Genomic DNA, 57,671 nt, shown 5'->3' on the forward strand with positions numbered 1-57,671 from the left:
ATCGAGTAGGCTGACTCCTACTCGATTTCGCACACGAACATTCCGCACTTCGTGCTCCATGTTCTTACAACCGGCAAATGAATTTGTATGCAAGCATCCATTCGCTTGCCGGTCTTGTGCAACAAAAACGCTTTCCCCTTATCTACAAAGAGGAAAGCGTTATTTTTTATTCTTCAGGTCTTCCTATACCGTGTTTTTTCATAATCTGCCTAAGGAACAATGGCTGGAAAATAAATATCAGGAAAAATCCAACCACAAAGCATATAATTAAGCTCTTCAGGAACATCGGCAAAAACGGAATCGGCGCTACGCCACCATTCTGTATGGTAACCATTCTATATGCAAGACCAACCATAACCAGCGTCATTATGGGAGTGTAGATCAGATCGGAAAGAAAACTCTCAAAGGTCCTTGCTCCGATGGTTCCCTGCCTGAGTCGGAGTCTCGCACACAAACCACCCGTGACTTTTCCAATAGGAATCACCAGGCCAATTATCAGGCTTATTATAGTGCTGATAGCAAAGCTGATAATGAACCCGGGAATTGTGAAATGTCCCGATGAAAGGATCCCAACCAGTGAGAGGCAAAAGCTCATCATTATGCCCATTCTGATCGCCATCTGTCGTCCGATTATCCTCATCTGTTCTTCCATAATCATTTACCCCCTGTAGGTTTGCACGTGGATAGACATTGTTCCAAATCCATTATTTAGTTTCAAAATACTCCGGGTGCTCCTTAAAATGCATCATCATGGTTGCAGTGAGGCTTAAATCCTTTGCTTCCTCACCTATATCAGCTCGCTCAACCCATTCTGCTCTGGCGAGCTCATTTTCATCCATATTGATATTCGGATCTCCATCAAGCTCACAAAAATAACCAAGCAGCAGGTTCGAATCGAATCCCCAGGGCTGGCTTGCAAAGTATCTGATATTCTTTACCTTTATGCCAACCTCCTCTAAGACTTCACGTCTTACAGTATCCTCTGCAGTTTCTCCTATCTCACAAAAACCGGCAACAAGGGCGTTACCCTTATATGGTCTTCCTGCGTACCTTGTCATCATGATTTTGCTTCCATTTGTAACTCCGACTATAACCGCAGGGCATATCTTGGGATATATTATATTTCCGCACCTTGGACACTTTAGAGCCCTCTCAGCATCATGAATTATCGTTTCCCTGCCGCATCTTCCGCAGAATTTATTATCGCGGTACCAGACATAGAGATGATAGGCCGTCATTCCCGCAAAACACAGGTAACCGGGATTTGCACCGCGCAAAACACGGATGCTCTCATAGTTGTAATTACAATCTGAGCCCTTTCCCTGAACTTCGTTTATATAGCAGCCATACTCTTTTTTTGGAAGATAAAACCTGTCCCCGTCGATTTCAAAAAGGTAGATCAGCTCATTTTTATCAATTCCAAGCTCCTCTACCCTGGGACACCTGAATGCTCCATCATCCTCTAAAACGCACAAAACCTCCCTGCCCCGAAACGAAAACACATAATCGCGGGGATCCGGAAGGTCTCTCTTATAAATATTGTTAAACACTTTTGGTGAAATATCCTGTATCATATTATTGATTATACATTATCTCTTTTCAGAGATGATAGGTTGTTTTTCCATTTTAATAGAATTATAATATATTTTATACAATTTATTTTAAGGAGGCAAGTATGCAGGAAGTATATGAATTTTTGAAAAAATGTGGAACTTACTATCTGGCTACTGTTGATGGGGATCAGCCCAGAGTTCGCCCCTTCGGAACAGTAGATATTTTCGAGGACAAGCTTTATATCCAGACCGGAAAAGTAAAAGATGTCTCCAAGCAGATTCAGAAGAATCCCAAGGTTGAGATCTGCGGTTTTGCTGAAGGCAAATGGGTTCGCGTAGCAGGTGAGCTTGTACGCGATGACAGAATAGAAGCTAAGAAGCACATGCTCGATGCTTATCCGTCACTTCAGGGTATGTACTCTGCTGAGGATGACAACACAGAAGTGCTTTATTTCAAGAATGCAACAGCTACCTTCTCTTCCTTCACAGAAGAGCCCAAGGTTGTTAAGTTCTGATAATTACCGGCTTTTGCTATTTAAAAAGAAGGACTCGATCGAGAAAGAAGGACTCAATCGAGTCCTTCTTTTGTATTTCTATCAAAGTTCTTCAGTAACCTGGAACACATAGAATTTCAAATAATAAGAAGCGTCGTTAGACCACAAAATAGGATGGTCTGCAGCCTGCTGCCTGAACTCAACCTGCCTAAGCTGTTTATGGGCACTTCTGGCTGCTTCTCTTATTGTCTTTGCAAAAAGCTCCTCATCCATGAAATGTGAACATGAGCAGGTCGCAAGAAATCCGCCATTTTTCACAAGCTTAAGTCCGCGGATGTTGATCTCACGATATCCTGTAACAGCCTTCTTGATAGAAGCTCTGGATTTGGTAAATGCAGGCGGATCAAGAATAACCACGTCATACTGCTCTCCCTGCTTCTCAAGATCCGGCAAAAGATCAAACACGTCAGCACACTTAAATTTGATAATATCCTCAAGCCCGTTAAGTCTTGCGTTTTCCTCTGCCTGAGCACATCCCACATCGGAAGCATCAACCGCAAGAACTGAATCAGCTCCAGCTTTGGCACAGTTAAGTCCAAAGGAACCTGTATGTGTAAAGCAGTCCAGGACCTTCTTACCCTTGCAAAGAGATGCTATCGCTCTCCTATTGTTCTTCTGATCAAGGAAGAATCCGGTCTTCTGACCATTCTCAACATCAACGTAGTATTTAACACCATTCTCCTCTATCAGAACCTTGGTATCGAAGGGCTCACCGATGAATCCCTTTATTCTCTCAAGGCCTTCCTGCTCTCTTACCTTCGCATCACTTCTCTCATATATTCCACGAATCTGTACCCCATCCTCAGCAAGAACCTTCTTACAGATATCAAGAATCTTGTCCTTCATGCGGTCAGTACCAAGAGCCAGAGACTCAATTACAAGCACATCTGAAAACTTATCAATTGTAATTCCGGGAAGGAAATCAGCCTCACCAAAAACCAGTCTGCAGGAGAGCTCCTTAAGTCTTTTGGTTTTAAGCTCGTCCTCTGATACAGCCTTTTTCTCGCCCAAAATACTCTCATAGCCGTACAACTCCGGGCACATAACAGCCTTCCTGTAATCCCAGGCATTTTTCACTCTTGTCTCTAAAAGGGCATCATTCACAGGATGTTCCTTCCTTCTGGACATCATCCTTACACGGATCTTAGAGTTCGTATTTATAAATCCATATCCCATGAAATAATCATCATGGTCATGAACCTCTACGATATCTCCATTTTCAAAGCTGCCCTCAACTCTGTTTATCTCATTATCAAAAACCCAGGCTCCACCCGCCTTAATTGTACGTCCCTCGCCCTTTTTAAGAATTATTTTTGCATATTCACTCATTAATATTTCCTCTCAAACAGTCCTTATTACTTGGACTTCTCAGCTTATTCTTTCCATATCATAATATCATATTCCATTTATTATTGAATTCCAATATGTAAAGCTATTGACAAAAGCCTCCTCTTTATTGTATTATCATGTGTGCTGCGAAAGTCTTCTCACGACTTCCGCTTTACATATAACGAAGTGTGGCTCAGTTTGGTAGAGCGCTGCGTTCGGGACGCAGAGGTCGCAGGTTCAAATCCTGTCACTTCGACTCAGTATTTACAAGGGTTTGCAGATTTGCAAGTCCTTATTTTTTTGTCCGAATTCTACTATTTTTCTACCAAATCCCTTTTATTCTTAGATTTATTATTTCATCGCAGAATAAGCTCTCTATAAACCTTATTAAGTTGTCATGTTACTGGTTGGAATAATCCTTAAGGGGAATAATTCCAGTCATAGCCTGCGAGATCTCTCGCTTAGCTTCTTTATCTTTAACCTTTGCGTAAATCCTTAATGTTGTATCAATGTCTTTATGGCCAACCCATTTCTGAATACTCTTAACATCCATACCCTGGTGAACAAGAATGGAAACACAGGAACTCCTGAGACCATGAAAGGTAATATTCTGTGGTAGCTCCGGCATCTTCTTAATAAGTTTGCCAAACAGTTTTGTAGGATAATCCGGATAAAAAAGCGACCCATCAACATGTTTGAAGATGTAGTCGCTTTCGTGGTATCCGTTACCGCATAGTATTCTGTTTTTCTTTTCCTTCTCCCTAAGCCTTTTGAACATTTCCACCTGCTCATCTGTCAGAGGATATTCTCTGGCACTTGAAGCTGTCTTGGTAGCATTAACACGATTCACTTTCGTTCCTCGGGTTACTGTGTGGTTAATGTTCATGGTTTTAGCCTTGAAGTCTATAGCAGACCACCTTAGCCCAAGCATTTCTTCTCTTCTCATTCCAAAGAATAACGCCACATAGAATAGTTCATATAATTCATGATCCTTTATGTTGTTCAGAAAGAGCTGCGCTTCCTCGTAAGAAAAGAATTTGTCGTCTGTACTTTGTTCCTTGGTGTATTTGACCGCGAGATTCTTGTTGATTTCTACCTCTTTGACTGGATTGCAAGGGATAATTCCATCCTTTACAGCCTGATCCATAATACTCCCAAATAACACTTTTGTATCCTTAACTGTTCGTGGTTGTGCATGATCTGTTTCAAACATATTGTCCAGGAAGTTCTCGACCATAAGCACAGTTACATCTTTGACTTTAGTATCACCAAAATACTTCGTTATCCTGTTAACTCTATAAAAATAAGAAGAAAGGGTTGTATCTGAAACCTCTCTCTTCTTTTTCTCTAGAAAACAATCTGAATATTCTTTTAGCGATACATTTCTGTCAACAGCAATCGTGGCCCTTTTACTAAGAAGATTTTGTCTCATTTCCGTGGCCTTCTTAATGTTATCCGGCGTATCCTTCAAACCTGTAGAAATCCACTTTTTCTCACTTTTCTTGACTCCATCCTTCACAAAATACTGATGAGTAATTATATAAAGATAACCATTTTTCCCCTGAATGCCGGTTGCTCTTTTTCCGTTTTTCTTCGGTCTTGCCATACTTTTTAACTTGCCTCCTTAACAAATTTCCTATCGGGGTACATAAATTCCAAGAGGTAAAGCTTTGGAATTCTGTATTTTCCCGCTATCATCATGGATTTAATAGTTCCGTCCCTCAGATAGTCGTACACCTTGTTACGGCCTATCTTAAGAATGTTTTTGACATCATTGATGCTTAATACATCGTCATACTCTGCTAACAAATTCGTGTATTCCATGTCTGCTCCTTTCTTTGTTTTTCTTCATCTCGTTTACTATTTTCTTTACTGCTTCGTAAGGTGTTGGATCCTTAACTCCGCATACATCTCTTAAATCTAAAAGTTCTTCTTTTAATTTTCGATTTGCTCGTTGTCTGGCTCTGTTTCTCATTTTCCTCCTTTCTCAGAGCATAATTCCTCTGTTTTTTATTTTGTATCGGCAACATCTGAATCAGGAAATGCCGGGGATTTCGGCGACATCCGGGTTTTCCGGGAAACGCTTGGTTCTTTTTAACCACCCTTTGTTATTCTTTTATAGCTTATTATGATTTATATTATCTTAAGCTATTTTTATATTATCAATATTATTTTTATATGTCAATATTAGTATATGCTATATTTATTACAGATAATACATTTCTTTCACTGAATGTGATAGAATATAGTACATACAAGAAAGGAGCATGACCATGGGTGATAAAGAAAACTTATTTGGCGAACGTCTTAAGATGTTACGATCTATGCAGGGGAATAAATCTCAGAAGGATTTTGCTGCGGAACTAGGTATTCCCCAGCCCACATTGTCATCCTACGAAAGTGGCAAAATAAAACCGACTGTAGACGCTATCATCAATATTGCTGATAAGTGTGGAGTATCAATAGACTGGTTATGCGGTCGAGACGAAACATTCCACCTTGGAAGTCTAGGCGATGTTCTATCATGCTTCCTGGAGTTATATGAAACCAATGAGTTTTCCATAAAGACTTCTATACATGACCGTGTAGACCTGGAATCAAAAGATGCTACTGAGGATGAAGATCGCAACTGGATAGAATTGAAGATTTATCACAACGAAGTTTTCCATAATCCAGAGGCTACACTTAATCAGGATTTATGCTCAGCTATTGAAAAAGCATATAAGCTTACAAATGAGCTGCGTCACTTTGAACGTTCACAAGAAAGCTATGAGCGTGAGAAGCTATATTTTATTGATAATATGAGAAGTGTTCCTATTACCAAAATTGATCATTCTGATATACCGGAAGAAGAGCAGAGAAAGCGCATGCTGGAGCTTATGAAGGCAGAATGGGAAGCGATGGAGAATGGTGATAAATAACTTTTCTTGATTAGACATCAGTTTGTGCTTTTTTTGCACATACTGAAATTACATACCAATGGAGGTAATAGATTTGGCTTTACCTGTAAGTATACATAGCCTTCTCTCAGGTCGAGAGGTTGAATGGGCTCGAATAGAATTTAAAACAACATGGGATCCTGCCGCTTCCCTTAAGACAATCTGCGCTTTTGCCAACGATTTGGACAATTGGGGAGGCGGATATATTGTTTTAGGAGTCGCTGAAGAGAATGGTATTCCTGTAAGACCATTAGTTGGAGTTCCTTTGGATAAAGTTGATGAGTGGCAGAAGAGTATATTCAAAAAATGTAAGCTTATTAGCCCTGACTATATGCCAATAATCGCAAAAGAAGAATATGAAGATAAAACATTCATCATTATCTGGTGTCCGGGAGGATATGGCAGACCATATTCTTCCCCGAAGACTATGGACAAAAACAACCACGAAAAAATAAGCTATATACGAAAAGGTTCAATTACAGCGGAACCTTCACCCGACGAGCAGAAAGAATTATATACCTTATCTAACAGAACCCCTTACGATGATCAGGTTAATCATAGAGCAGAGTTGTCAGATCTTAATTTCACACTGATTAAATCCTATCTTCGTGAGATAGACAGTGATCTATATAGTCTGGCAGACAGCATGGATTTTACCGAATTATGCAAAAATATGCATCTCATCAGCGAATTACCGGAATATGTAAAGCCCAGAAATGTTGCTTTGATGTTTTTCAATTCTGAGCCTGACAAGTTCTTTCCATATGCTCAGATCGATGTTGTGCAGTTTCCTGAAGGCGAAGGCGGAGACAAAATCATTGAGCAGACCTTTAAAGGGCCATTGCATGAGCAATTACGTGCAGCTCTTCGATATATTCAAAATATGATAATTACAGAAAAAGTTATTAAATATCCAGATCGTGCAGAAGCTGATCGTTTCTTCAATTATCCGTATGCAGCCATCGAAGAGGCTCTCGCCAATGCAGTGTATCATAAAGCTTATGATGAACGTGAACCAATCGAAGTTCGTGTTACCCATGATATGATCGAAATCATTTCCCATCCAGGACCGGATAGATCGGTAACACTTCAAGGTTTAAAGGAATACAAAGTATATAGTAGAAGATATCGTAACCGTCGTATCGGTGAATTCCTTAAGGACCTTCATCTTACTGAGGGTAGAAATACCGGCTTCAAGAAGATATTAAAAGCACTTAGCGCAAATGGATCTCCATTACCTGAGTTCGAGACTGATGAAGCCCATGATTACTTTGTAACAAGACTCTTTATTCATGAGAAGTTTTATGATGAGGTTGAAGATGGGGGTAGTACTACCCCCAAACTACCCCCAAATAATATTCATGATTCAATACTCAATATGATGCGTATGAATCCTCAAATTACCAAGAAGGAAATAGCAGCAAATCTTGGATTAACAGTTGATGGAACAAGATATCACATAAAGAAAATGACGGATTCTGGTATGGTTAAATATATTGGAACTAGCAGAAATGGATATTGGAATATTCCACCTAAATAACATATTGTAAATACAAAAACCGGCAAGCCTCATACACATGAGATGCCGGTCTTTCCTTATTTACTATTCAATCTTTTCCCTTTTTTCTATTTAGAAAAAATCGAATTGCCATCACTATCAGAAGCACACAATATATTGTCGCTGTATATCTGAGAAAAAACCCCATGAATGCTTCTACTACGCCCATTATCGGTTCGTGAAGCAGCGCTTCATAGATCATCTCCAGGTTAAGTACTACGAGCGAAACATATGCAGTGACTGAAAAACTCACTCTATCCTTTATGCTCCTAAAAATCTCAACTGCAAAAATCAGAAGATTCAATAAAAAAATTACAAGAAGTTGCTTTTCTATAAATGGTCCAACCTGCACAGGCTCCATACCAAAAGGCATCACACCATGCATGATCTTTAAGATGCACCAGCCAAGCATGAAGGAGCTATATACTCCGCTTATTAGGGAAGCAACAAATCTTGCAAGGTCTGACTTCGATAAAATCTTCGTAAAGGGCTTCCCTCTCGAAGAAAACATCATGAATATGACCATAACAGCCATGATAGCAAGGATTAATGGATAAAAATCTGCATAAAGTGGGAAAATCGACGGTCCATGGAATATACCATATCCTGCCACGATGATAAAAATTCCATAAATGATACAAACAAACGCCCTAAGAAGCATCCTCGCTTTCTGTCTGCGCTGCATTTTTAATGTTTTAAGCAGTTCATTAAGAGCAGCTTCGGTGGTCATCTGATTTTTGCTGCCTACGATAATTTCTTCTATACTGATATCAAGAGCATTTGCAAGATTTTCAATTACACCAACATCAGGAAAACTGTCTCCTTTTTCCCACCTCGAAACAGCCTTATTGGTTACTCCAAGGATATCCCCTAATTCAGCCTGGGTGCATCCTTTCTTTGTCCTTGCCTCTTTGATTACCTGACCTGTTTTTTGCTTGTCCATGGTTGTCCCTCCAATATCATTCTCATACGAGCAAGCAAAAACTTCAATCTACTGTAGCGAGAACAGGCTTAAATACTGTGATTTTCTCCATTCGCATCTCACAAGTACTTTATTCAGCCTGATATGTATTCTCGATATCAAGCAGCCACGGAAGTATGAAAACCATTCCTATCTGCACTATTGGCTTCGGAAATCCATCTTCAACAAGATGGACTTCCTCCCATTTATCCCCTTCAACATATACCTTAAAATCCGTTGCTAGCTCAATACCTTCCTTTTCGTCGCACCTTTTAATTATTCTTCCACACACGTGAAAAAACCACCACCAAAAACAGCCTTGCCTTCATTCTTTTGGCAGAACCAATATGTCTCACATACTTTCTTAGAAGCTACCCCTATCTTTTCGAAAAACGACGATACTTCAAGTGGCATCACATCACAATATTTAATATAGTTTCGGCATCCACCACATGTGCAATCTATTTCCACAGAGTCATCCGAATAGTAAAACTCCCGTGTTTTGTTTACATCAACATCTACAACTGTCCCATTGAAATCAATGATCATCTTACTATTTCTTCCCTATGACCCCCATATTGAAAAATGTTAATTAGTAACTCCTCTGTTTTGATGTCTTTTAGAAAACCTTTTAAGAATCAGCCTTACAGCCAAACAGGCAATAACAAGCAATATGTATTCTACTACCGATGGCAGTATCCCGTATGTATACCAAGGGGCAGATAAGACTTCATAATACTCAGGATGCCTATTATACATAAGGATGTTCATGTATATATTCTCAACAAGCATCCCCAACCCAAATACCAATATCACAGTCAAAGCGTAATTAATCTTCTTCATTTCATCTCGCCCTTTCGATGACAAAAGGTGCCGGATTATCTATACTGAGTTTATCTGTAATATCTATCATTTTTCCATCAGCAAACTTATAAACAAGATAAAAACCAGCTTCAGGAATCTCATATCCATCTGAATCTTCTGGCAAAGAGACATACTCCTGATGATGAGTGTCCACGTTATAAATTACTATGGATTGTGCATAAGGTTCTCCACAACATATGTAGCAGCCAGATTCTAAATAGATTGATCCTATAACATATGAATTATCAGAACTTGGAGTTTCATTAACATTAACAGGTTCTGCCTCCTGTGAAAGCTCTATTGTATTCTGTTTTAGAATAACATCATCCTTCCTTGCACATGCACCACATAAAAGCACCAGCCCCAGCAAAAATAATGAAATATTTACTGTTCCAAATACTCTTTTCACCTTCAAATGACCTCCATAAGTTAAGGCTTAATACATGTTACATATTAATAACGCTGACCCCGCCCTTTTCGTGACCTATTTTTCTATTTTTTTACAACATTCTCAGCAATTTTTATAAAATCCTCCCTGCTGGCTTTTCCGGTCACATAAAGTGCATAACCATCTATGCTGGTGGCAAGGCTTCCATGTACTCCGTCATGATATAAAAATGCCTGCTCTCCATTTATTGTAATGACTTCTTTCTCCATTCCTTCAGTATTCAGGTATGCATTAGCTTCTGGCATGCAGATGCTAATATCCAGCAAATCTCCATTCTCATCCTCATAGGTATATGTGGCAAACCCTGTCAAAACATCTTTGTTATACAAATGATATCCCTGAGGAATATAGGTTGGTTCATAAGCTCCAAGTTTGTTTTCCTGCTCAGTCTCGTTATTTTCAATGTGGAAAAGGGTATATGTATTTGTGCTTTCCATAAACCATCTGATAACACTATCCCTAAACTCAGCATTTACAGCCAAAGCAGTCCCAAAAGATATAATTCCCACAATAAGAATTGCAGCAACCGCTTTTCCAAAAGAACGCGCAACTCGCTCAGGAAAAGGAATCATTTCCGGCGCATCTGCAATTCTGCTAAGTGCTCTTCTGCAGGCCTTTTCCATTGAAATGTCACTTATTCTCTCACCTTCTTGAATCCCCATGATCTCAGAAAGAAGATGCTCAAAAAAGACCAGGTGAATATCCGGATTATTGATTTCATATAAAATCTCCATGCTTTCAGAATTAAGATCAAAAGCATACTTTCCAAAAAGAAGTGATTGCCCCGCTATAGGAAGCGCCTCTATTTTTTTTGACAAAAGCTCCACTTTTGTGAATGGCAGTTTCTTTTCTTTAGCGTCTTCGCGCCATTGCATAAGCTTCGGTGCCATCAGATTCAGAATTTCGATACCTGCCTCTTTTTCCAACATCTCATCAAATACCATATCCATCCTCTTTCTCAGAATAACTGGTTCTAAGTCTCTCAATGACGCGCTGTCCCCGTTTACGTGCAGCATCTTCGGAAATATCCATCACCCTCGCAATCTCCCCATAACTCATTTCATAGGTATAACGCATAGCAACCAGCTCTTTATCATCATCAGAAAGAGTTTCCAAAAGTGCCCGGATATAATCATTCCGCTCATTTTTAAGCACAGTCCTCTCAGGATCATCCGTATCTGCCACTTGATCTCTGGACATTTCTTCAGTTCCATACACATATCTTTTGTTTTTTCTCAGAATACTGATTGAACAGTTCTTCACTATAACAACGCAGAACCCCCTCATTTCGTGACAAGATAATTCAGAAATTTTTTTGATATTCAGGGAAATCTTTAAGAATGCATCACTGACGGCCTCCTCAGCAAGAGATTCTGAACCGGTTATCCCTGCTGCAAGCCTCAGAAAAAAAGATTTATTTTCATTATATATTCTCTGTACCAGGTCCCTTTGCTCATCCTCAAGTACAGACAATAAAATCATTAACATTTTGATGCCCCCAATGCTTTTCTCAATACATATATGGTAACACAGGATTCATGGCAGTAATGATTTTATCTTTATGCTAATCAAAAAAAGAGCTGATGGATTCAAACAGAAGATTTCTGCCACCCTTCTCAGCTCTTATATGACTTATTTAATTATCACATCACTCAGCGCATTGTTTTCATCGTTCTTTTCAGTGTTGACCACATTTTCAGCGAGTTTCTGAAGATACTCCACAATGGCTTCCTTTATCTTGTCAAACATCGATTTCTCTGCCAATTCAGAATCAGAAAACTTTGCCTTCATTGCCTCTTGTATCCAGTCCTTTTTTACATCCATGACTTCCTCAATGTTGTCGACAAAATATGGAAAAATCCCTGCTTCCATTCCGTCATAAAATGCCTGAGAATCCCAATGGCTTCCATATTCCTGATTATTATTTTTACATGCCTGATATTCCTTATGAGACAAAAGGATATGCATTTCTAACAGAGTGGCATTTCTTGGGTTAATTTTGTTTACTTCTATTTCTCTATAATAATTATGGACATCTTTAAGCTCAGCATCTTCATCCGGATGAAACGCACTTTGTATTGCAACGGCAACAATAGGATTATCAGCTGTTGAATCCTTGGAATAATATGTGTCAAATACATATAGATAAAATCCCCCTGATTCAGGATTATCCGACTTTTTTCTGCAAAGTAGGCAACCTAGATTATCGGCATTTAATTCTTTATAATACTCTGACTCATTCACCTTATTATCTGTGGATACTTGCAGAGAATATGACACATCATTTTCTTTGATGACTCCTTCCTCTGCGCCATTCAATTCAGTGATAGAAGTAGCCTTCATGGATTTATATATATCCATAACATCGCTATTGATGTGACTTGGTTTTCTTTCATCAGTTGCTACACAGACATTAGCGTCAGTAGTAGTCGCATCACTCATCCTATTTCCATCTATAACTCTGCGGTTGTAAAAATCAGATCCAGTTAATGGTGATACAGCACTTATCATTAGTAATACCCCCTCTCCATTTATACTTGTTCTATACAGTTGATGCGGTTTACATCTGACCTTTCCAGCATAAACTCATACATAGCTTTGTATTTCAAGTGAACAATCATATATGCCGGGTTATTTGTTATATCCACGCAATCTTTCATCCGCTCGGTAAAGTTATGTTTTTCTAGTGCTTCATCCAATGAATAAAACTTTGGTTCTTCATCTACCCCAACCATCGCCATCATTACATTAGATACAGCATCCTCTGGATATCCCCTGTCAGTGCAATATGAGCCAAACGCAAGCAACTCTAATACAGAAGCATTACTTGGATCTACTTTTGAACCATCGATTTCTTCTTCCGTATAGTTGCCATTACCATCCCAGTATTTAACTGTATAGACCGGATTATCCTGCGAATAGGAATCTGCGCGGAAAGTAGACATCCTGCTTCCATCTTTATATGCTATCGGAATCACAGCTTCCTTATTTGTTACAGGATCTGTGGATACCAGCGCAGGCATGTTGGCTCTTGTAGTCAGATTCTGTGGGATAGAAGTATTCTTGCCGCAATAACTCATTGCAGGAATTGTATGATAGTTGTTCGAAATGCGCATTAAATCTCCTTTCATTGCCCTTTGTATTAATAACGCGCGACATTGTTCATTTGGGACACCTTTTATCCGAGTTTATTTTCTTTTTATAAATAAAGTTGCCAAATCAACAAAAAGCCAAACACCAATGAACAGAATCCATTCATTGATATCTGGCAATCCTTGCTGTTTTGTATATCGGCTACAAATTCTTCATTGTTTACATAATAACAATGAAAAACCTCCGCAAAGCTTACTTTTTTGCGGAGGTTTAGTCTTACAAATATTATCTATATCACTTTTTCTGCATTTTATCCCAATACCTGGATTTCCCTTGGTTTTCAAAGTATATATCCAAATAAATTATGACTCCAAGATAAATTCCCTGCAGAAGTATTAACAACACAACAAGATTGATGTTCATGATCTTATGGATGCTTTCTCCGAATAGTATTACCGTTCCAATCGATACCAGTAATACTCTCAAGGATAAACTGCACCAGCGATCCCTGTAATATCTGACAGTGATCCATATACCATAGCATATCCCGGCAATGAGTGCAGCTGTAAAAATAGTACTTGCGATCCTGAGAAACCATGCCATCCCAAAGGAATAAGCATACAGCTTTTCGACTCCATTTATATATTTGGAATAGCAAGGTCTTTCAAGCCACTTCACAAATTCAATTAAGCTATTCCATGCCCACACAAAGGGAACCGTCAATGCATCTCCTATATCTTTCAAAAATGCCGGATATGCCATCAGACAGCAGAAGAGGGTCGCGGCAAGAGATTCCCAAGCTATTCGCTCCCTCTTCCTCAAAATATCTACTCTGTATTTGGCATTTTTATTTGCCTCTATCTTGGCCTGGATGGCTTCTGTAATCTTCCCATCTGCAAGCTTCTTATAGTCAGATATATCCTTTTGAGCCTTGAGCTCGGCAGCCTCCTGGGCTGCCAAAGCTTCTTCAACGGCACTTACATTGGACATATCTACTTTCTTTTGCGTATCAGAGAGAAGGGCCTGTGTATCCGCGAGATCTTTTTCTAGTTTCTCTTGCTCTTTCCTGCTCTTTAGCCCTGCGTTGTTCCTCAAGTCTTCGTTCTCTTTCACGAGCTCTTGACTCTGTTTCTGCCATTCCGATATCTCCCCTGTTGCTTCGGCTAGTGCTGATATCAGATCTGACTTCTCTGATGAGAGCGTCAGTATCGTCCGTTCGTTCTCCTTCAGCTTCTCGTCCTGCCTGGATATCACTTCTGCCTGAGTCTTCACCAGAGATTCTAGCGATTGCTGATTCGACCTCTGCATAATATCGCTCGAAGTATTCTGATTCACATTCTTCTGTTCCTGCTCCGTATTCATCAGCTCTTGGGTGACTGAGTCTGTTTTCATTCTGTCTTTCAAATTCATTGATTAAATCCTCCTTGTTAACCTTTAGACCTGCAAAGGTCTTTTCTATTTTGCTGTCACGGACTTTGTCTCCGTTTTCATTTTCAAATACTATATGCTTGCGCTTATCCTCCCACTTCACAGACCAGCCTTTTTCTGCCATTCCGGAAATAAATTCCTCTTTACTGGCTGACCTTGGTATTACTTCCATAAGAGCAATTCCACAATCTGCCAAAAAGCTCTTTTTTGAATAATTGGTAAGAAGCTTGTAAGTATTCTTGTTCCATGAAATAAACTCACCCGCCTCTATTGGCGAGCCATCAAAGTGGCGTCCCTTTTCAGCAACATGAAGACCTCTTTCACGGCATAAATTATTAGTAAACACTTTCTGCTTCTCTAAGTCTTTACTTGACTGATGAAGCTTTCTGCCATCCATATAGGAAACAGTGTTGGTTACAATATGGCAGTGAAGATGCTTCCTATCCTGATGGACAGCGATAAGGCTCTGATAATCAGGAAAAAACCTGTCTACAAATATTCTTCCTATCTCAAGAACTTCAGCAGGCGTCACAGGTTCATCTTTATGAAAACTGATCACATTATGGGCACACATCCTACCAGAGTCCTTATCCCATATCTTCTTTTCTTCAAGCCATGTCCTGTATACTGAATCATAGGTTATATCCTGTTCGGAAAATGGTCCCGTAATTTCCAGATAACCCTCCTTCACTTTCTCATCCTTGAGGACATACTCTATGGTATTCCTCAAGCCCCCGTGACTTTTAGGTGGCTTACTGACTGCCTTATTAATCGCCATCTGTTATCATCCTCCTTTCGAACATCAATAATCTTATCCGAGAGTTCTTCCAGTTTTTCTGCTGTTGCTAAAAGTCCTTTCCCATTGGCAACATGAGCCATCTGATTTACATTAGTAGCCATTCCTCGAAGCAGCCTGTCATGTTCAGCAAATTCTTTGTTGATTTCCTTTATTTCTGCAAGCTCCTCAGCAGAGGTAATGCTTGATCCACGGATTGCACTTATAATATATGACTGCTGTGTCAATCCGGATTCTTTTACTTTATCCTGCAATGCATCATATTCTGCATCATTCATGCGTATGGTGACTGCTTTATTTCTTTTGCGTTTAGCCATGCTTTTACGCTCCTTTCATGATTTTTTCGCTGGTTTCCAAAGGGAGCGGATCCCTTTGGCGGATGCAGAGTTGCTGCGTGCCAGTGGCACGCGTTTAGCAACGACCGAGCCGGAAGGCGAGACCTGCGCCTCTAGACTATTGGACGTAGGGAAAAGAAATTATCCGGGGGATGATTTCTTTTTCTGAAGTCCGGTAGTCGGCTCCGGTGTGCAGAGGTTGGATAAACCTTTGCTGGGGGTTCCAAGGGGGCGAAGCCCATCTGGCAAGTTTAGGAAGAGCCGAAAGGCCTCTTCCGGTGCAAATGTGGCTTGCCACTTTGCGAAACTTGCCATATTTTTCCATCGCCGATATGGCATTCAGTGTAGGGTCGGCTCGGCGGGCGATGGGGAAATATGTGGTCTTGCGATTTGCCCGGGCGAGAGATACCGATGCAGGGATGGAGAATGCTGCTATAGCTTCCGGCAGGAAGTGATAGTAGTATTCTTCATCTCTGTAAACAAAGAAGGAGCAAACAGTCCAGTGGACTATTTGCCCCTTCGAAGTGATCAGGTATCGAACGAACCGGGAAGAAATGAAATCGGTGCGAACTGCGCCGATTTCATTTCTGGTAAATCGCCTTGCTCCCATGAGCAAGAAATGTTTGGCATCAATCTGATGCCATATGAATTTTATGGGTGGCACCAAAGTGATGCCATCTTAAAATTCATCAAGAAAGCTAAGAGCATCTTCACTGACAGCCCTATATTCATCTGTGAGTGATGAATCCTTGGAGATTGCTGTTGTAATGTCTCTGGTTTCACAGGCAGGTATTTCTTTGATTTGCCTTATACCTGCTTCCAGTTTATTGGTGACCAGATCAGCAATTCTTTCCGCAATCATATTCCATGAACTGGTTTCAATGCTCTCGGCACTTACTGCCCCCTTACATATGAGCCTGAGTGCAACTGCATTCTTGGAAATATTTTCCTCCTCAGAAATCCTTTGGAGTAATTCCCAGGCTTCTTTATCCTGAGGATTATCCATTCTGAATCTGATGCTTAATCTCTTTTCTGACATACAATACCTCCGGGAGGAGAGCTTACGCGCCCTTCCTCAGTATGTGCTGTGCATTGTAGAGTTCCTCGTAGCCCTTGGCTGTAGCACAGATGTCTTCAATGATCTCTACACTTGAGGTATCATATTTTCCAAAATTTCTGATAAGGCATCCTCCGCCTCCAATGATGTGTAGCTTTACAAGCTCCGGATCATATTCGTATTCACTGAGCTTATCGAAGATCATTTCAGTATATTTGACCGCCTCCCTGTGCATGACAACCTGAATCCTTTCTGACACTTCAGACGTTCCACTTATTAGAAAGTCTTCAATAACGCTCTCATCAGGAATCTTTCCACATTCAGCCTGTACTTCATTCATGATTTTTTTTACACACTCATGAACACCAATCTTATCGGTATATTTTTTGTCAGAGACTGGTCGGCCATTAGTGATGACCAGTGTGTTCATTGTTCCATTTCCGATATCTGCCAGCATGTGGACTCCTTTATAATCCTGGAGCGAAGCTGCTATAGCCGCATAGCCCTGAGGATAGATCGCCACATCGCAGATTCTGATGTGATAATACTGCCCGCAGTATCTGTAACTAACTTCCCTGCTTCTCATCAGGTAATCCCTGAAGGAATCTTTCTGTTTTGACATCCAGTGAAGCGGAAGCCCAACTGCAAGTATCACATCTGCCGATCTTAAGCCTCTGAGTTCCAGTTCTTTTGCCACAGCAGCCAGAGTAAGGATATAGTAGTCATCGTCTGCATTCTTATTGGCTATGAATACCTTGTGACTTTCACCGATAGCGTAATACATACCGTCAAGCTGCAACACATTTGTTGCTATAGCCGGATCCTCACTGTACTTCTTAACTCCACTCTTAAATACCATATTTCTCGTCTTCATGTTTCCATATCCGTGATCAACTCCGATCACTAACTTTCCATCAATATATAAATCTTTCATACCTTTCAATCCTCCATTTTTTCTGAAATTTGTTTTTAGTTACATAAGAGCAGTCTTTCCAACTCTTCATAGTCATACTCATTCTGCTGAAAATTGCAGAAGGCATTCTTTTTGGGCTGGGCTCCCGGCATTGTCACGGGACGGTTCAGCCTTTCCCTGCACCAGGCCCTGATGGTATCGTGGTTAAGGCATCCCTTATAACCATGATCCCTGATACGCTGTATCTGATAGTCAACACTTGCTTTGCCAAACTCCTTTATCAGATCTTCATATTCATCATCTGTGAGTGTGTCCTCCTTACTACACACTTCTTTAGTATTAGATTTATAGTTATTAGATATATTATTAATATATTGTGGCGGATTCTCCGGCTGCGGTTTTTCCGCATACGGGTTTACCGCATCCGGATTTTCAGGACACGGTGAAGTCTCTGGTTTTCTCGGGAATTCTTTGATCACTTTCCTTGACCGATCAACTAGATCAGTGGAATCGGTGGGCTGTGTTGGCTCAGTAGGCTTTACCGGTGTCTCATGGACCTCAAGAATAGTAGAGTCAAACTTGCCTCCACCATCCCTGCTCTGTTCTCTTGTGATATACCCTTTATCAATAAGACTGTTCAGGGTCTTGGATACCTTGTCTTTTCCATCCGGAAGTATCTGGCATAACCCTTTAATTGTGAGCTGCCAACTGTCCGGTAAGGATAAAAGAGTCAGAAGCATACCACGTTCCGCAAGTGATAAATGTCTGTCTCTCATAATATTTTGGGATACCATTGTGTAGTTTCCCTGAGTTTTGTTTTTTAATACTGCCATTAAAAATGCTCCTTTACTTGCATTAAAAAAGAGCTCAAAAAAGCTCTCCATAAACCTTGTCTGAAAGTTTATAGAGAGCTAAAAATCTACCATTTGTTCTACCAAAAATGTCTTATTCTACATTTTATTCTGTGTTATCTTGTATTATTCTATAATCTTCGTATCGAAAAAGTCCTTTTAATAACAGTGTTTGGAACAAAATGGTACAAAACGGGAAATTCATATCCATATTCGGGACGCAGAGGTCGCAGGTTCAAATCCTGTCACTTCGACTAACCTATTAACTCAGAAGCCCTTTATTTAAGCGGTTTCTGGGTTTTTTTATTTTAGAACAATCTATTTATTACTCTTTAACCTCTTTGTTCCCAAAAATGTTCCCCAAAAGACTATCAGCATTGCTAAGTCCTCAAAAAAAATGGTACAGGCATATACACACCTGTACCACTTATATTATTATGACAAAAAACTATTAGTCCATAAGGGCCATACGATCAGGATCGTTTGCGAAAACTTCCTTAGCGTTGTCCTTTGTAACAACTGTAGGATCAAGCTCGTAGATCGGAACTTCCTTCTTGCCGTTGTCTGTTGTTACATCTGTAGCGGGCATTCCCTTACCGTCTCTAAGGTCGTTGATGATCTCGATTGACTTAGCAACAAGATCCTGTGTAGGCTTAGCAACTGTGCAGTACTGCTTGCCCTGCCATACCCATTCAACTGACTCGTTCTCTGCATCAAGACCTGTAACTACAGGATTAGGCTGACCTGCATCCTCACATGCTGTTACGATTGCTCTTGCGATACCATCGTTAGGAGAAAGAACACCGTCGATCTCTTTATCAGAGTAGTTACCTGCAAGAAGTGAATCCATACGCTTCTGAGCTTTAGCATTGTCCCAGTCCTCTGTAGCACACTGTGTGAACTCTGTCTGACCGGATACTACAACGATGTTACCTGCATCAATTTCAGGCTGAAGAACTGACATAGCACCTTTGAAGAAGTTAGGAGCATTAGGATCAGCAGGGCCGCCACCGAAAAGCTCGATGTTGTAAGGGCCTTCGCCTTTTTCTTTCTTAAGACCGTCAAGGAGTGCCTGTCCCTGTAATTCACCGGTACGAACACTACCGAACTGAACTACGCCGTCAACTGCTTCTGTGTTCTCGATGAGGCGGTCATAACCGATTACATAAACACCGGCATCCTTAGCCTGCTCAAGTACGCTACCAAGCTGTGTTCCATCGATAGGACCTACAACGATAACCTTAGCACCGTTCTCGATCATTGACTCGATCTGCTGTTGCTGCTGAGGAACCTTCTGGTCAGCTGCCTGAACTAAAGGCTTATATCCTGCTTTTTCAAGCTCTTCTTTGAACATTGTCTCAGCTTCTTTCCAGTTCTGAGTTCCAAGCCAGGGAAGTGAAACGCCGATGGTAGCACCTTCCTCAAAGCCCTCTGTAGCTGCAGGAGTTGCCTCTGCCTCTGAATCTGAAGCAGTCTCTTCTGAAGATTCTGTAGCTTCTGTTGTATCAGCTGCTTCCTCAGTTGACTCAGCTTCAGTAGCTGTTTCTGTTGTAGCTTCTGATTTCTTTTCATCAGATGAACTTGATGAACCCTCGCGAGCTGAACTACATGCTGTAAGTGTAGTTGCTGTAAGAGCTACAGACAGCATCATTGCCATAATCTTTTTCTTTTGCATAACTTTCCTCCTTGGTAAATATAACCTTTTTTCTATTTAAGGCCGGCAGGCAGCGCTACCTGCCGGATATGCCTTACAAATTTACAGATTCCTGTTTATCCTCAAAAAAGGAAATCTATCAGTTCTTTGCTGCTTCCTTTGAAGGGAATAGTCTTCCTATAATAGAAGCTTTTCCTACCTTCTTGTTGTAAACATCAAATGCTACGGCAATAAGAAGAACGAGACCTTTGATAACCTGTGTCTTATCAGCACCTACACCCATGAGCATAAGTCCGTTGTTAAGAACTGCCATAACCATACCACCGACCATGGTTGCAATGATGGTTCCAACACCACCTGAAACAGCTGCACCGCCGATGAATACTGATGCAATAGCGTCCATCTCCCACTGGTTACCATCAGCAGGCCCTGCTGCTGTAGATCTTCCTACGAAAAGAATTCCGGCAACTGCCGCAAGCATGGACATATTCATCATTGTAAGGAAATATGTGCGGCTTACATTTACACCTGAAAGAGCTGCTGCACTCTTATTTCCACCTACTGCATAGATGTGGCGACCAAATCTGGTTTTCTGTGTAATAATGTGATAAACGATAACAAGAATAAGGAGAATCAGTCCCGGTATCGGGAAGGAAGTTCCCTCTCTTCCTGTTCCATAGAGCCAGGTAAAGTAAGCTATTATCAGAGAAATCAGAACTGTTCTTGCTACTACAACCCATAAAGGCTGCTTTGCACCGGCGATCTGTCCGGAATTTTTGTACTTTCTGACTTCAATGATTATAAGAGCGATAATACCGATTATTCCCAAAACAAGCGTTGAATTATTCATTCCCGTAGATTTGGGTCCCCACTCAGGCATGTAGCCTGCTCCGAAAAATCTGAGTTCTTCAGGTGCAGGAACTGAGATGGACTGAGATATCCAGATAACTGCACCTCTGAACATCATCATACTTCCAAGTGTTGTGATGAATCCCGGAATACCGAGCTTTGCAAGGAAAAATCCGTTCCAGGCACCAACAAGTGCTCCGATTGCAAGTGCAATGAGCACTGCCAGATACCAAGGAAGATTTAATTCGCTTGCTGCCTTAGCCATTACCATTCCTGAGAAACCGGCAACACTACCAACTGACAGATCAATCTGACCTATTACGATAACCATCAGCATGCCAAGCGCCAGAATAAGGACGTAAGCATTACCTGATAAAAGATTCTGGAAATTGGAAGAAGTGAGCATTCTTCCATCAGATATAACATTGAATACAACAATCAGCACGGCCAGTGCCAGAACCATGGTGTACTGACGAAGGTCTTCCCCTAAAACCTGCTTAATATATTTCATGACTTTAAACCTCTTCCCTATTTGTTGTTAAGCGGATGTAACTGTCATTCGCTTCATTAGTGCTTCCTGATCAGCTTCCTCAGCTCTCAGTTCCCCTGTGATGGCTCCTTCAAAAATTGTATATATCCTGTCGGCTACCCCTAATAGCTCAGGAAGCTCTGAAGAAACCATTATGACTGCCTTCCCCTGATCGGCAAGTTCATGTATCAGCTTGTAAATCTCATATTTTGCACCTACGTCAATACCTCTTGTAGGCTCATCAAGTATCAGCACATCCGGCTCTGTAAACATCCATTTTGATAGAACTACCTTCTGCTGATTACCACCTGATAAAGTGCTTACTCCAACTCCGACGTCCTTGCATTTGATTCGAAGCGCCTTTCTGTACTCCTCAGATGCCTTAAGCTCTTTTGTCGAATCCAGAAGTCCGTTTGTCAGAATCTTGTCCATGTTGGCTGAAACTATGGTTTTTCTGATGCTGTCCAAAAGGTTAAGTCCCAGATTCTTACGATCCTCAGGCACATAAGCTATTCCATGCTTTATGGCCGCCTGAACAGTTTTCAGCTTTACCTTCTTTCCCTTTATTTTGATTGTTCCTGATTTATAGATTCCGTAGTTTTGCCCGAAAATTGAACGCATGAGCTCTGTTCTTCCTGCTCCCATGAGTCCCGCAAATCCTACGACTTCACCTGCGCGTACATAAAATGAAGAGTTTTTGCAGGCCATCCTGCCCTTGACTGCAGGATCCTCAATATTCCAGTTTGATACTTCGAAAATGACCTCTCCCGGATTGGACTTATGCTCCGGATATCTGTTTTCAATCGAACGACCTACCATCGACCTGATGATCTTGTTCTCATCCACCTGTCCGGCTACTACTTCATAGCTTTCAACAGTCTGTCCGTCACGGATAACCGTAACCGCATCAGATATTGCCGCAATCTCATTAAGTTTGTGAGATATCATGATACAGGTGATGCCCTTCTCCTTAAGACCTCTCATGAGTTCAAGAAGATTGGCCGAATCATCCTCATTAAGAGCTGATGTAGGCTCATCAAGTATGAGAAGCTTAACATTTTTGGAAAGTGCCTTCGCTATCTCAACAAGCTGCTGCTGTCCTACACCCAGGTTCTTAATAAGCGTATCAGGACTGATATTCAGCCCTACCTTGTCAAGAAGCTCCACTGTCCTTCTTCGCTGCTCTGTCCAGTCGATAAGTCCGCCATTTGTCAGCTCATTTCCCATGAAAATATTCTCTGTGATTGACAATTCCGGAATCATCGTAAGTTCCTGATGAATAATTGCAATTCCTGTCTGCTCGGATTCCTTGATATTACGGAATTTCATCTCCCGCCCGTCAAAGATTATCTGACCACTATACGTCCCATAAGGATATACACCGGACAATACCTTCATCAGCGTGGATTTACCGGCACCATTTTCACCACATATCGAGTGAATCGAGTCTCTTTTGACTTCGAGTGTTACATCTGAAAGTGCCTTAACCCCGGGAAACACCTTTGTAATTCCTCGCATTTCAAGAATTAAAGGATTTTCTTTCATTGCCGCCTTTAACCTCCCCTTATATCGCTAAAATATCAGAAATACATATCCTGAATTATTTTGCCGTAAGATATTCACTGGGTTTTCCCAGTACTCTGTCAGTAGCTATCGCTGCTGCTCCATAAAGTGTAGGGTCAACACTTAATTCGGACATCATAATGTCGACCTGTGAAAACAGCTCAGGAATGGTTCTCTCCTCAACTATTCTTTTTATCTGCGGTAATAAAATATCACCCGCTTTCGAAATGACATCGCCTATTACTATGATGTCGGGATTATATGCATTTATTAAGGTAACGCAGCCATAGGCTATGTACTGCGCCATTTCCTTCATGATATCGAGTATGGCACCATCGCCTTTTCTTGCAGCCTCGAATATCACATCGTAATCATCAATTCTCTTGTGCTTTTTATCAGTAAAAATTGATGGCAAAGCTTCCTTTGCTCTTGCAAGCATTACCCGTGTAGAGCAGTAAAGCTCAAGGCATCCGTAATTGCCACATTCACATCTGGGTCCGCGATAGTCTATACTAATATGTCCAACCTCACTTGCTGCACCCTGTTTTCCAAATAAAAGCTTCTCATTCTCAACTATTCCGGAACCTACACCCTCTCCCATTAGGAAGTATGCAAGTGTATTCATGGGCTTTTTATGATTACCAAACCACCACTCTGCCATGGCTCCGGCGTTTGCATCCTGTTCTATGAAAAATGGCTTATCGAATTCATTCTCAAATTCCTTAAGGAAATTTACATCGTGCCACGACATCATTTGTGACACAACAGCTATGTGCCCTTCATTTTTAAGATAAGGCCCCGGAACCGCCATTCCTATTGCCACAACGTTCTCGTTTTTATCAAGATACTCACGGATCAGTTTCTTTATATCCTTAAGGACTATTTTCGGATCATCCGTAATATCGAACTCGACTTCGGTCTGTTCGTAGAACTTACCTGATATATCAAACATACCAACTGTGTACATATATCTTGAAAACTTGACCCCAATCACACAGTTCTTCTCAGAATTAAGCTTAAGTCCGATCGCACGCCTGTTTCCGCTCCCCTTGATAATACCTGTCTCTAGCACAATTCCACTCTCAATAAGAGATGCAACTATCTTGGTTATGGATGCCTGGGTGAGCCCCGTCATCTTCGCAAGCTCTGCCCTGGAACATATTTCATTTTGTAATTCCTTTTGATGAATAATCTTCAATAACTGCGCTCTGTGTGCTTCATTCATATCGCTGTTATTGACTATCGGATTGTTATCCAATTAACTAACGCCCCCATTAATTTATTTCCGTTGTTAATATATTAACTTTGTTAATATATTATGCACATTTATTGCTTAGGTCAACCAAAAATTGCCATTTATTGTATGTTTTGTATACTTGCACTAATTGAATATTAAAATTTTGTGAACTTATTACACAAAGAATTTTGGTTTTCATTCGTTATGTTAACTAAATTACCGTGCGGATATTAATTCCAGACAGAACAGATATTAAGAATTTAAACTAAAAAAAGGAGCTGGAAAAAATGATTTCTCATTTTTTCACAGCCCCTTTTCGCATATTCTTTGTTCTTATCATTACTTGTTTGTTAGAAAAGCTGTTATTTCTTCTTGGGTTGGCATTACAGAAAGTGCACCTTTTCTGGTGGTTATAATAGATGCCGCAGCGTTTGCAAACGACAGGCATTCAAATAATCCGTCTTTTGTCAGATTATCAAGTCCGTTTCTGTGGATGTAATCTATGGCACAGGCACAGAAGGTATCGCCTGCTCCTGTAGTCTCTATAGTAACAGGATTTCTGTACCCGTCTTTTTTGATCACCATATCTTTGTAAAGAGCTATACTTCCTTCAGGTCCAAGTGTGGCAAACACGATTGGAATACCAAAGTCTCTCTTCATTTTCCTTGCTCCTGCCTCTATATCCTTAAGGCCTGTAAAAAGCTCAATCTCATTATCTGAAATTTTCAGGATATCACAGTTTTCAAAGCCATATTTCATAGCATCTATTGCATCGTCTACGTTCTTCCATAAAGGTTCTCTGTAATTTGGATCAAAAGATATGACTGCTCCGCTCTCTTTAGCTATTGTAACAGCTCTGACAGTTGCCTCTTTTGCAGGTTCGTCTGTCATTGACAGTGTTCCAAGATGAAATACATCTGCATTCCTGATAAGATCAGCATTCTTCTCAACATCCTCTGCTGTCAGCATCATGTCTGCTCCGGGCTTTCTGTAAAAAGAAAAATCTCTGTCTCCATTTGGAAGCTTGTTTACAAATGCAAGGGTAGTATTTACCTCCTCGTCAAAGACAAGTCCGGTAGAGTCTATACCCTGCTTTTCAATTCTCTCTTTTAACATTCTCCCAAAAAAGTCGTTTCCAACCTTGCCGATAAAAGCTGTGCTGTTGCCTAAATTCTGAAGCATTGACAGCACATTACAGGGTGCTCCGCCTGGATTAGCCTCAAATAAAGGATTTCCCTGGTTGCTGTCTCCGCTTCCTGTAAAATCAATAAGCAACTCCCCCAGCGCAACTACATCTTTTTTCATAAGTTATTTCCTCTCAAGCTCATACATAGTAACATCCATAAGAAGTTCTCCAACTGCCTTAAAACTGATACCTTCAGCTCTGACATCTGTAAGGATCACCATGGACATAACCTGCTCTCCATCATTTATGAAAAGCTCCATGCTGTATCTGTCAAGAACGAGCCTTAAAGTGATCTCGCCTTTATTGTTGGCTACTCTGCAACGTCTCTGATGAACGATGGCTCTGCGGCTTCCTGAGTGCTTTCTGTCTATCTTGACAATATTGTCAACAGGATCATATTCGATAGTAGAATATGCCTTACCATTATCAGCAAAACGAATTTCAAATCTCTTATAGGAGAGGTCATCGCTTGTAGATCTGACTCTTACTGTCATATCTATGCATCTGCCCTCTATACTTGACAGAGATGCACTATCTGATATAAGCACATTCTGTCTGCTTATTCTCTTTCCGTAGTAGTTCTCTATCTCTCTTATAGGCTTCTGAACAAGCTTGTTGTTATGAAGGCTTATCTCTCTGGGGAAGCTCATCTGGCCAAACCATGGGAAGTCATCGCGCCTGATTCCGCATGTATCCCAGTTCTGCATCCAGCCTATCATCACTCTTCTGCCGTCTGCTGTAAGAACTGTCTGAGGAGCATAAAAATCGATACCGTAATCTATGGCCTGGCAGTTTTCCTCATTGAAGTTACCTTCAGAATCAAGGCTTCCGATTACACAAAGTGTACCATTTCCGTTGTGGAACTCAAGCTCCTCCGGAAGCATATCCTGAGGACTTGTGAGAAGAAGCTGCTTACCATCAAGAGGGAAATAGTCAGGACACTCCCACATTACGCCGAATCTGTGGTTATTTTTAATAACCAGCTTATCATAGGTCCAGTGGATGCCGTCTTCACTTACATATTGAAGGATCTGGCCGTCCTTATCCACAGTTTTATTACCTACAACCATGTAATACTTGCCGTTTTCCTTCCAGACCTTGGGATCTCTGAAATCATATTTGCCTGCGCCTTCAGGAAGTGTATCCGCGTCAATTACAGGATTACCTGCATATTTTTCATAGTCAACACCATCACCTATAGCAACGCACTGTGTCTGATACTCGTGGGTTTCTCCGTTTTCATCCTCTTCTTTTCTTACGCCGGTATAGACAAGGAGCTGCTTGCCGTCTTCCATCTCAATGGCACTTCCTGAAAAGCATCCAAACCCATCATATTTTCCATCGGGCGCCATTGCACAGGGAAGGTATTTCCAGCTGATAAGATCAGTACTTTCTGCATGTCCCCAGTGCATAGGTCCCCATACTGTCTCATAGGGATAATACTGGTAAAACATATGATATTTTCCCTTATAGATGCTAAAGCCGTTAGGGTCATTCATCCAACCGCATCTGGGCGTTAAATGAAAGAGAGGACGCTGCTCCTCAGGTATCTTGGCTTCCTTTTTTACTTCATATTCTCTTGCTTTATTTAACTTATCACTCATAATATTCCTCATTTACCATAAATCTTTATATCACTTGCGTCTGCATTTTCCATATTCAGCTTCCAGGTAGCTCCAACTGCTGAATAAATGCGGTTTGACAGTGCCTTTTGCCCGTCTACATAGATAACCACTATGTCTTTTTCAACTACAACATCAACCTGATATTGTCTGCCTTCCTCCAGCTTCATAGTCTGATAGTTGGGAAAAGCATTGTATGAAATGTTGTCCTCTTTATTATTTACAGAGATCTTGTACTCTTCTCCCTTTTCAGTATTGGAAAATACGAGATCGCATATTCCATCTGCCTGCATCGTAAGCTTATAGCTTAAATGACAGGTATCGGGTACATCTCCCAAATCAAGTGAACTATCTGCAGCTGCCTCAGATAGTATCTCCTTATTAAAATACTCATTATATTTCTCAGGCATGCACACCCCCAGTGTGCCATCCTGCAATTGTCTAAGCTCATATACCAGTACGCTTCCTGCCCATGTGTACATGAGGCCATCGCTTTCCCTCTTTTTGCGATCAAGAAAGCCGATCAAATATCTTTTGCCTTCGTACTCACATGTTTTTGCAGCATAGAAGCCATTGCCGTCAAATGTGTCAATCTCCGGTTTCTCCCAGGGTCCGAAAAAATCAGACGCTGTTCTGTAGTAAACTACATTGTTCCAGCTAAAGACGAGATAGTACTTATCTCCAAGCTTGAACACATCCGGACATTCCATAAAATAAAGTTCTTTGCTTGTATAAAAATCACCCTTAAAAGTCCAATTCTCTAAATCCTGCGATTCATAATATATGATCGCACTTTCATCTTCTGCTTCTTTTCTGGCGCCAACCAGCATGATATAGCCGTCATCCATCTTAATAACCTGAGGATCACGGAAATCATTGGTACTGTAGCCATTAGGAGCATGAATTATTTCATCATAATTCTTCTCATATTTTTTGTTGTCTTTACTTGTTGCGTGCATTAAGCACTCTTTATCAAGTCCGTAGGTGTCATAATAGTCATTATGACCTGTGTAAAAACAGTGATATTTCCCACTGTCATCCCTGATAAAGGAGCCCGTTCCTATAGCAAGATCCTGAACTTCAGAATCCTCTGCGAATTTCAGAACCTCTCCCTTATCTTCATATGTAGTAAAATCCTTGGTAAAAAACTGATGAAGCGGGTGATAACCTACGCCATTGTGATCAGTTTCATATAAATAATTCAGATATACGCCTTTATCAGTTGAAAGAGCCATTACATCCCCAACGTAGCTGTCCTCTGCTCTTGGGAAAAGGCATTGCTCGCCCTTTTTATCAGCGCATCCGGTTAATAAACATAACATAATACCAAATAAAGCTATTGTTCTTTTTTTCATCTCTTATAAAAGAGGGAGGAGATAACTCCTCCCTCACCTTTCGCTTATCAAGCTAATCCCATAAGATGTAACAATGTGTATTACTTGTAGAACTCATCAAGGTACTTCTGATAGATTGCAAGGTAATCCTCAAGACCATAAGCATTAACCTGCTTGATATACTCATCCCAATCTGCATCTGTAAGGCCGTTCATAACGAAGTTACTTCTGCTGGAGTTGATGAAGCTGATAAGATCAGTCTGGATTGTTGTAAGCTTCTCTGTGTCATCAGCTGTCATGAATACGTTAGGATATACATACTCGCCGTGCATATCATCTGTGTAGTATTCCTTGATCCAGTCAAGACGATACTGAGCATCATCAGGGCATGTTACATATACACCATAGTACTCATCAAGGATTGCAAGAGGTCCGCCAACTGCCTCAGCCTCACGAACTTCTACAGGTGAAGCATCGCCAAGAGGCGCGTGCTTGAGCATCTTCTCACCCTTATCGTTTTCGCCAAGCTCGAAGATATCGAACTCATCATCTTCACCATAGGTTCCCCAGTTGTTCTGAGGTGACTGGAAGGGATCATACATACGATCAAGCCATGCACATACAAATGCAGGGTTGTCGCACTTAGCTGTAACTACGCATCTGCCGCGGTCAAAACCTGATGTGAATGAACCGTTCATAGGTGTTACGTTCTTGGTATCAGCCTGAAGAGCTGCAAGAGGCTCATAGTCCTCAAGGTTGTCGATGTTAGCAACGTCCCATGTGAAGCATACGCCATATCTGTGAGATTTTCCCTTAGCAACGTATGTTGACCAATCCTGTGTGAAGCACTCGGGATCGATAAGTCCCTCATCATAGAGCTTATGAAGCCACTGCATACCTGACTTGAAGCCGTCCTGAGTAGCTGTGCAGATAACCTTCTTGTCATCTGTTACAGCGATGTGCTGTCCTATATCGTTATCACCATAACCTTCACCAAAACCGTTGATAAGAAGGCTGGGATCCTGATCGTTCATGATGCATGACATAGGGATGATATCACCCTCGATGCCAAACTCTGCCTGAAGCTCTGAAGCGTGATCCTTGAATGCTTTAAGTACTTCTTCGAACTCGTCTACTGTTGTAGGCTTCTCAAGTCCAAGGAAATCAAGCCACTTCTTGTTGATGTAAGTAAAGTTGTTACCTACAGTCTGGATAGCTGTCTTGTTGGAACCAAGCTGCTCGATCCAGGGAAGAGCCCAGATATGGCCCTCTGAATCCTCACACATTGTGCGATATTCAGGATACTTATCGAATACAGCCTTAAGATTAGGCATGTTTTTGTCAATATATTCTTCAACAGGAAGAATAACGCCCTGGTCTGCATATCTGATAAGATCAGAGTTACTGAATCCTGCATTGAATATGAAATCTGTAAGCATGTCCTTGTTAGCCATTGTCAGCTGAATCTTGTCTCCCCACTGATCGTTTGAAATAGCTGTCCAATCTACATGTACATTGGTCTCCTCTTCAAGTCTCTTGAAGATTGTTCTGTTGTTAGGCTCAGCCTCTGTTCCTGAAGGATAGCTGATTGTACCTGTGATAGTAACCTTCTCTTCAAGAGGGAAAGTGATGTTCTCAGCATCTACCTTAGCTGCACCACTGCCAGTTGAAGTCCCCTTGCCACAACCTGTGAGCGCACTTGCTGACATAGCAATGACAAGCGCTGTAGACAGTAACTTTGTTGTTTTCTTTTTCATTGTCCTCTCCTTTTCATTAGAAACTATTCAAACCTGTATAACAGGTGAGTTAACGTTAGCCTTTAACGGAACCAACCATAATTCCCGAATCAAAATACTTCTGGAAGAACGGATACATAACTATCAAAGGCAAGCTTGAAATGATGATAGTTGCATATTTCAAAAGCTCTGCAAGCTGTGCTCTTTGTGCAGTACTCTGCATATCTGCGATCATACCCGGATCAGGCTCATTCTGAATAAGGATTGCTCTAAGAACGAGCTGCAAAGGCTGCTTACTTGCTGAATTCAGATAGATCATTGCATCGAAATAGCTGTTCCACATTCCTACGAACTGCCAGAGGATAAGCACTGCGATAAGTGGTGTACATACAGGAAGCAGTATTCTAAAGAAGAATGTAAGCTCATTAGCACCATCCACATCAGCTGCCTCTCTAAGCTCGCCGGGAACGCCCTTATAATAGGTTCTTGCTATGATCATGTTCCAAACACTAAATGATCCCGGAAGAATTACAGCCCACATGCTGTCTAAAAGTCCCATATTACTTATAAGTAAGTATGTAGGGATAAGTCCGCCTCCGAAGAACATTGTTATGATGAAAATCGTGTTGAAGATTGATTTTCCCTTAAAATCATCTCTTGACATAGGATAAGCACACAAAAGAGTTATAAATACTGAAATTACTGCAAACAGTACGGAATAAAGAATCGCATTGAAAAATCCCGTCCATATCTGTGAGTTGGTCATAACTCTCTCATAAGCTGTCAGTGTCCACTTACTGAAATCAAAAACAATACCTTTATTCTGAAGTGTTATCGGATCCATAAATGAAGCAACGATGATATAAACCACAGGTCCGATTATAGCCAGCACGAAAGCTGCAAGAATGATATATCCCACAAGAAGGAATATTTTATCTCCAAGAGAAGCTCTTGCGAACTCGCTCTTTTTATTTAGTGTCTTAATCATTTTCTTTTTCCCCTTATAATCCCTGTCCATCGTTAAGCTTCTCAACTATCTTGTTAACCGCAATGAGAAGTATTACGTTTACAATTGTATTAAAAAGTCCTACTGCTGTTGAATAACTGTAGTCACCATTCAAAAGACCCTTCTTGTATACATAAGTAGCTATGATCTCGGATGATGCAAGGTTCATGTCAGACTGAAGTGCATAAGCTTTTTCAAAACCGATACTCATGATGTTACCTGCCTGAAGAATGAACTGGATAACTACCATATCCTTGATGGCCGGCCACTCAACTGCCTTGATCTGTTGCCAGATGTTAGCTCCATCAATCTGTGCTGCTTCCTTAAGCTCCTTACTTGCATTGGAAAGAGCTGCTGTGTACATAATTGATGCCCAACCGGCTCCCTGCCAGATTCCGCTGACGATGTAGATCGGTCTGAACGCTTCCGGAATTGTAAGGAAGTTGATGTTCGTTCCAAGCATCATGTTAAGCGGTCCTGTAACTGAAAGAAGGATTCTGACCATACCGCAAAGTACGATGACTGAAATGAAGTTCGGCATGTACAGTACAAGCTGTATCTTCTGCTTGATCTTGCTGCTCGCTACTCTGTTAAGAAGGAGTGCTAAGATAATCGGCATCGGGAAACCCCAGAGAAGACCAAATACACTAAGCTTCAATGTATTTATGAGATACTGCATAAAGTCCGGTGACGATAAAAACTGTTGGAAATATTTAAGACCTACCCATTCGCTTCCAAGTATTCCTTTAAACGGGTTGTACTTTTGGAATGCGATCAGAATTCCTCCCATAGGAAGATACCTGAAGACGATTGTAAGAAGTAGTGCCGGTCCTAAGAAGAACACGTAAAGCTGCCAATGCTGCTTTATATATACAATCGTGTTATGAAAATTGTTCCCTTTTACATTTGTGTTCATAAACACCCCTCCGCGATGTTTTACATTTGTAACATTGTTCTTGCGTATGTAAAATATATCACGCACCAATAGAGGTGTCAATAGTTTAGTTTTACATTTGCACAATATATATTTACGTTTGACACTTTTGATGTTACATTTTATAATGTTGATTGTGACACATGTAAAACAAAATCTTTTTCGCAATAGCCTGTGTCACATATATCGAGGGAACAACAACATCATTAATTATTTCATTATTTATATAGAAGAAAACGGAGAATATCATGTCAGGAAAAGTTACACTGCAGGATATAGCAGATGCTCTTGGAGTATCCAGAAATACTGTATCCAAAGCTATAAATAATACAGGCGTATTGGCAGAGGCCACAAGACAGAAAGTCTTAGAAAAGGCCATTGAAATGGGATATAAGCAGTTTTCCTACGCCAATTCCATATCTGATATCAAAAATCCGACAATTACAAAATCCAAGGCCGCAGGAGAGATAGCACTCTTTGCAGGAAGATTCCTTAATAATTCGCACTTTGCATCAACCATGCTTGATAAGTTCCAGCACGAGATATCACTATTAGGTTACAGCCTTACGATGCACAGAGTTGATTCCAATAATATAGAAGCTTTATCTCTTCCGCTCTCCTTCAGACCGGAAAGCACCAAGGCTATCATATGTATTGAGATGTTTGATCACGCTTACTGTGAGATGCTCTGCACACTCAAGATTCCCGTGCTTATGATAGATGCCCCTGTAGCCAGCTATTGGAAGCCATTAAATGCTGATATTCTGCTTATGGACAACTTCAGCAGCATCTATACCGTAATCAATGACATGAGCAAAAAAGGCATCACCAAATTTGGTTTTGTAGGACAGGTTACACACTGTCGCTCTTTCTATGAGCGCTTCATGGCTTTTAGAGAGGCAATATATATTAATAACCTCTCCTTTAATGATGCCTACTGCCTCTCTGAGGTGCATCCTCATGATTCCAACTACAGAGAATATCTCTACAGCGCACTTAAAGAGATGAAGGAAATGCCGGAGATGTTCATCTGTGCTAATGACTTTGTTGCGGTTGATCTCATAGATGGTCTTAAAAAGATGGGAATTGAATGCCCAAGGGATATTAAGCTGTTTGGTTTTGATGACTCTCCCGAGTCAAAGATCATGACTCCTTCTCTTTCAACGAGTCATATCCACAGTCAGATAATCGGTTATTCCGCTGCCAATCTGATAATGTCCAGAATAGAGCAGCCTGATCTCAATTACAGGATAACCTATACAGAGACTGATCTTATTTACAGAGAATCAACACAGATGTAATAAAATGGAACGTGTAAAAGAGGTTTCCGATGCTGTTGATGAAATCATCACTACAGCTGCAAGATTTTAATATTTCAAATATATAAGGCGGTGTGAGTTTTAATCACACCGCCTTATATATTTCTTCTATCTTCTTCCTTCTTTTTTATATAAAACTATAGAATTCTTTCGTATTCACTTAAGGAAAAATCCCAAGATACACATAATCACCGCAGCCCCCATAATACCCAAACCTGCCTTTCTATTGGTATCAGGATCTGCTGTGTACTGGTCAACGTGAGCGTCCTGCGGATCGTCAGGATTATATGATATAGCCAGCTGATCGCCGACAGCCGGCTGTAAGGCTGCAGGAATATTCTTTAGGGTATATTCCATGCCGCTTACTTTATAAGTGCATGTTACCTTATAGGTATGGGTGACATGATATCCCACACCATGCTTTCTCTTTGTCTTATGCTCCTTAACTATTACATCGGATATCGTTCCATCTGTTTTTGCTGTTCTTCTCTCGAACTGAGCTCTTGATCTGGGTGCCTTAATCAAAAAATGATATAAGCCCACAAAAAGAAATACTATTCCAAGTACAATCAATGCAACTCCTACCATAGCTACCCCCTTTTCGCGAAATAAGTGTGCATTTACATTAATTATTTTAACACGAAAAAGGACATTAGTAAAAAACTGACTGTTGACTATAAACCGCTAACGTGTAATTATAATTAAAGAAATTTTGTTTTGAGAGGTATATTAAATGCTCGTTATGCGTATTAGATGAATTTGATCCACCCTATAAATAAAGCCCTTACCGGGTTTATTTGTGTTGCGCAATTTAGAAGCGATTTCTTCTAAATTTTTGGATCATATCATTCTATGGCATATCGTGCTTTTTCTTTTTATATCCGAAAATCACTATATGATTATGAATTAATATCCGTCTGCGCAGCGCAGGCGGATTTTTTTATACATCATCCGTCCTAAAACTATTTTTCGGAGGACAAATATCTAATGAACAGAAACAGATATACCATTCTAGATAATATTTACTTTTATTGCAGGGAATGCATTTCCTTTGACAGGATAGGATTTCTATTTGCAGTTCTTCTTATTCCATCAAAAATACTGCAATCCCTCATCACAATTTTCATCCCCAAGCTGGTAATTGATTCAATCGAAAGCCACAGCACTGAATATGCCTTCCTTTTAAGGATCCTTATTATAACTGCTGCAATGGCAGTAACTTCAATTGCTGCGCTCCTTACCAAGAACACCATGGAGCACAGCATGAATTCCTTCGTACTTGTAAGGTTAAACCGCCTATGGGCTGAAAAGGCATCCACCATGGACTATGAGGTCTTCACCTCAGAAGAGGGAAAACAGTCCTCAAGTAAAGCAAGACTTATGCTTGAAGGAACCACAAGATGGGGAATCGGAACCTACATCCCGCGGCTTTTAGACCTTGCCATCAGCTTTATTGGCTTTGCCATTTACGCTTGTTTACTGGTGTCAGTTCACCCTATTGTGCTCATTGCACTCCTCGTGACTTATTCCATAAACCTGTCCTTAACTCTGCGTGCCGAGAAGAAAAAGCAGCTCCTAAAGGATGATCTTGCAAAAGCAGACCGTAAAATGAACTATTTTGCCTACAACACAAGAGGCCTTAGCATCGCAAAGGACATTCGTCTCTATTCCATGAAGGAATGGATTACTGAAATGACAACTCTGGCAAGACTCGATACGAAGCACATCGATGAAAAGATGCAGGACTATCAGCTTAGCGTCCTTATTATCAACAGCATCCTTGTTTTCCTAAGAGACGGCATCGTTTACCTGATACTTATAAGCCTTACTCTGCAAGGCCGTATCACCATCGGTAATTTCGCATTATATGCTGCTGCCGTAAACGGACTTGGAGAATGGCTGTCCCAGATAACATCAGGCATCGGAGCCTTCAGAGAAGCAGACAACAACGTGACTGATTTTAGGAAATTCCTTGCCCTTACTGATCAGGATAATTCTTCAGGAAAAGATATTAAACTGACCTCTGCTCCCTCCATTGAGCTTAGGAACGTGTCCTTTTCATACAATGATAAGACACCGGTTCTTACTGGCATCTCCCTTAAGGTAAAGCCCGGGGAAAAGATTGCCATAGTAGGCGCAAACGGAGCAGGAAAGACTACGCTCATAAAGCTTATATGCGGACTTCTTCGCCCTAAGGCAGGAGAAATCCTAATAAACGGAGTGGGTACAGATACCATATCCGCAAAATCCTTCGCTGATAACGTATCAGCTGTTTTCCAGGATTCTGCTCTCCTTCCTGTGAGCATAGAGCGTAACATAACCATGAACGATGAAGAGGCCGACGATAGCAAACTAAACCGAATAATATCCCTTGTCGGCCTTGATAGAAAAATCTCCTCTCTTGATATGGGAATCGAGACTCCCCTTATCAAGCACATTTCCGAAAATGGAACAGAACTTTCAGGCGGTGAGATGCAAAAGCTACTTCTTGCAAGAGCTATATACAAGGACTCACCTATCCTGATCCTGGATGAGCCAACAGCAGCCATGGATCCAATAGCAGAGCAAAATGTTTACCTTAAATACAATGAGCTGTCCAGGGATAAGACCTCATTTTTCATATCTCACAGGCTCTCATCCACAAGGTTCTGTGACCGCATCATACTGATTGACGGCGGCACCATAATAGAAATCGGAACCCATGACGAGCTCATGGCAAAGCGCGGAATGTACCATGACATGTACATGCTTCAGAGTAAATACTATCAGGAAGGAGATTCAAAAGCCGTATGAATAAAAATGGAAGAACATTATCAGAAGACATAAAGCTAATAAGGCGCGGAATGACAGAGTTCGGAACCTTTCTTCCCGGTCAGTTGAAGCTCCTTTTTATCCACTCACTTATAACCATGACAATTCCATATATTGGAATTTACATGACATCAGCCATTATCAGCGAGCTTAGCGGCAGCAAACGCGTCACCATGCTTATGACACGTACAGGAACCTCCCTGGTTCTTATTCTTGTTCTCACAATAATTGCCGCCCTGTTAAACAAGAAGATATCCGTGGGCTATAATCAGCTATTTCCTGCCCACGAGATAAGGCTAAATGAAAAGGCAAACGCCATGAAATACTCTCTTCTTGAAAACGAGAAGGTCAGAGCCCTAAGAGATGAAGTATCAGGAAGCATCGACTGCTCCGGTGCCGGAATGGGAAGCCTCTACTGGGATTGCGGCTCGATATTTAATGCCATAATTTCCGGAATGATAAGCATTACCATTCTTGTATCAGGCTTTGGTATAAAAGGAACACCTATAAACGCAGCTCCTTCCCCTTTGGGAATAGCAGACTCTCTATGGGGGTATCTCATTCTCATTGTCGTAATAGCTGTATCTGCAGCCGTTTCATGCAAAATGACCTCAAAGATATTTGATGTCTCCTTTGATGTTTTCCTAAACGGCGCAAAGTACAACCGCTATTCAAACTACTACAAGCTTGAATACCTGTCGGATGATAAATCAGCCAAGGATGTTCGTCTCTATTCCCAAAAGGACCTCATCCTTAATGAAGTCCTGGATAAATGCTACATTCCTTTTGCAGAAGGTGATAAGCGTGAAAAGGATGCTTCCAGCAGAGGAAACGGAGTTCTCTTACTCCTTAGCGCGATTACAGGCGGTGTTGTTTACATCCTGATCGGAGCAAAGGCCATACATGGAAGTATTGGCATCGGAAACGTCCTTCTCATCTATGTGGCTGTAACCATGCTGATAAAGGCACTCACTGATTTTGCAATGACCTTTACAGACCTTAGAAACAACAACGAGCACCTTATCAGATACTTCGATTACGTCTCTATGGATGAAGAAAGTTCTTCTGAAAAGACTACTCCCGAATTCCTCAAGGGTGAAGTCAGTGTAAACAATCTGTCCTTCAAATATCCGGGTACCAAAGCCTACGCCCTAAGAGATATTTCCCTCTCCATAAAAAGACTAGATGCACATTCAGGTACATCTAGTCTTTATTATTTATTACATCATCTCAAGTATATCTTTTCTTACGCCATCCATGCGAGCATCAGAAAGACCAAAGTCCATCTCTTTGTAGCTCCATGCCGCACGACCGATGTTGTACTTATTAAAGCATGTTCCGATTGCCGTGTACCACTTAAGAGCATCCTCAGGAGTTGCCTTTTCGATAACTCCATACTCTCCACAGTAAAGTGCTACATTTCTCTCCTCGGCAACTCTTACGGCTTCCTCCATGTACTGCTCAAAATACTCAATTCCGAGCTTCTTATCGGGATCACCAACCTTCATTTCTTCAGGTCTGTTGCCAAGCTGAGCAAAAGCATTATCATCATACTGACGATATGTTGAGTCGAAAGGCATACGGAAATTCACATCCATAGTGTCAATCCAAGCTGCTCCCTGGTGTGTAAATACAAGGGGCTCATAGCAGTGGAAATTGTAAACAACGTTCTCATCATAAGGTGCGCACAGGTCCTTCAGCGCCACAATACTGTTGTTATAATATCCGCCAAGAAGAATCCTGATAGTAGGTGCATAAACCCTGATTCTCTTGATGCACTCTGTAGAGATACGGTTCCAAGCATCACAGTATTCCTTCTTTGTTACCTCGTTAAGGATTTCGAAGGCAAGCATGTCTTCATACTCACCAAAGCGCTTGGAGAATTCCTCCCAAAGCTTATAGAAGCGTTCCTGGTATTTTTCATTTTCGAAAAATCCTGCTTCCTGCTCTCCACTGTCGAAGCTGTATCCATAGGTCTTATGAAGGTCGAGAACCATGTTCAGGTCATACTTTTTAGCCCAGACAATAGCCTTCTGGATATATGTAAAGCCGTCCTCCTTATAGGTTCCGTCCTTCTCCTCAACAAGATCATAATCAACGGGAACTCTGATGTGGTCAAGTCCCCATGACTTTATAGTTTCAATATCACTTTCCTTGATAAAATTATCATAGCGCTCTTTAGTATGGTCACACTGAGAGAGCCATCCACCAAGATTAATTCCGTGTGAAAATCCCGGAAATTGCTTCATACTCTTATATCCTCCTTAGATGCTTACAGGAATTACTTCGCTGTAGTCACTAATTCTAATACTCCCGGTACCTCTTTTTATACAAAAAACATGCTATTTTTATCAAAATGATGCGACTATGAAAACGTCAATATCTTATGAAAGCTTAAGGTCACCTTCCTTGATCCAGCCAATCTTACGGAAAACCATTCCGAATACTGTTGTAAGAACAGCGGGAAGAATGAAGCAGATGAGCACAAGTCCGATCCAGTCAAAGGATGTGATACCAGCCTTGGCACCTGTTGCAACGTCGTTAACCCAGCCTGCATAAACACCGATCTGACCAACGAGTCCGCAGGTTCCCATTCCAGATGCGACAGCACTTGCAGGATCATTCATCTGAAGTCTGAATACACATGTAGCAATAGGTCCTGTTATTGCACTTGTAAGAATAGGTGCAATCCAGATCTTGGGATTCTTAACGATGTTACCCATCTGAAGCATTGAAGTACCGATACCCTGTGAAATAAGGCCGCCCCACTTATTTTCCTTAAATGACATGCAGGCAAATCCAACCATCTGCGCACAGCATCCGGCTACTGCTGCTCCGCCTGCAAGACCTGTAAGACCAAGGGCTGCACATATAGCTGCTGAAGAGATAGGAAGTGTAAGCGCAATTCCCACTACCACTGAAACAACTATTCCCATCAGGAACGGCTGCTGCTCTGTCGCCCACATTACTACGCTTCCAACTGAAGAAGCTGCAGTTCCGATTGCAGGTGCGATGAGACTTGCAAGACCAACGCCCACAAGAATAGTAACAATAGGTGTTACAAGGATATCTACCTTTGTCTCCTTGGATACTGCTTTACCAAACTCTGCTGCAATTATAGCTATGAAAAGAACAGCAAGAGGGCCACCTGCTCCTGCTCCACCTGATAAGGTTGTGCTTCCAAGAGCATTAGCTGCGTATCCTACGGTTACGAGTGAAAAAAGAACCAGCGGTGGTGCCTGAAGAGCGTAGCCTATTGCTACTGCCATGGCTGCTCCGCTCATGGATGAAGCATACTTTCCGATCTCTGATAACCAGGCGATTCCAGCCTGTGTGCCGATTGTGTTGAGAATCGTTCCTATAAGAAGCGACGCAAACAATCCCTGCGCCATTGCGGACAGTGCTTCAATACCGTATCTCTTACCGGAGATTACGATATTCTTTCGTTTCAAAAATTCCTTCATTACTCCTCCTTGCCTCCTTGCATCAGCTCTTTTTGAGCTGTATACGTAAAGGACTTTATAATATTATTTTTTATGCTTCAACGACAGCATTTACAAAAGCAAGAAGCTCCTGCTCATCTGTCTCATGAAGTGCGCTCTTAATTGTCAGAACGGGATCTACTATTGTCACATTTTTAAGGCACTGAAGCTTTTCAGTCATCAGCTTACCTGAAGCAGGTGCCCATGTTCCGTTCTGAGCAAGTGCAAAGGTTCTGTTCTGAACTGTAAGTGCTACGCAGTCAGAAAGGAAATCCTCCATTGGAATATAGATTCCATTATTGTAGGTAGGGCAGAACAGTACGATCTTACCACAACGCCAAACCTCTGAAGTAAGGTACGATGCATGAGTCTGTGAAACATCATATACACATACCTTCTTGCCGCTCTTTTCCCTGATGAGGGCTGCTGCCTTCTGAGCTGCGCTCTCTGTATGTCCGTAAAGACTTCCATAGATCACAAGGATATCATCATCCTCAGGTGTGTAGGTGCTCCACTTCTGGTATTTATCGATAAACCATCCGATGTTCTCTCTCCAGACAGGTCCGTGAAGAGGGCAAAGCATCTTTATATCAAGACCTGCTGCCTTTTTAAGAACAGCCTGCACCTGCATGCCATATTTCCCTACAATATTAGCATAATATCTTCTTGCTTCATCAAGAAAAGTTTTCTCAAAATCATATTCGTCTGCAAATATACCGGCATCGATTGCGCCAAAGGTTCCAAATGCATCCGCACTGAACAGTGTACCTGTGGTCTCATCAAATGTAAACATAGCCTCAGGCCAGTGAACCATGGGTGCCATCACAAATGTAAGTGTGTGTTTACCAAGCTCGAGCTTATCACCTTCACATACAGTAACCTTATTCTGATCATTAAGCTCCGGGAAAAACTGTGAAAGGAAGGTAAATGTCTTCGCATTACCTACAAGTGTCACATCCGGATAAAGTGCTACTACAGTAGCAATCTGTGAACAATGATCGGGTTCCATGTGATTTATTACCAGGTAATCCAACTTCTTATCACCAAGAACACCCTTCAGGTTCTCAAGAAACTGGTCGGATATGGAAATATCTGCTGTGTCAAAAAGAGCAGTTTTCTCATCCTCGATAACATAGCTGTTATAAGAAACGCCATGCTCCAATGGGAAAATGTTCTCAAATCTTGACAGCCTTCTGTCGCTTCCACCAATCCAGTAAGTTTCATCAGTAATCTTTTTGAAGTTGATCATTATATCTTCCTCCTTAAACACTACATTTTTTAAAAACGGACGCCAATACATTAATTGGCGCCCGTATAAATTCAATCGATTTCTATCTCTTCATCCTCAGGACTCTTCTCCTCCGTGGATTCGTGATATTCCTTCTCGGTGTTTACACTCCATATGTTGCTTCTGTCGCGTGTACCGCTAAGAATATTTTTAACAGTCTCAAATGATGTGCACATTGAGTGATCAATGTTGTTGTATCTGTGCTGACCATTTCTTCCTACGCAGAAGAGATTGTCAATAGTATTGAGATAATCAACCAGTGTATCTATCTCATCATAGGTATCGAAGTATGCAGGGTATGCCTTCTTAACACGCTCTACATGATAATCCAGCACGTCGCTCTCCTCATCGATGAGATTGATTGTTACCATCTCCTTGATTGCCATCTTGGCAAACTCGTCATCGGTCATACTCCACATGGAATCGCCTTCATTACAGAAGTACTCAAGACCCATCCATACAGTATTGTCGATATCCTTTACAAGGTAAGGAGACCAGTTGTTGTAAATCTGGAAACGTCCCATGGATACTGTACGGTCATGTACATATACCCAGTTATCGGGAACGATATTACCAATAGTCTTAACATCAGTCTTATTCACAAGGTTAAGGTGAGGAATAAGAACACCCAGAGTCATATAATCTCTGTAAGGAAGACCTGCTGCAATTCTTGCGGGATCTGCAGGAACATCGTTCATACCTGCCACAAGATCCTTGATAGGCATTGAACTGATGATATAGTCACCTTCTACTGTAACATTCTCTCCGTCCTTCTCATAGGTAACGCCTGTGAGGTGATCTCCGTCCTTGTTTATCTTAACAACCTTGGCACCTGTGATGATGGTACCGCCCTTTTTCCTTATCTCCTCTGCGGTTACATCCCAGAGCTGTCCGGGACCAAGCTTAGGATAGCTGAACTCCTCGATAAGGGATGTCTCAACCTTTCCACCTGTCTTACCGCTCTTTTTCTTAAAAGCGTTGGCAAGTACCGCCATAATGGATACACCCTTAACTCGCTGAGCTCCCCAGCTGGGATCGATCTCTGAAGGATGTCTGCCCCAAAGGTTAGCTGTGTAGTGCTCGAAGAACATTGAGTAAAGCTTCTTACCGAAACGATTTACGTAGAAGTCCTCAAGAGAATTCTCCTTGCGCTTAAAGAGCATTGCCTTTATATATGAAAAGCCGGCAACAATAGTTGTTCCCAGTCCCATATTTGTAAAGGTCTCAACCTTAAGTGTTATCGGATAATCAAAGAATCTACCGTTGAAGAAAATACGTGAAATACGGTTTCTTCTAAGCATTACCCTGTCAACCATCTCCGGATCAGGACCTTCCTTAGCCAGAGATGAGGGACGCTTCAGCACTATGTCATCATAGGACGGCTTTCCCTGTCTGGGTAACATCTTGTCCCACCATTCGTTTACCTCGGGAACCTTGGAGAAGAATCTGTGTCCACCCATATCCATACGGTTTCCGTTGTATTCGACAGTTCTGGAAATACCACCGAATTTCTCAGTCTCTTCAAGCACAACGACTTCGATATCTTCAGATTTATCCAATAATTCGTATGCTGCCGTAAGTCCTGCCGGACCTGCGCCAATGATTACTGCTTTTTTCATTTTTACATTCTGCTCCACTATCTTAATTTATTACGATCACAATAGTGTAATTTTAACATCTCTACCTATTTATGTCGACTGATTATTTCTCTTAAGTGACATAATTGTTGACTCCACAACCTTCATATCTATCGGTTTCGGCACATGAGCGTTCATTCCGGAGTCAATCGCTCTCTGCACATCGTCGGCATAAGCATTTGCAGTCATAGCTATAATCGGTATCTCCGCGGCATCCGTCTTATCAAGATTCCTTATGGCAGCGGCTGCCTGATAACCATTTTTTATAGGCATATGAATATCCATGAGGATCATGTCATAGTATCCGGGCTCCGCCTTTTCAAACATATCCACAGCTTCCTGTCCGTTGGAAGCCCTCTCAACCACAGCCCCCTCCATATCCATCAGCTCTGTGAGTATATCTGCATTAATATCATTATCCTCAGCTGCAAGAAACCTCATTCCCTCAAGGAGCCTGTCGCGCTTCTCGTCAGTCAACGTACTGGTTCTGCTTAGTATATCCTCCATGAGCTGCTGGAAGGTAGACAGGAAAAACGGTGTCTGCAAAAAGTCGTAAATTCCTACAGCTCTGGCCTCTGTCGCTACTTCCTCCCAGTCATCCGTGAGCAGGATCAGAATAGGCTTGGGCACAAGGGCCTTGTCATTAAGATAGCCTGCCAGCTCAAAGCAGCTGATGCTTCGTATCTGCATTCCCAGTACTATAACTTCAAACCCTCTGTTTTCTTCCTCTCCGGCCTCGATCAGTCTGATCGCCCTGTAACCACTGGTGCAGAAGAATACCTCCATATTTGTATCTCTAAGAGCAGTCTGGATTTTTTCACACTCATCCATGTTGTCATCAATTATAAGCATTCTGTGGATACCGTGGTTAGTCCAGAAATCACCTGAATCCTGCTTAACTCCCTGGAGCCTTAAGGTAATATAGAAGGTTGATCCCACTCCCTCCTTGGATTCCACTGATATCGTTCCACCCATCATCTGCACAAGACTCTTGGTAATGGCCATTCCAAGACCGGTTCCCTGAATTCCGTTAGTCTCTTCCCTGACCTCTCTTGAGAAGGCATCGAAGAGCTTTTGCTGGAATTCTTCGCTCATACCGATTCCGTTATCCTTTACAGCGAAATGAACATCCCAGTAATCGCTGTTTCCGTTTCTCTCCTCACTGATGGAGAACTCTACCTTACCTCCATTGGGCGTATATTTTATTGCATTTCCCAGAATATTTACCAGGACTTCATTAATTCTCTTTTTATCTCCGATAAACATATCCTGCTGCATTCCGCCGGAATTAACCTGATAGTCTATCTGCTTTGCCTTTGCCTGAAAAGCGATTATGGAATTTACTTCCTCAAGAAGAAGTCCTAACGCAAATTCCTCGTGATTTATATCCGCCTTTCCGCTCTCTATCTTACTCATATCGAGAACGTCATTAAGGAGCGATAACAGATTCTGACATGCAAGTCCAATCTTATGTGTATAGTCTCTTACCTTCTGAGGATTATCGGAATTCTTTGCAATCAAAAGGTTGAAATTGGTAATGGCATTCATAGGAGTCCTGAAATCATGGGACATATTAGCCAGGAAAGTAGTCTTTGCCGCATTGGCAGCCTTTGCGACCTCTATCATTTCTTCCATCTGCTTGTTTCTCTTTACTTCCTCAGTAATATCAGCCCATACCAGAAGAAATCTGTCACTACCACTTATATCCGTATGGCTGATGCTGCCCCTGAAATATTTGGTTTCCCCTGTCGCAGGATTTTTGACCTTCAGAACCTCAGCTTCCAATCTTGAGCCCACCGAAAGCTTTTGTACTGATTCTTCTGACGGCGGCACTTCCTTATCTATACGAACACCAAGCTGAATCAGATTCCTGACATCCGCAAGAAGCTTTTCTCTGGGCACACCAAGAATTTCCTCAGCGTTATCAGTCAAAAATTCGACCTTGAAATCCTTAGCTGAGAAAAAAGCAGCAACCAGGTTATTCTGTTTTACCACATAATCAAAAAACCATTCCTTACAGCGGTCCTGATTATCTAAAGCACTCTCATTTTTATTTCTCATAGCTTTTCGTGCTCCCTGCCTTTAAGCGCCCTGACAGTACTCTCAAAAAGATTAATGTCAATTGGCTTGGGCAAATGTGCATCCATTCCGGATTCACTTGTTTTCTCTATATCATCCCTGAATGCATTTGCACTCATGGCAATAATCGGTATGGTCTTAGCATCCTCCCGGCCTTCATTTGCAAGGCTCCTTATAGCATGGGCCGCTTCATATCCGTCCATCACAGGCATCTGAATATCCATGAGGATCATGTCATAATAGCCTTTATCCTTTTCCTTAAAAGCGGCTACTGCCTTCTCGCCATCCTCCGTAAGATCCACAAGCTCCGCTCCCTTAAGCTTCAATATTTCAACCAGTATTTCCGCATTGAGCTCATTATCTTCAGCTGCAAGAAAACGCATCCCTTCAAACGGACTTCCCTGATCCGCAGCTTCTACTTCTGTTTTTCCCTCCTCCAAAACTGCCTCAAGCTCTTTCATCTCTTCAAGCTCTGTCTTTTCAGCGATATCAAAGCCAAGACGCAGCTTAAATACAGTGCCGGAGCCGACCTCACTCTCCACATCTATGGTTCCTCCAAGCATATCCGTCATCCTTTTAACTACGGTAAGGCCAAGCCCTGTACTCTGAGTCTTACTGGAGCGCTGTCTCTGCTCTCTCTTAAAGGGCTCAAAAATCTGATCAATGAACTCGCTTCCTATGCCTATTCCATTATCGGAGACCTCGAATCGTAGCTGAATCCTGTCACTGATCTCATCAGCATTTTCGGTGTAGACCTTCAGCGCAATCTCACCGTTTTCATCTGTATATAAAACTGCATTCTGCAGAAGGTTCTTCAATATAAGCTCTATTTTCTGAGGATCACCCACCAGGGCATCCTCCTTTACATCGCTTCTGCTGACAGTGAATTTCTGATACTTTTCATCAGCGAGAGGCGTTATTTCCTGCTTCACATTCTTAAGAAGATCATTTAGAGAAAATCTCTCATGGATGATTTCCTCTCCGCCCTCCTCCATCTTGCTAAGATCAAGGACACAGTTGATCATGTTTAGCATATTTCTGTGGGCGTACTCTGCCTTTTCTCCGTATTCCCTCACCTTTTCGGCATCACCAGCATTTTCCTTCATCAGTGTGATATACCCTGCCATGGCATTCATGGGTGTCCTGAAGTCATGGGACATATTTGCAAGGAATCTTGTCTTTGTATCATTGGCAGAATTAGCCACCTCAAGCATAGTCTGCATTGCAGTGTACCGCATCAGCATAATGATAATTACCAAAATTATTGAAAAAACAACGATAAGTAGCATGTTGTTCATCTTCTTTACATGGGCAATACTCGCATCCACACTCTCTGCAGGGGTAAGGCAGATCAGCATACTGTTCTGCATTTCACAGGGCATATATGTGATGTAGTACTTTATGCCCTCTATTTCCATGACTATAACTCCCGTCATTCTCTCTGCTATCTCAAATTCGAAGCCCTCACCCAGAGGATCATAGAGTACATGTCCCTTTTTCTTTATATAATCAACAATGTTTTCCTTTTCTTCGGATACTTTTACAGAAGTCACAATGAGTTTTCCGCTTCTATCCACAAGATAATTCTGCGAGCCTTTCATCTCCGCTCTGTCCAGAGTGAGCCTGTTCTTCATCTGCATGGAATTAAGCCCCAGTCCGATGGCACAATAATTAAACCCGTCATGCTCTCCGGGCTTTATACTAAGAACGAAAACATCGATTCTGTTATCATTTTTTCCCGGCAGATGAGTTACCTGCCTTTGTCCTACCTTCTGAAGCTTACTAAAAAATTCTTCGCCCCCACTTATCTGACCAGTGTCTCCATTTACACTGATATAAGCTCCATTCTCATCAATTAAGTATGCTTCCTCTACATCCCATATTCTTTTTTCAGTGGAAATATAATTATTGAAATCACCTATCCCTGAAGATTCTTCGTGCTCAAGATGATACGACCAGCTTCGCAGTAATTTATAATACCTTGTGAATCTGGTCGAAATGACAGCCTCCAGCTGAGAAAAATAGGTTGTCAGCTGGACTACGCGATCGCTATAGATAAATCTGTCCTGAATGGTATTAACCGCAAAAATCAGGACAACAAAAAGCAGAGCAATGGTTACAGGCATTGTCCACTTTGACGCTTTCTTCTCACCACGCATATTAACCCCTCATGAAAACTGCGCATTGTGAAATGCTATCTGAGCTCGTACATTTTGTCACCCATGAAATATTCGCCACATTTCCTAAGCTCGGAAAGCACTAAATTATAGCTTTTCAGATCGTCCATCCAGGTATCGATGCTGATACTTCTTGTAACTACCGGACAAACTGTTATCTTTATATTTTTAAATTCAGATTGAAAAGTCATCAGCGCTCTTCTTGCATGAAACGCCTGACAGCACAGAATTATGTGCTCAATCTTTTCGTCCTTTAATTCCTCTTCTATTATTTTTTTTGAGAAAATCGCATTATCAAAGGTGTTGGTCGATTCCTTCTCCTGAATGATAGCCTTCTCATCAACCCCATGCATGACCATGAGCTTCGTCAGATACTCTGCCTCTGTAGCGCATCCGAGACTATCTCCTGTGCTGGCAGAGAATCTGTTGAACTCATCCTCCAGGGATTCGTATTTCATGTAGTATTTTCCGGATACAAGGATCTTAGGTGCATATCCTTCCTTCCAGAGATAAGCCCCATGCTCTGCAAGCTGCTTTATGGGGGCTCCCGGTATAAATATCAGATCCGCCTTTACAGGCTCGTCCGAGAGAAAAATAAACTTTCCTATGTCTTCAAAAGATCTACAATTAGCGGGTTTCATCGAATCATTACCTTTTTGATCTCAGCTATATAAATATAGTGATAATCTCCTTTTGCATAATAATCTGCTATCAAGCGGCCACTTACGAAGTTTTCCTCCTTCATCTGCTGCTTGAACAGAACCTTGCAGAGAATAATATTATCTGCTTCGTCTATAAACGGTATGCCCTCATCAAAATTGAGATTAAGTTTGGCGTTACTGATCTTGTCCTCATCTCTTCCTGAAACCGAGCCAAGATATTTCCTTACACTCTTGTACTTTTCATGATGAAGGAAGGACAAAGAGAATTTCTTCTGGGCATCAATGAATTCCTTGGTATATCTGCTCTCACGCACATATACAATCGCACAGGTCTTATCCCAGACATGTGTAATTCCTCCCCAGGATACAGTCATTGTATTGGCTTTTTCTTCATTACCTGCTGTGAGAAGAGCCCATGAATCACCACCAAAGTGGAAGGCACCTTCCAATATTTCGTCCAGATCAACGGGTTGGAATACATGAAGTCCCATAGTACATCCTCCTTAAAAGTCTCTAAGCTTATCTTCCTCTGTGAGTTCCGTGTTTTCAATTTTTAAAATGGTTATATCGTAGCTATAGTCACTACTGACTTCGATAGTAAGTTTGTCTCCTACCTTGTGGCCCATGAGCTGTTTGCCAAGGGGAGATTCTATACTTATAAGTCCCTTAAGTGCATTACCTCTCATTGTGGTAACAATCTTATAAGTAGCTTCAGAACCATCATCCTCCATGCGCACTGTGACGGTCTTGTTCATTCCGACCTCGTCTTCCTCGCTGGAGTCATCTATAATTTCTGCTGTCTTTATCATTCTCTCCAGAAATCTGATTCTGCTCTCATTCTGGTTCTTTGCCTTCTTGGCAGCGTAGTATTCAAAGTTCTCACTTAAATCTCCCTGAGCCCTTGCTTCCTTTACATCCTCAAGGAGTTCCTTTCTGACAACGGCTTTGCGGTGCTCGATTTCCGCCTCCATGTCCTCAATGTCTTTCTTTGTAAGCTGATTGTGCATTGTTTTTACCTCTTTTTAAGCATATATACTAATTGTACACGAGTAATCGTCTAAATAAAAGTTAAGAAAACGTAAAATAAAAGACCTGCAGGAAAACCTGCAGGCCTTAGTATTTCTATATTCGCTTTTATCAAGCCTTACCGTCAGAACCAAGAACGTTGATGATCTTGTCGTGAACGATTTCCTTAACATAAGCGCGGCCATCGCCAAGATACTGACGAGGATCGAAGTGCTCAGGATGCTCAGCGAAGTGCTGACGGATACCTGCTGTCATACCAAGACGAAGATCGGAGTCGATGTTAATCTTGCAGACTGCACTCTTAGCTGCTGCACGAAGCTGCTCATCCGGAATACCGATAGCATCCTTCATAGCGCCGCCGTTAGCATTGATGATTCCAACGTACTTCTGAGGAACTGCTGAAGAACCGTGAAGAACGATCGGGAATCCAGGAAGTCTCTTAACAACCTCCTCAAGGATATCAAGACGAAGCTTGGGATCCTGGCCGGGCTTGAACTTGAAAGCACCGTGGCTTGTTCCGATAGCGATAGCCAGTGAATCAACGCCTGTACGCTTCATGAAATCCTCAACCTGATCAGGATTTGTATACTGTGCTGCATCATCAGCAACATTTACATCATCCTCAACACCAGAAAGAGTACCGAGCTCAGCCTCTACTGTGCAGCCCTTTGAATGAGCGTAATCAGCAACCTTCTTAGAGAGCTCAATGTTCTCTTCGTAAGGCTTTGAAGAAGCATCGATCATAACAGATGTGAATCCGTTGTCGATACACTCCTTACAGATTTCGAAGCTTGCACCGTGATCAAGGTGAAGAGCGATCGGAATAGATGTAGACTCTGCAGCTGCCTTAACCATGTTTACAAGGTAAGGGAACTGTGCATACTTGATAGCTCCTGCTGAGCACTGAAGGATAACAGGGCTCTTAAGCTCGTCACAAGCCTCTGTGATAGCCTGAATGAACTCCATGTTGTTGATATTAAATGCACCAACAGCATATCCACCATCGTATGCTTTTTTGAACATATCAGTCGTTGTAACTAATGGCATAATTTGTACCACCTTTCGTAAATATTGTTAACAAAACACTAGAACCATTATAGCTCAATTATTGCGATAAATACAATCTTTATTTGCTATCAGACACCTTTTTTGACAGGATTTTTATGTTACAATAAGGCGTAGAATTTCTGTTTGTAAAAAAGTCTTTCTATAATAAAATCCAATATACCTGTTTGGAGGACAAAAAGTGAATAAGAAAGTTTCACTGATCATAAAAACTCTTGCTTTCCTGGCGATACTGTTTACCTGCTTTTTTGGGGTAATGCTTTTAGTTGAACGAAAATCAAGCTTCAACAAAAACCAGGCCTTCTTTGAGGAAGCAAAAAAGGATCACATCGATGCCTTTTTCCTCGGTTCATCCCACGTAATAAACGGAGTTAATCCACTGCAGCTCTTCGAGGAGCACGGATATACCTCCTATAATCTGGGGGGCTACGGAAGTGTTCTTCTGTCCAGCTACTGGCAGATGATGCTTGCTCTTGATTACTGCACGCCAAAGCTTGTGGTGGTGGATTCCTACATGCTTGAAAATGACATAAGGTATATCGATGATCCTGCAGCCAATGTAGACAGCGATGAGCTTCATCTTAATATCGACCGCTTCCCGTTAAGCAAAACTAAATACCATGCCATAAATGACATGTTCCAGAATCAGGACGAAAAATATCCTTACTTTGCTGATTTCATCGTTTATCACGACAGATGGAAGGAGCTTGGAGCAGAGGATTTCAAGCGTTTTACCAAAGACGCTGATATAAACCGCATGATGGGCGCCGTTATGGAATATGGAGTGCACTCAGCAGAGTATAACTATGTGGACTATGGCGCAGGAATGCTTGAGCAGGAGACTGTTGGCACAACTTACCTCAGAAGAATAATCGAGGAGTGCCAAAGCAGGGGCATACAGGTTGTGGTAGTAACTCTTCCCTTCCTTGCCATGGGTGAGAATCAGGCTGCTGCCCACACCGCTACTCAGATAGCAGCAGAATACGGAGTCCCCTCACTTAACATGTTAGAGATTCCTGGCATCATCGACATAAATACCGACATGGAGGATCCCGGACACCTGAATATCCTTGGATGCCAGAAGGTTACTTCATACCTTGGTAATTACATCGCTGAGAACTGTCCGCTTCAGGATCACCGCGAGGATCCCGCCTATGAAAACTGGAACGATTCTCTAAATGATTTCCATGCAGAGCTCGCATCCATGCGTGAGGGTAATGACGATATCTACACTCAGCTCATGATGCTTCAGTATGATAACTCAGATAAAACCTATGCCGTTTCAATAAGAGGCGCATCTTCGGTCTACGGTGATGCAATGCTTCTAAGACAGCTCCACTCCCTTGGGGCCACCGAAAAGCTCGACGAGGCTGCTGCCGCAAAGTGCTCCTACATGCTTATATCAGACCACGGAATTATTACTGATTTTGCCGGAGATTCCGAAGAGGAATTCTACATAGAAACAACAGATGGTTCCTTCTCCTATTCTCCTGCAAGCGACATATACAGAGTTCTATATATAAACGGAGATACAGAGAACAACTTCCTGTATGCTGATGACCTTGCATACGCTGATGTGCAGCTTCTTTTCTTCTCTAATGGAGTCTGCACCTCACATCAGTACTATACAAGCGACCACTTCACCTATGATTATGACCAGAGATAACTGCCCCGGAGGATGATATGCAATTCGTTTCATTAACCTTTTTACTATTTTTGATAATTACAGTAGGGATTTATTTCATAATTCCCAAGAATTTCAGATACATCTGGCTCCTTATTGCCAGCTGGGGATTCTACTATAAGCTAAGCCATAAGCTCCTCATACTGCTTGTTGCCATAACCCTTATCACCTACGTCTTCGGAAGACTGCTTGATAACGGCGAATCCTCTGAAAAAAAGCAGAAAAGACCGGTTCTTATTTCAGGCATCGTTATTCTGCTCCTTGTACTTGGATACTTCAAATACACAGGCTTCCTTCTTGAAACCGTTAAGAGTCTTCAGAGTGCCATGGGACTTGAGCCCCTTGGAATAGCTGCCAAGATTGCCCTTCCTGTAGGAATTTCCTTCTACATCTTCCAGGCAATAGGCTACCTCGCCGATTGCTACATGGGTAAGATACCTGTTGAAAAGAACTACCTTCACCTTTCTCTTTTCATATCCTTCTTCCCGCAGGTTATGTCGGGACCTATTGAGAGAGCAGGCAACATGCTTCCTCAGTTTAAGGAGCCTGAGAGCTTTTCCTATGAAAACATGAGAGACGGCCTTCTCCTTATGATGTGGGGATATTTCCAGAAGATAATAATCGCCGACAGACTGGCAGTCCTCGTTGATCACATCTACAACTCTTATGAAAACTACAATGGAACACTACTGTTCCTTGCTACAATTTTCTACACTCTTGAGATTTACACAGACTTTGCAGGATATTCCAACATAGCCATAGGCTCAGCGAAAATCCTTGGCATCGATATCATGCAGAACTTTGAGCAGCCCTATCTGTCACGCTCCATACCGGAATTCTGGAGAAGATGGCATATATCCCTCTCCTCATGGCTGAGGGACTACCTCTATATTCCCCTTGGCGGAAACAGAAAAGGTTTTGCCAGAAAGCTCATAAACATCTGCATAGTCTTTGCCATAAGCGGATTGTGGCACGGCGCAGCATGGACCTTCGTATTCTGGGGACTGCTCCACGGCCTTTATCAGGTTTTTGGTATTCTGACCAAGCCTTTGAGAGAATCTATTACTGATAATCTCGGAATCAACCGTGAGGGCTTTGCGCTTAAGCTTGTAAACGTGGTTGTAACCTTTATGCTTGTGAACATCGGATGGATATTCTTCAGAGCTCCTGATTTTAAAGTAGCCTGGTACGTATTATCACACATGTGGACCTGTAAGCCCTGGGTGCTTCTTGACGGAACGCTGTTTAACCTTGGACTTGCAGCAGCAGATGTAAGACTCCTTGCTCTGTCCATACTTGTTCTCGCCATCGTAAGCGCACTTAACTACAAGGGCGTATCCATACGTAAGGCATTAACAGAGCAGACTCTCTGGATCCGCTGGGCTGTCTACATAGCAGCAGTACTCTTTATAGTAACCTGCGGTGTCTGGGGCCCCGGTTATGATGCTGCTTCCTTCATCTATTCGTCTTTCTAAGCGTTATTTGAAAATAGTAAGACCGCTGCATTTACCTGCAGCGGTCCTTTTTTTACCATTGTTTCTGTTCGCTATCGTAGCCGTTTCCATCGTCTCCATCACCATCAGAATAGCTTGACCATTTATCCATATCCTTCTGGTAATCCATGCCTTCCTTCATGGCATCCTTCCTATTTTGCTCAAGCTGCTTCTGAATCTGCTTCTCACGATCCTTGGAGGTCTTATCATCTGATGAATCATCTCCCTGGTTATCCTGAGGCTGATCTTGGTCTCCCGAGTCTCCCTGAGAATTGTTTTCAAGCTGTTCCAGCATTTTATCTATATCATTTTTTAGCTGCTGGGCATCATCGTTATGTCCATCATTCTCATCTGTAGCGCACCCCTTTTCCAGAAGTACGTCTCTGGCCTTTTTAAGAACGCTTATAGCCGCATCCTTCTTTTCCTGTGTACCAAGGTCATCAAAGTCGATCGAGTAGCACATCGAGAGCGCCAGATTTATCCTGGTCTCGCAGTCTCTCTCCTTTGCGGGATGACGTTTAAGCGCTTCCATGTAATACGATATGGCTGCGGTGTAATCACCGTTTTGATATGCCGCATTTCCCAGATTGTAATAGGGCACATAGCCCTCAGGGAAATTTAAGAAAAGAAGCTTTTTCTCCTTCTCTGCAGAATACTCTCCATTCTCCAGGCCATTTACAAAGCTGTGGTTAGTCATAACCCTTCCGCCAAGGAGAAGTCCAATGATAAGCACCACAAGTGCCAGTCCGCCAAGCAAAATTATTTTAAGAGGTATTTTTTTCATCATAACCTCCCTCGTCTTATTATCATTATTATCTCCAGTAAAAGCATAAGAGCCAGCGGTATAGCATACCAGTAATAGGTATCCTTAGCTGTTTCTACTCCCTTACCATCCTGAGTGACAGTCTTGGAGCTTTCCTTTATCATAGACACCGCACTCTGAAGGCTCTCATGGTTCTTGTACATGTTGTAGTAAGGCACACCAAGGTCAGTCGCTATCTTCTGAAGGTTACCCTCGTCAATTCTTGATACAGCATCATCGTAGGTAGTGTAGTCATAAATATAATATGTGCCTTCACCACCATCCTTCATTTTTCCGCCCTCATCTGATCCATAGCCAAGAACAGCTCCTGAGTCGATGTATCCTGCAAGATCGGAATAATCAGTAAGCTCTTTTCCATTGGTGATCTCACCATCACTAATATAAAAAACGATGGTCTTTCTGTTTTCCTTCTTTGCTGAGGATCTAAGTAAAGCATCAATGTCCTTGTAAGGAAGAGATAAGTCAGAGCCCTTTGCATAGAAGACCTCAGGTGAAACAAAGGTCTCAAAAAGGTCCTTTACATATTGTCCATCCTGAGTAAAAGGCGAAAGAACATGTGACGTATCATCGAAGGTGACAAGCCCGAAATTGCTTCCCGCAAGCTCGTCTATGACAGACTCAACATCCTTTGTTACTCCCTTCATTCTGGTCTGCCTTCCGTTATAATCCTCTGCCCACATACTTATCGTAGTGTCCACAACGAATAAAACATCCAGGTTTTTGGTGCTAAACTCATACTTTTTCTCTAATATCACGGGTCTGCATCCGATAACGAATACCAGAGCGTAGATGACAAAGAGTCTTATCAGTGTAAATATTTTATCTGCAATATTTAGTTTGTTCCTGATGATAACGAAGGCTGTTGCTCCGCATAGCAGAGCAAAGAAGATTATCATTATCCCCAGGGGTAACATAGGTCTGATACTCATTTTTGTAATACCAATCCTGCCAGGCTAAAAGCAGCCAGGCATATAATCAAAGTAATAAAGGGCACTTTAGGCATGTCCTCTGTCTGTCTCGTCTGAACCACGTTAACAAGCATTGCCTCCTGCTTCTGAATATCCTCGACTATTTCAGAAACAGACTGATCGGCAGTTCTTACATAGCACTTTCCGCCTGTCTTCTCGGCTGCTGCCGCAAATTCACTAAGGCACTCTGAATAATCATATAGTTCAGGTGTATAGAAAATCTCCTCTGAAGGGAAAATTCCAAACATTGTAACCTTGTTCTTCTGACACAGAGCTGCTGCGTCACTTAAATTAACAATGTCCTCTCCGTTGGAATTAAGCTCGTTATCCGTACACATTATGATGACTCTTGTTCTCTCGGAGTCCTCCAGATAGGGCAGAGAGTACAGCGCTGTTGCCAACCCCTCTCCTATAAGAGATGATCCTCTCTCAGAAGCAAATCTCGTTCCGTTGTCGAAGTACAAAAGCTTACTCTCAAGCTCATCGCAGGACTCCCTCATATCATCAGGGAAATCCGGAAGCTCATAGAGTGGCTCGTAGACCTCCATGTACTCCTTTTGGTTAACGAAATATTCATTGAGATCATCAAGCTTTTCAATAACGTAATCGTAATCATCCGTAAGGGGCACATAGGTCACTGAAGAAGCATTGAAAATATTTATTCCGAATCTGTCTCCCTCAAGTCCTGCAACCACCTGCTTTAAGTATTCCGTGATCTCGATATTGAGGTCATAGAGCGAATATGAAACGTCAAGGCACAGGATGATATCCCTTTTCTTAACACCACTTGTAACCTCGTTATTCTTATAAGGCCTTGCAATAAGGAAAAGCGATGAAATAACGCTTCCGACAAGTCCGGTGATCATCACCGCTGTCAGAATGAGATATCTGGTATTTAAGCTTTTATATAATTTGCTCTGCCTTATTCTATGGGTGTTGGATGCTTTTGTTCCTCTGTAGAACCTGCCATTTTTCTTTCTGCTAAAAAAAACCATCACCGGGAGCAATAGTATCAGCACCATAATCCCGATGATGACTATGTTTACATGCATCAATTCCATGATCTGATCACTCCCACTGCCGTATTACAGGATTTTGTCAGGTCTTTATTTTTAGCCCTCTCATCCTCAGCAAACTCCGGCACATAATACTCCTCCATGAGCACGTTAAGGTTCATTATTCCCATGGCCCTTACTTCTTCTGCCGTAAGGGTCTCTACATTTATTCCAGTAACCTCATGGACAAACTCTCTTATGACACCGCTAAGCTCCTGATAGCCATTTCTCTTGCTGACAGTTCCTGCTGCGTATCTGTAATTTATGTCCTGAACCCTTTGAATATATTTGTTCTTCATACCGGGAAGTACCCTGGGTGTAGCCGGGGTCTTAGGTCTGCCCGCCATAGCTTCTGCCTTCTTTTTATCTAAAAAGAAAATCTTTATGAGCATGAATGCAAAAATAGCAACTGCCACAATAATGAGCAGTATCCATATAAGGCTGACCCACCAGCTATATTCAAATGGCTTTTGTAATTCAACCGTAGTAACCATGTTTATACCTTTCAATCAGGGCTATGGTGCTTCCGATAATGTCCTCCTCGGCAGCTATTGTAGTCATGGCTGCTCTGCTGCGCTTACATATCTGGGAAGCATTGCTTAAAATTTCCCATCTTATTTTCTCTTCTTCCTTTCGAAGATCCTTATTATGGGAAACAAAGAATTTTTCATAAAATCCCTGTTCGTTGTCATAGACCATGTCTCCTGTAAGAAATGCATCATCGATATTGATGATAAGAAGATCGTTGTTGATGGTTATGGTCTTTATGAGTTCTTCACTCAGCTTTGAGATTCCGTCCATATCCGTCACGACAAAAATGATCATCCTTTTATGTACAGAATTAAGAATCTCACTGATTGTCTGATTAAGGCTAAATGCGGAATCGATAGTGCAATTCCTTTCATAGCCATAAAGGAGACTTTCAAGATGCTCACTTCCTGACTTAAAGAAGCTGGTGTTTGCGCTGTGATCTCCAGGATATGAAAGTGCAAAATCCGCACCGTTTCTTCCAAGAATATAAGCAAGGGTTCCGAAGGTCATAAGCATAAGCTCCCTCTTGGCTTCTCCCTTGCTGGTATCTCCCAGAAACTGCCTGCCCCTGTCCATGATAAACATTACGTTATGTCTTCTGTCTGCCATGTACCTGCGGACAAGAATCCTGGACATACGGGATGAGGATTTCCAGTCTATGTCGTGGACATCATCTCCGTAGACATATTCCTTTAAGTCATCGAACTCCATGCTTCGGCCTCTGTAAACCGAGTGAAAATCACCATCTAAAACATTTGAAGTTTTTCTTTTGGTATAAATAGACACTGCCCGCCTGATCTTGGACAGGTATTCATAATCTAATTTCATCACGGTGCCTTTACTGCATTTAAGATGCCATCTATCACTGCCTCAACAGGAACATTGTCCGCAACTGCAGAATAGTTAAGACCTATTCTGTGGCGAAGTACCTGATGACTTACCCTCTTTACATCCTCAGGAGTTACATAGGTTCTGCCACTAAGAAGAGCTGCTGCCTTCGCCATCTTAAGGAAAGCGATGGAAGCACGTGGGCTTGCTCCGATTCTGATATATCTTGAGAGCTCAAGTCCCTTAACAACGTCAGGTCTTCTGCTTGCAACAACTATGCTGGAGATATACCATTTGATGACCTCATCTACGTATACCTTTTCCACAATATCCTGCACTTTGTCCACATCTCTGATAGTAAGAACAGGCGGCGTAGCCCTGTCGATGGTACCTGTCTCAATGCGGCTAAGGATC

General features: G+C 41.8%; 54 protein-coding genes and 1 tRNA gene (1 of these 55 running past the window's edge). 8 read left to right on the forward strand and 47 right to left on the reverse strand.

Annotated features, from left to right (window positions below; all coding sequences use genetic code 11):
* Window positions 1–166: 166 nt before the first annotated feature.
* Entirely contained in the window at window positions 167–652 is a 486-nt protein-coding gene (locus tag G587_RS0110810) for a hypothetical protein (RefSeq protein WP_051200965.1), read from the reverse strand.
* 52 nt (window positions 653–704) lie between these two features.
* Complete coding sequence (nudC, locus tag G587_RS0110815; protein ID WP_242830073.1) at window positions 705–1,475, reverse strand: NAD(+) diphosphatase; 771 nt, start codon at window positions 1,473–1,475, stop codon at window positions 705–707.
* 200 nt (window positions 1,476–1,675) lie between these two features.
* Between nudC and G587_RS0110820 the strand changes: the two genes are divergently transcribed.
* Window positions 1,676–2,068, forward strand: coding sequence for a pyridoxamine 5'-phosphate oxidase family protein (locus G587_RS0110820; protein ID WP_026492251.1), 393 nt, complete (start codon window positions 1,676–1,678; stop codon window positions 2,066–2,068).
* An 81-nt stretch (window positions 2,069–2,149) separates the two neighbouring features.
* Here the strand turns inward: G587_RS0110820 and G587_RS0110825 are convergent, their stop codons facing one another.
* Window positions 2,150–3,436, reverse strand: a complete 1,287-nt coding sequence (locus G587_RS0110825) for a class I SAM-dependent rRNA methyltransferase (protein WP_026492252.1) — start codon at window positions 3,434–3,436, stop codon at window positions 2,150–2,152.
* A gap of 182 nt (window positions 3,437–3,618) precedes the next feature.
* Here G587_RS0110825 and G587_RS0110830 point away from each other — a divergent pair.
* Window positions 3,619–3,692, forward strand: a tRNA-Pro gene (locus G587_RS0110830).
* 144 nt (window positions 3,693–3,836) lie between these two features.
* Here the strand turns inward: G587_RS0110830 and G587_RS24440 are convergent.
* Genes G587_RS24440 through G587_RS0110845 form a run of 3 tightly spaced genes read right to left on the reverse strand, consistent with a single transcriptional unit; the run spans window position 3,837 to window position 5,411 of the window.
* On the reverse strand, window positions 3,837–5,042 hold the full coding sequence (locus G587_RS24440) for a tyrosine-type recombinase/integrase (RefSeq protein ID WP_051200966.1): 1,206 nt from the start codon (window positions 5,040–5,042) through the stop codon (window positions 3,837–3,839).
* 5 nt (window positions 5,043–5,047) lie between these two features.
* Entirely contained in the window at window positions 5,048–5,260 is a 213-nt protein-coding gene (locus G587_RS22385; protein WP_051656833.1) for a helix-turn-helix domain-containing protein, read from the reverse strand.
* Window positions 5,229–5,411, reverse strand: a complete 183-nt coding sequence (locus tag G587_RS0110845; RefSeq protein ID WP_026492253.1) for a hypothetical protein — start codon at window positions 5,409–5,411, stop codon at window positions 5,229–5,231. The genes G587_RS22385 and G587_RS0110845 overlap by 32 nt, the downstream gene beginning before the upstream one ends.
* 349 nt (window positions 5,412–5,760) lie before the next feature.
* On the opposite strand from G587_RS0110845, the gene G587_RS22390 reads away from it, so the two are divergent.
* Complete coding sequence (locus tag G587_RS22390; RefSeq protein ID WP_207637469.1) at window positions 5,761–6,357, forward strand: helix-turn-helix transcriptional regulator; 597 nt, start codon at window positions 5,761–5,763, stop codon at window positions 6,355–6,357.
* Window positions 6,358–6,430: 73 nt separating this feature from the next.
* Window positions 6,431–7,915: an RNA-binding domain-containing protein gene (locus G587_RS0110855; RefSeq protein ID WP_026492254.1), complete on the forward strand. Its 1,485-nt coding sequence runs from the start codon at window positions 6,431–6,433 to the stop codon at window positions 7,913–7,915.
* 67 nt (window positions 7,916–7,982) lie between these two features.
* Here the strand turns inward: G587_RS0110855 and G587_RS24445 are convergent, their stop codons facing one another.
* The 24 genes from G587_RS24445 to G587_RS0110985 all read right to left on the reverse strand — a co-directional run bounded on the left by G587_RS24445 (window position 7,983) and on the right by G587_RS0110985 (window position 32,311).
* Window positions 7,983–8,876, reverse strand: a complete 894-nt coding sequence (locus G587_RS24445) for a helix-turn-helix domain-containing protein (RefSeq protein ID WP_051200969.1) — start codon at window positions 8,874–8,876, stop codon at window positions 7,983–7,985.
* Window positions 8,877–8,985: 109 nt separating this feature from the next.
* On the reverse strand, window positions 8,986–9,186 hold the full coding sequence (locus G587_RS0110865) for a hypothetical protein (protein WP_026492255.1): 201 nt from the start codon (window positions 9,184–9,186) through the stop codon (window positions 8,986–8,988).
* 296 nt (window positions 9,187–9,482) lie between these two features.
* A complete protein-coding gene (locus G587_RS0110875; protein WP_026492257.1) occupies window positions 9,483–9,737 on the reverse strand; it encodes a hypothetical protein in 255 nt (84 codons plus the stop codon).
* A 1-nt stretch (window position 9,738) separates the two neighbouring features.
* On the reverse strand, window positions 9,739–10,167 hold the full coding sequence (locus tag G587_RS0110880) for a hypothetical protein (RefSeq protein WP_155829506.1): 429 nt from the start codon (window positions 10,165–10,167) through the stop codon (window positions 9,739–9,741).
* 83 nt (window positions 10,168–10,250) lie between these two features.
* Window positions 10,251–11,150 carry a DUF4367 domain-containing protein gene (locus G587_RS0110885; protein WP_026492259.1) on the reverse strand — a complete coding sequence of 300 codons (900 nt, stop codon included), beginning with the start codon at window positions 11,148–11,150 and terminating at the stop codon, window positions 10,251–10,253.
* Entirely contained in the window at window positions 11,140–11,694 is a 555-nt protein-coding gene (locus G587_RS0110890; protein WP_051200970.1) for an RNA polymerase sigma factor, read from the reverse strand. The genes G587_RS0110885 and G587_RS0110890 overlap by 11 nt, the downstream gene beginning before the upstream one ends.
* Before the next feature lie 144 nt (window positions 11,695–11,838).
* Entirely contained in the window at window positions 11,839–12,717 is an 879-nt protein-coding gene (locus tag G587_RS0110895) for a hypothetical protein (RefSeq protein ID WP_026492261.1), read from the reverse strand.
* 20 nt (window positions 12,718–12,737) lie between these two features.
* A complete protein-coding gene (locus G587_RS24450; RefSeq protein ID WP_051200971.1) occupies window positions 12,738–13,322 on the reverse strand; it encodes a hypothetical protein in 585 nt (194 codons plus the stop codon).
* A gap of 271 nt (window positions 13,323–13,593) precedes the next feature.
* Window positions 13,594–14,394 (reverse strand): DUF6040 family protein, encoded by an 801-nt coding sequence (locus G587_RS0110905; RefSeq protein WP_155829508.1) that lies wholly within the window; start codon window positions 14,392–14,394, stop codon window positions 13,594–13,596.
* Window positions 14,309–15,505: a relaxase/mobilization nuclease domain-containing protein gene (locus tag G587_RS0110910; RefSeq protein WP_242830074.1), complete on the reverse strand. Its 1,197-nt coding sequence runs from the start codon at window positions 15,503–15,505 to the stop codon at window positions 14,309–14,311. Before G587_RS0110910 ends, G587_RS0110905 begins: the two co-directional genes overlap by 86 nt.
* Complete coding sequence (locus G587_RS0110915) at window positions 15,454–15,840, reverse strand: plasmid mobilization protein (protein WP_051200972.1); 387 nt, start codon at window positions 15,838–15,840, stop codon at window positions 15,454–15,456. Before G587_RS0110915 ends, G587_RS0110910 begins: the two co-directional genes overlap by 52 nt.
* Before the next feature lie 697 nt (window positions 15,841–16,537).
* Window positions 16,538–16,897, reverse strand: coding sequence for a hypothetical protein (locus G587_RS0110925; protein ID WP_022761726.1), 360 nt, complete (start codon window positions 16,895–16,897; stop codon window positions 16,538–16,540).
* Between the two features lie 22 nt (window positions 16,898–16,919).
* Window positions 16,920–17,849 carry a ParM/StbA family protein gene (locus G587_RS0110930; protein ID WP_026492266.1) on the reverse strand — a complete coding sequence of 310 codons (930 nt, stop codon included), beginning with the start codon at window positions 17,847–17,849 and terminating at the stop codon, window positions 16,920–16,922.
* A 35-nt stretch (window positions 17,850–17,884) separates the two neighbouring features.
* Window positions 17,885–18,661, reverse strand: coding sequence for a helix-turn-helix domain-containing protein (locus G587_RS24455; RefSeq protein WP_155829510.1), 777 nt, complete (start codon window positions 18,659–18,661; stop codon window positions 17,885–17,887).
* A 469-nt stretch (window positions 18,662–19,130) separates the two neighbouring features.
* Window positions 19,131–20,354, reverse strand: a complete 1,224-nt coding sequence (locus G587_RS0110940) for a substrate-binding domain-containing protein (RefSeq protein ID WP_026492268.1) — start codon at window positions 20,352–20,354, stop codon at window positions 19,131–19,133.
* Between the two features lie 118 nt (window positions 20,355–20,472).
* Window positions 20,473–21,693: a sugar ABC transporter permease gene (locus G587_RS22410; protein WP_035786423.1), complete on the reverse strand. Its 1,221-nt coding sequence runs from the start codon at window positions 21,691–21,693 to the stop codon at window positions 20,473–20,475.
* A 27-nt stretch (window positions 21,694–21,720) separates the two neighbouring features.
* Window positions 21,721–23,256, reverse strand: a complete 1,536-nt coding sequence (locus tag G587_RS0110950; RefSeq protein ID WP_026492269.1) for a sugar ABC transporter ATP-binding protein — start codon at window positions 23,254–23,256, stop codon at window positions 21,721–21,723.
* A 55-nt stretch (window positions 23,257–23,311) separates the two neighbouring features.
* Window positions 23,312–24,532, reverse strand: a complete 1,221-nt coding sequence (locus tag G587_RS0110955; protein WP_026492270.1) for an ROK family transcriptional regulator — start codon at window positions 24,530–24,532, stop codon at window positions 23,312–23,314.
* 318 nt (window positions 24,533–24,850) lie between these two features.
* Window positions 24,851–25,816 carry a carbohydrate kinase family protein gene (locus G587_RS0110960; RefSeq protein WP_026492271.1) on the reverse strand — a complete coding sequence of 322 codons (966 nt, stop codon included), beginning with the start codon at window positions 25,814–25,816 and terminating at the stop codon, window positions 24,851–24,853.
* Between the two features lie 3 nt (window positions 25,817–25,819).
* Window positions 25,820–27,301: a glycoside hydrolase family 32 protein gene (locus G587_RS0110965; protein ID WP_196812565.1), complete on the reverse strand. Its 1,482-nt coding sequence runs from the start codon at window positions 27,299–27,301 to the stop codon at window positions 25,820–25,822.
* Between the two features lie 8 nt (window positions 27,302–27,309).
* Window positions 27,310–28,641, reverse strand: a complete 1,332-nt coding sequence (locus G587_RS0110970; protein WP_196812566.1) for a family 43 glycosylhydrolase — start codon at window positions 28,639–28,641, stop codon at window positions 27,310–27,312.
* Window positions 28,642–28,754: 113 nt separating this feature from the next.
* Window positions 28,755–30,410 carry an ABC transporter substrate-binding protein gene (locus G587_RS0110975; protein WP_026492274.1) on the reverse strand — a complete coding sequence of 552 codons (1,656 nt, stop codon included), beginning with the start codon at window positions 30,408–30,410 and terminating at the stop codon, window positions 28,755–28,757.
* 55 nt (window positions 30,411–30,465) lie between these two features.
* On the reverse strand, window positions 30,466–31,377 hold the full coding sequence (locus G587_RS0110980; RefSeq protein ID WP_026492275.1) for a carbohydrate ABC transporter permease: 912 nt from the start codon (window positions 31,375–31,377) through the stop codon (window positions 30,466–30,468).
* 13 nt (window positions 31,378–31,390) lie between these two features.
* On the reverse strand, window positions 31,391–32,311 hold the full coding sequence (locus tag G587_RS0110985) for an ABC transporter permease (protein ID WP_026492276.1): 921 nt from the start codon (window positions 32,309–32,311) through the stop codon (window positions 31,391–31,393).
* A 266-nt stretch (window positions 32,312–32,577) separates the two neighbouring features.
* Between G587_RS0110985 and G587_RS0110990 the strand changes: the two genes are divergently transcribed.
* Window positions 32,578–33,630 (forward strand): LacI family DNA-binding transcriptional regulator, encoded by a 1,053-nt coding sequence (locus G587_RS0110990; RefSeq protein ID WP_026492277.1) that lies wholly within the window; start codon window positions 32,578–32,580, stop codon window positions 33,628–33,630.
* Between the two features lie 174 nt (window positions 33,631–33,804).
* Here G587_RS0110990 and G587_RS0110995 read toward each other — a convergent pair whose 3' ends face one another.
* Entirely contained in the window at window positions 33,805–34,236 is a 432-nt protein-coding gene (locus G587_RS0110995) for a DUF3592 domain-containing protein (protein WP_026492278.1), read from the reverse strand.
* Window positions 34,237–34,635: 399 nt separating this feature from the next.
* Between G587_RS0110995 and G587_RS0111000 the strand changes: the two genes are divergently transcribed.
* Window positions 34,636–36,441, forward strand: coding sequence for an ABC transporter ATP-binding protein (locus G587_RS0111000; RefSeq protein WP_026492279.1), 1,806 nt, complete (start codon window positions 34,636–34,638; stop codon window positions 36,439–36,441).
* A gap of 1,238 nt (window positions 36,442–37,679) precedes the next feature.
* Here G587_RS0111000 and G587_RS0111010 read toward each other — a convergent pair.
* The 10 genes from G587_RS0111010 to fba all read right to left on the reverse strand — a co-directional run bounded on the left by G587_RS0111010 (window position 37,680) and on the right by fba (window position 49,857).
* Window positions 37,680–38,708, reverse strand: coding sequence for a glycoside hydrolase family 5 protein (locus G587_RS0111010; RefSeq protein ID WP_026492281.1), 1,029 nt, complete (start codon window positions 38,706–38,708; stop codon window positions 37,680–37,682).
* Window positions 38,709–38,843: 135 nt separating this feature from the next.
* Window positions 38,844–39,923, reverse strand: coding sequence for a PTS transporter subunit IIC (locus G587_RS0111015; RefSeq protein ID WP_026492282.1), 1,080 nt, complete (start codon window positions 39,921–39,923; stop codon window positions 38,844–38,846).
* Between the two features lie 70 nt (window positions 39,924–39,993).
* The gene (locus G587_RS0111020; protein WP_026492283.1) at window positions 39,994–41,190 is read right to left on the reverse strand and encodes an FprA family A-type flavoprotein; all 1,197 of its coding nucleotides are present in this window, start codon (window positions 41,188–41,190) and stop codon (window positions 39,994–39,996) included.
* Window positions 41,191–41,261: 71 nt separating this feature from the next.
* Window positions 41,262–42,848: an NAD(P)/FAD-dependent oxidoreductase gene (locus G587_RS0111025; protein ID WP_026492284.1), complete on the reverse strand. Its 1,587-nt coding sequence runs from the start codon at window positions 42,846–42,848 to the stop codon at window positions 41,262–41,264.
* Between the two features lie 69 nt (window positions 42,849–42,917).
* On the reverse strand, window positions 42,918–44,927 hold the full coding sequence (locus tag G587_RS22415) for a response regulator (protein WP_051200973.1): 2,010 nt from the start codon (window positions 44,925–44,927) through the stop codon (window positions 42,918–42,920).
* Window positions 44,924–47,104, reverse strand: coding sequence for a hybrid sensor histidine kinase/response regulator (locus G587_RS24460; protein WP_051200974.1), 2,181 nt, complete (start codon window positions 47,102–47,104; stop codon window positions 44,924–44,926). Before G587_RS24460 ends, G587_RS22415 begins: the two co-directional genes overlap by 4 nt.
* 35 nt (window positions 47,105–47,139) lie before the next feature.
* Window positions 47,140–47,763 (reverse strand): YdcF family protein, encoded by a 624-nt coding sequence (locus G587_RS0111040; RefSeq protein ID WP_026492285.1) that lies wholly within the window; start codon window positions 47,761–47,763, stop codon window positions 47,140–47,142.
* On the reverse strand, window positions 47,760–48,275 hold the full coding sequence (locus tag G587_RS0111045) for a flavin reductase (protein WP_026492286.1): 516 nt from the start codon (window positions 48,273–48,275) through the stop codon (window positions 47,760–47,762). The genes G587_RS0111040 and G587_RS0111045 overlap by 4 nt, the downstream gene beginning before the upstream one ends.
* Before the next feature lie 12 nt (window positions 48,276–48,287).
* The gene (gene greA / locus G587_RS0111050; RefSeq protein ID WP_026492287.1) at window positions 48,288–48,791 is read right to left on the reverse strand and encodes a transcription elongation factor GreA; all 504 of its coding nucleotides are present in this window, start codon (window positions 48,789–48,791) and stop codon (window positions 48,288–48,290) included.
* A gap of 130 nt (window positions 48,792–48,921) precedes the next feature.
* Window positions 48,922–49,857 carry a class II fructose-1,6-bisphosphate aldolase gene (fba, locus tag G587_RS0111055; protein WP_026492288.1) on the reverse strand — a complete coding sequence of 312 codons (936 nt, stop codon included), beginning with the start codon at window positions 49,855–49,857 and terminating at the stop codon, window positions 48,922–48,924.
* A 199-nt stretch (window positions 49,858–50,056) separates the two neighbouring features.
* On the opposite strand from fba, the gene G587_RS0111060 reads away from it, so the two are divergent.
* Both G587_RS0111060 and G587_RS0111065 read left to right on the forward strand, forming a co-directional pair.
* Window positions 50,057–51,541 (forward strand): hypothetical protein, encoded by a 1,485-nt coding sequence (locus G587_RS0111060; RefSeq protein WP_026492289.1) that lies wholly within the window; start codon window positions 50,057–50,059, stop codon window positions 51,539–51,541.
* Between the two features lie 17 nt (window positions 51,542–51,558).
* Window positions 51,559–53,034, forward strand: a complete 1,476-nt coding sequence (locus tag G587_RS0111065; RefSeq protein WP_026492290.1) for an MBOAT family O-acyltransferase — start codon at window positions 51,559–51,561, stop codon at window positions 53,032–53,034.
* A 52-nt stretch (window positions 53,035–53,086) separates the two neighbouring features.
* Here G587_RS0111065 and G587_RS0111070 read toward each other — a convergent pair whose 3' ends face one another.
* The 6 genes in view from G587_RS0111070 to G587_RS0111095 are tightly spaced (each overlapping or abutting the next) and all read right to left on the reverse strand, a layout consistent with a single transcriptional unit that may run on beyond the window.
* Entirely contained in the window at window positions 53,087–53,836 is a 750-nt protein-coding gene (locus G587_RS0111070; protein WP_026492291.1) for a tetratricopeptide repeat protein, read from the reverse strand.
* Entirely contained in the window at window positions 53,836–54,804 is a 969-nt protein-coding gene (locus G587_RS0111075; protein WP_026492292.1) for a vWA domain-containing protein, read from the reverse strand. The genes G587_RS0111070 and G587_RS0111075 overlap by 1 nt, the downstream gene beginning before the upstream one ends.
* Window positions 54,801–55,904 (reverse strand): vWA domain-containing protein, encoded by a 1,104-nt coding sequence (locus G587_RS0111080; RefSeq protein WP_026492293.1) that lies wholly within the window; start codon window positions 55,902–55,904, stop codon window positions 54,801–54,803. Before G587_RS0111080 ends, G587_RS0111075 begins: the two co-directional genes overlap by 4 nt.
* A complete protein-coding gene (locus G587_RS24465) occupies window positions 55,895–56,392 on the reverse strand; it encodes a hypothetical protein (RefSeq protein WP_155829511.1) in 498 nt (165 codons plus the stop codon). The genes G587_RS0111080 and G587_RS24465 overlap by 10 nt, the downstream gene beginning before the upstream one ends.
* Window positions 56,376–57,257, reverse strand: coding sequence for a DUF58 domain-containing protein (locus G587_RS0111090; protein WP_026492294.1), 882 nt, complete (start codon window positions 57,255–57,257; stop codon window positions 56,376–56,378). Before G587_RS0111090 ends, G587_RS24465 begins: the two co-directional genes overlap by 17 nt.
* Window positions 57,257–57,671 carry the end of an AAA family ATPase gene (locus G587_RS0111095; protein WP_035786427.1) on the reverse strand. It continues 590 nt past the right edge of the window, so only the last 415 of its 1,005 coding nucleotides appear in the window; the start codon falls outside the window, past its right edge; its stop codon occupies window positions 57,257–57,259. The genes G587_RS0111090 and G587_RS0111095 overlap by 1 nt, the downstream gene beginning before the upstream one ends.

The organism is Butyrivibrio sp. XPD2002 (assembly GCF_000423945.1).
In the GTDB taxonomy this organism is placed as follows: domain Bacteria; phylum Bacillota; class Clostridia; order Lachnospirales; family Lachnospiraceae; genus Butyrivibrio.

What these genes read in the sequence shown, in the direction of transcription:
- G587_RS0110965 (WP_196812565.1), bottom strand. Translation starts at nt 27,301, where the DNA reads ATGAGTGATAAGTTAAATAAAGCAAGAGAATATGAAGTAAAAAAGGAA.
- G587_RS22385 (WP_051656833.1), bottom strand. Translation starts at nt 5,260, where the DNA reads ATGGAATACACGAATTTGTTAGCAGAGTATGACGATGTATTAAGCATC.
- G587_RS24460 (WP_051200974.1), bottom strand. Translation starts at nt 47,104, where the DNA reads ATGCGTGGTGAGAAGAAAGCGTCAAAGTGGACAATGCCTGTAACCATT.
- G587_RS0111070 (WP_026492291.1), bottom strand. Translation starts at nt 53,836, where the DNA reads ATGAAAAAAATACCTCTTAAAATAATTTTGCTTGGCGGACTGGCACTT.
- G587_RS0111010 (WP_026492281.1), bottom strand. Translation starts at nt 38,708, where the DNA reads ATGAAGCAATTTCCGGGATTTTCACACGGAATTAATCTTGGTGGATGG.
- G587_RS0111065 (WP_026492290.1), top strand. Translation starts at nt 51,559, where the DNA reads ATGCAATTCGTTTCATTAACCTTTTTACTATTTTTGATAATTACAGTA.
- G587_RS0110810 (WP_051200965.1), bottom strand. Translation starts at nt 652, where the DNA reads ATGGAAGAACAGATGAGGATAATCGGACGACAGATGGCGATCAGAATG.
- G587_RS0110875 (WP_026492257.1), bottom strand. Translation starts at nt 9,737, where the DNA reads ATGAAGAAGATTAATTACGCTTTGACTGTGATATTGGTATTTGGGTTG.
- fba (WP_026492288.1), bottom strand. Translation starts at nt 49,857, where the DNA reads ATGCCATTAGTTACAACGACTGATATGTTCAAAAAAGCATACGATGGT.
- G587_RS0111075 (WP_026492292.1), bottom strand. Translation starts at nt 54,804, where the DNA reads ATGAGTATCAGACCTATGTTACCCCTGGGGATAATGATAATCTTCTTT.
- G587_RS22390 (WP_207637469.1), top strand. Translation starts at nt 5,761, where the DNA reads ATGCAGGGGAATAAATCTCAGAAGGATTTTGCTGCGGAACTAGGTATT.
- G587_RS0110970 (WP_196812566.1), bottom strand. Translation starts at nt 28,641, where the DNA reads ATGTTATGTTTATTAACCGGATGCGCTGATAAAAAGGGCGAGCAATGC.
- G587_RS24445 (WP_051200969.1), bottom strand. Translation starts at nt 8,876, where the DNA reads ATGGACAAGCAAAAAACAGGTCAGGTAATCAAAGAGGCAAGGACAAAG.
- G587_RS0111080 (WP_026492293.1), bottom strand. Translation starts at nt 55,904, where the DNA reads ATGGAATTGATGCATGTAAACATAGTCATCATCGGGATTATGGTGCTG.
- G587_RS0110990 (WP_026492277.1), top strand. Translation starts at nt 32,578, where the DNA reads ATGTCAGGAAAAGTTACACTGCAGGATATAGCAGATGCTCTTGGAGTA.
- G587_RS0111020 (WP_026492283.1), bottom strand. Translation starts at nt 41,190, where the DNA reads ATGATCAACTTCAAAAAGATTACTGATGAAACTTACTGGATTGGTGGA.
- G587_RS0110960 (WP_026492271.1), bottom strand. Translation starts at nt 25,816, where the DNA reads ATGAAAAAAGATGTAGTTGCGCTGGGGGAGTTGCTTATTGATTTTACA.
- G587_RS0110930 (WP_026492266.1), bottom strand. Translation starts at nt 17,849, where the DNA reads ATGAAAGATTTATATATTGATGGAAAGTTAGTGATCGGAGTTGATCAC.
- G587_RS22410 (WP_035786423.1), bottom strand. Translation starts at nt 21,693, where the DNA reads ATGAAATATATTAAGCAGGTTTTAGGGGAAGACCTTCGTCAGTACACC.
- G587_RS0110825 (WP_026492252.1), bottom strand. Translation starts at nt 3,436, where the DNA reads ATGAGTGAATATGCAAAAATAATTCTTAAAAAGGGCGAGGGACGTACA.
- G587_RS0111025 (WP_026492284.1), bottom strand. Translation starts at nt 42,848, where the DNA reads ATGAAAAAAGCAGTAATCATTGGCGCAGGTCCGGCAGGACTTACGGCA.
- G587_RS0110845 (WP_026492253.1), bottom strand. Translation starts at nt 5,411, where the DNA reads ATGAGAAACAGAGCCAGACAACGAGCAAATCGAAAATTAAAAGAAGAA.
- G587_RS0111045 (WP_026492286.1), bottom strand. Translation starts at nt 48,275, where the DNA reads ATGGGACTTCATGTATTCCAACCCGTTGATCTGGACGAAATATTGGAA.
- G587_RS24455 (WP_155829510.1), bottom strand. Translation starts at nt 18,661, where the DNA reads ATGGCAGTATTAAAAAACAAAACTCAGGGAAACTACACAATGGTATCC.
- G587_RS0110925 (WP_022761726.1), bottom strand. Translation starts at nt 16,897, where the DNA reads ATGTCAGAAAAGAGATTAAGCATCAGATTCAGAATGGATAATCCTCAG.
- G587_RS24440 (WP_051200966.1), bottom strand. Translation starts at nt 5,042, where the DNA reads ATGGCAAGACCGAAGAAAAACGGAAAAAGAGCAACCGGCATTCAGGGG.
- G587_RS0110985 (WP_026492276.1), bottom strand. Translation starts at nt 32,311, where the DNA reads ATGAACACAAATGTAAAAGGGAACAATTTTCATAACACGATTGTATAT.
- G587_RS0110980 (WP_026492275.1), bottom strand. Translation starts at nt 31,377, where the DNA reads ATGATTAAGACACTAAATAAAAAGAGCGAGTTCGCAAGAGCTTCTCTT.
- G587_RS0110910 (WP_242830074.1), bottom strand. Translation starts at nt 15,505, where the DNA reads ATGGCGATTAATAAGGCAGTCAGTAAGCCACCTAAAAGTCACGGGGGC.
- G587_RS0110940 (WP_026492268.1), bottom strand. Translation starts at nt 20,354, where the DNA reads ATGCAAAAGAAAAAGATTATGGCAATGATGCTGTCTGTAGCTCTTACA.
- G587_RS24465 (WP_155829511.1), bottom strand. Translation starts at nt 56,392, where the DNA reads ATGGTTACTACGGTTGAATTACAAAAGCCATTTGAATATAGCTGGTGG.
- G587_RS0110820 (WP_026492251.1), top strand. Translation starts at nt 1,676, where the DNA reads ATGCAGGAAGTATATGAATTTTTGAAAAAATGTGGAACTTACTATCTG.
- G587_RS24450 (WP_051200971.1), bottom strand. Translation starts at nt 13,322, where the DNA reads ATGCGCATTTCGAACAACTATCATACAATTCCTGCAATGAGTTATTGC.
- G587_RS0111000 (WP_026492279.1), top strand. Translation starts at nt 34,636, where the DNA reads ATGAACAGAAACAGATATACCATTCTAGATAATATTTACTTTTATTGC.
- G587_RS0111090 (WP_026492294.1), bottom strand. Translation starts at nt 57,257, where the DNA reads ATGAAATTAGATTATGAATACCTGTCCAAGATCAGGCGGGCAGTGTCT.
- G587_RS0111015 (WP_026492282.1), bottom strand. Translation starts at nt 39,923, where the DNA reads ATGAAGGAATTTTTGAAACGAAAGAATATCGTAATCTCCGGTAAGAGA.
- G587_RS0110950 (WP_026492269.1), bottom strand. Translation starts at nt 23,256, where the DNA reads ATGAAAGAAAATCCTTTAATTCTTGAAATGCGAGGAATTACAAAGGTG.
- greA (WP_026492287.1), bottom strand. Translation starts at nt 48,791, where the DNA reads ATGCACAATCAGCTTACAAAGAAAGACATTGAGGACATGGAGGCGGAA.
- G587_RS0110890 (WP_051200970.1), bottom strand. Translation starts at nt 11,694, where the DNA reads ATGTTAATGATTTTATTGTCTGTACTTGAGGATGAGCAAAGGGACCTG.
- G587_RS0110895 (WP_026492261.1), bottom strand. Translation starts at nt 12,717, where the DNA reads ATGATAAGTGCTGTATCACCATTAACTGGATCTGATTTTTACAACCGC.
- G587_RS0110885 (WP_026492259.1), bottom strand. Translation starts at nt 11,150, where the DNA reads ATGGTATTTGATGAGATGTTGGAAAAAGAGGCAGGTATCGAAATTCTG.
- G587_RS0110915 (WP_051200972.1), bottom strand. Translation starts at nt 15,840, where the DNA reads ATGGCTAAACGCAAAAGAAATAAAGCAGTCACCATACGCATGAATGAT.
- G587_RS22415 (WP_051200973.1), bottom strand. Translation starts at nt 44,927, where the DNA reads ATGAGAAATAAAAATGAGAGTGCTTTAGATAATCAGGACCGCTGTAAG.
- G587_RS0111040 (WP_026492285.1), bottom strand. Translation starts at nt 47,763, where the DNA reads ATGAAACCCGCTAATTGTAGATCTTTTGAAGACATAGGAAAGTTTATT.
- G587_RS0110975 (WP_026492274.1), bottom strand. Translation starts at nt 30,410, where the DNA reads ATGAAAAAGAAAACAACAAAGTTACTGTCTACAGCGCTTGTCATTGCT.
- G587_RS0110995 (WP_026492278.1), bottom strand. Translation starts at nt 34,236, where the DNA reads ATGGTAGGAGTTGCATTGATTGTACTTGGAATAGTATTTCTTTTTGTG.